Genomic DNA, 54,690 nt, shown 5'->3' on the forward strand with positions numbered 1-54,690 from the left:
CGTAGAGCACGCAGAGAATCTTGGCCATGATGTTTCCTCCTCAGTCGCGTGGGTGAGCGGGAACGCTCCCGCCGCCGCGAGGCGGCAGAGGCCCAGCGCCGAAACCGGCGCGCCTTCTGCTTTTCAGGGTGCCGAGCCGCGCTGGATGCGGTGCGACGGGGGTTCTCCGTGCCGGCGCCGTGGGGGACTGGTGGTCACCCGCTTCGCTGCCGACATTCGGACAGTGCCGGCAACGGGAAGCACGTTCAAATTGAAAGCGGCAAAGAATCGATAGATGCGGGCAATGGAGTGCCGCTAGGTCAGATCGGTCTCCGGCGAACGGTCACGCGTCAGTTCGCGCGCCAGCTTCAGCAGCGCGCCGGCCACCGGGGAAAGCGGATCGCGGTCGGAGAGCACAAGGCCGATCGGCTGCGTGTGCACGGGGTCGACGAGAGGGATGGCGACGAGATCCGCCGTGTCGCCGAGGCCTCGGAAGCTGGCCTGCGGCACGATCCCGGTCCAGGGGCCGCGCCGCACGAACGACCAGACGCCCATAAACGAATTGGTTTCGATAGCCGGCTGAGAGATGAGTCCGTTCGCGGCCATCACCTGGTCGATGATCCGCCGGTTCTGCATGTCGGGGGTGAGCAGGCACAGAGGCTGCACGGCGGCTTCCGCCCAGCGCAGGCTGCGCCGGCGGGCCAGCGGGTCATCGGGCCGCGTGACGAAGACGTAGCGCTCCAGATAGAGATCGAGCCGGCGAACGCGGTTGAGCGGCTCGTTCTCCAGATAGGTGATGCCGGCGTCGAGCTCCAGCTCGTCCAGCCCGCGCTGGATCGCTGCCGAGCTCAGCGTCAGCATCTGCACCTTCACGTCGGGATGGCGCAGCCGGAAGGGGCCGAGTAACGCCGGCGCCGCCGCCGTGGCGGCCGGGATGGCGCCGACGCGCAGCGTGCCGCTGAGGCGGCCGCCGGTCTCCGTGCGCTCCTGCTTGAGGCTTTCGTAGTCGGCGGCGATCTGGCGAGCCCAGCCCAGCACGCGCTCGCCCTCGGCGGTGAAGCCGAGGAAACGATGGCCGCGCACCACGATGGGCAGGCCGAGTTCCTGCTCCAGCTTGCGGATGCCCGCGGAAAGTGTGGGCTGGGTGACGTGGCAGGCCTCGGCGGCGCGGCCGAAATGCTTCTCGCGCGCCAGCGCGACCAGATAGTGCATCTGCCGGACGAACATGCCGCCTCCCGTCCCGTCGCCCGGTGGACGACTTCTCTATTTCCGTTCGGATATAGCAGACATGTAGGCCGCGATACGTCGATGGAAGGCGGCGGGCTTCTCGGCGAAGAGGCGGGCGTGCAGACGCAGCGCGGCACCGGCAAGGTGGAGCTGGCGCGCCCGCGCCGCCTCGACCAGAGGCTGGCGCCAGGAATGCTGCCCGCGCGCGAGAACAGCATGCGCCTCGATGCGCGCGATCAGCACGGAAAGATCCTGGTGCTTGCCGAGCCGGTCACGCAGGCGCTGCAGCTCGCCGACCCAGGCAGCGCCCAGCGCCGGCCAGGCCGGCGTCAGCAGCTCCATCTGGTAGCGCTGTGCCACCACGGCCTTGCGCAACTCGTGCAGAGCCTCGTCGTCGGCCGGGTCGAGCCTGCGGGCCATACGGCGGGCGCGGCCATATTCGGCGGCGAGCGCGCGAAGCCGCTCCTTCTCGCTCAGCCCGCCCAGCGCGGGAAGCGCCGCGATGAGCTGCGCAAGCAGAAGTTCCAGCTCGGCGCGGTGCGGTGCGAGGCCGGTCTCGGCCGCGTTCGTCCCGCGAATCCTGCCGCGCGCCGGAGCCAGCGAGCGGCCTGCCGCGCCGCGCAGGGCCGGTGCAAGCCCGCCTTTGGCGACGAGGTCGTCGAGCGCGTCGCGCCGGGCCGCATCGTCGCGGGCCGCGGCGAGAAGCCGGGCTGCCTGCGCCAACGCCCGCCGCAACGCGCGCGCCTGGTCCGCTGCCGCCTTGTCGCGCGCGTACTGGACGAGACGCAGCAGCGCGCGAAGCTGCTTGAAGGATTTGCGCAGCTCATGCACCGCCTTCACGGGATCGGCGATATCGAGGGCGGCGGCGGCCTCGCCGGCGGTGCGGGAGAGGGCGGCGTCCAGCGGCCCGTCGGGGCGATGCGCGATGAAGGCGGTCGCGCCGGCATCGTCCGGCAAGCGCCGGGGCGGGCTTTCCTGCATGGAAAAATCCTTTTGCGTTCCAGCCACTTAACCGAGTTTTCCCCGTTCGTCGCGACGATGGGATGACAAATCTAGCCCGTCCCCCTTTCATTTGGCCATCCGGATTGCTAAATACCCGTCCGTCGGCGGACCCGTGGGTCCGGTTCGGCTCTGACGCGGGGTGGAGCAGCCCGGTAGCTCGTCAGGCTCATAACCTGAAGGCCGCAGGTTCAAATCCTGCCCCCGCAACCACTGATACCGACAAACCCGCAGCCTTGGCTGCGGGTTTTGTCTTTCTGGCGGTCTTTCCGATTGCCTGGCGCTCGGTCCACTCGAGATGGTGCGCAGTTCGCCGTGCAGCGCCGCGAACATCTCGCCTCGTTCATTGCCGGGCGTCAGCACAATCCGCTCGATCAGCATCCGCAAGGCTTCCGCTGCCTGAGGCTTCTCCTCTGGCCGATTCAGCGCATTTGTCAGAGTCGCGACCTTGCTCGCATAGATGACCGCGGCCCGCCGCCCCGCGAAGACGGGGCGGTATTCCTTGTCGGATTTGCGCTTCTTGCAGTGCTGGCTGTCGCCGGAGTTTGGCTGCTGCCTTAAGAAGGAAACCGGAGACCTCAAGCCGGCTGAGGAGGCGCAGGAGCCAAGATCCGCTTCTTGTTCGACGCGGTATTTGTTGCTGAAAAGCGCTCGCGAACGCCTTCTCGGATCGGCCTCTATGGCCGGAGCGCGGACCCGAGCGGCTGCCGCCGGACCGTCAGCGGGCGCTGCGGAAATCCGCAGGGACTGCCGCCATGCGCGGGGAAGTGGGCACCGGTAGCGGGGCGGTCGCGCGCGGGACGGCATGACGTCCGCGGCGACCGGGCCATTGGCCGGTCGCCCTGCCCCGGGCGGACCGTCAGCGGGCGAGCAGCACCTTCATCTCCTCGCGCAACTGCTCGCCGAGGGCGGAGACGTTGTTGGAGACCTGTCCGACCTGTCCGGCGGTGGTGAGGATTCGACCCGAGACGGCCGAGACGCGGTCGATGCTGTGGCTGACCGAGGCGTTGGTCGCGCTCTGCTCCTCGACGGCGGCGGACAGGTCGGTGAACACGCCGTGCAGGCCGCTCACATGCTCGGTGATGTCGTTGACGGCGCGCGCTGCCCGGCTGCTCGCCATCTGCACCGCCTCGACCTGGGTGCTGATGTCCTTGGTCGCGTTGGCGGTCTGCAGCGCCAGTTCCTTCACCTCGGACGCGACCACGGCGAATCCCTTGCCGGCTTCGCCGACGCGGGCCGCCTCGATGGCCGCGTTCAGCGCCAGCAGGTTGGTCTGCGAGGCGATGCGTTCAATCAGCGCCGACACGTTGCCGATGCGCTCGATGCTCTCCACCAGCCCGCCGACGAGGCCGTTGGCGGAGGTTGCCCGCTCGGCGGCCTGGGCGGTCATCGTGGTGGCGGCGTGGATCTGCTTGCTGACCTCTCCGAAGGACATGGACATCTCGACGGCGGCGGCGGCCACAGACGAGCTCATGTTCTGGCTCTGGGACGTGAGGTCGCCGAGTTCCGCGCTGGCCTGTTCCATGGCGTCGGAGGCTTCCGCCATCTTGCCGACGACGGAGGTGACGCTCGTGGCCACGTTCACCGCATCGGTCACGAGCGCCCAGGTCAGCATCGGCCCGTCATAGCTGCCGTCGGGCCCGGTGAGGGCCGAGACCTTCAGGTCCAGCGTCTCCGGGCCAACCTTGATGCGCGCATTGTGCGGAAGGTTCGAGGGGTCGGCCAGCATGCGCCGCTGGAACTCGGGGTTCTTGTGGAAGATGTCGATGGACGAGCCGATCAGCTGGGAGGCCGTGATCGGCAGGTACGGTTCGATGCGCGCCAGCGTGTCGAGGCTGGTGCGGTTGGCGTAGTCGACGACGAAGCCGTCCAGCCGGCAGGTCATGACGTTGATCGGCATCTGCTCGACCATCTGGAGCAGGCGGCGATGGCGGTTGCGCTCTGCGGCCGCCTGCGTCTCGATGCTCCACACGATCTGGGCCTGGGCCTCGCCGCCACGCGCGGGCGGCAGGGCGACGATGGCGAATTCCAGCGTCTGGTCGCCGACGGTGGCAGCGAGATGCAGCGGCGCGGCGGCATGTCCGGCGCCCAGGCCGTCGAGCTGCGCAGGTGCGAGGCCGAGCACGTCGAGGCCGGCGCCGACAAGGGCCGCCGGCGCGACCGGCAGTACGTCCTTCAGCTCTTCGGCAAGGTGCCGGGACCGGGCATTGGCATACAGGATGAGGCCGGTTTGCAGGCCGCAGACCAGCACGGCGACCGGGAGCGATTCGAGCGCGGCGGTGTCGGGAAGCTGCGCGTGCGGACGGCGGTTGAGGGAATAGACGGAAGCGATGCTCATTCAGGTCTCCGGGAAACGGCCGCGTGCCGGCACCTGGCACCGGGCAGCGTCGTTTCCTAGCGCCCGGGGCTTGCCCGAGGCTGGGCGCACCTACGCGCTCTCGGCCATGATGGCGGGCTTCGCGGCCGCTTCCGGCAACAGGATGGTGAACTGAGCGCCGTCGCCGACATTGGCGCCGGAGATAGTGCCGCCATAGTCGCGGATGATGCCGAAGCTGACCGAGAGGCCGAGGCCGGTGCCCTTGCCCGGCGGCTTGGTGGTGAAGAAGGGCTGGAAGATCTTGTCGAGCACGGCCTGCGGGATGCCGCCGCCATTGTCGGTGACGGTGAGGCGGGCATGGGGCCGGCCGTCGATCGAGGTGCGGTTGAGCGCGATCTCGATGCGGCCGGCGAGGTCGGCGTCCTGCCGGCGGCGCTCGCGAATCGCGTCGCGGGCGTTGAGCACCAGATTGACCAGCACCTGTTCGAGCTGCTCCTGCGCGCAGTCGAGGCGGGCGTCGTCTCCGTCCTCCGTCGCCAGTTCGATGCCGTCGAGCTTCATGTCGGTGCCGAGTACTTGCGTCGTTCCGGCGATGGCGGCGCGGGCCGAGCTCGGATCGGGAATGCGCGCGCTGCGCCGCCCGAAGATGCGCATATGGTCGATGATCGCCTTCATCCGGTCGACCTGGCGGATGATGCGCTCCAGCTTCTCCGAAGTGTGCTCGATGGGCAGTCCCTTGCGCAGCCCGCCGAGCGCGTTGTTCGCGGCGAGCCGGATCACGCCGAGCGGCTGGTTGATCTCGTGGGCGAGGCCGGTCACCAATTCGCCGAGCGAGGCCATCTTGGACATCTGGTAGAGCTTGTGCTCCTCCATGCGCTTTGCCGTTTCGTCGACGGCGAAGACCACGGCGGTCGGAATCTCGCTCCGACGCGCCTCGGCGCCGTGGCCGCGCTCCTCGTCGAGCCGCGCCACGACCACCTCCACCTCGAACTCCTGCTCGGCGCCGGAGAAATGCTCGATCGAGACCGAGGAATCGTCGCCGTTGAGCCGGGTGAGGAATTCAGGCGTCGCCACACGCTCGGCGATGAGGTCCGGCAGCTCGCCCTGCTGGCCGTCGCCGATCCGCGTGGTCTGGCCCCTCTCGACGTGCAGGACGGTGATGCCGGGCACCCGGCTGATGGCCTGCAGGACATGGGCTTCGCGCTGGCGGGCGAACGCCTGCAGGGCCTTCACCCGATAGGCGCTCTGGAGCTTCCAGTAGCGCATGCCGAAGCTGGCGAAGGCCAGCAGTGTGAGGCCGAGCACGACCGCCATGGCGATGATGCCCAGGCTGAAATTGCGCGACTGGTCGAGCACCGCCGCGTCGTCGGTGGCGACCAGCACGAAAAACGGGTAGCGGCTGGAGTGAACATAGTGGCCGGTGCGTCGGATGCCCTTGTCGTCGACGCCGGACATCGTCCCCTCGGGCGGCATCGCCGGCGTGCCGGGTCCCGCCGCCGGCGGGGGCAGGATGCCGGTAGCCGCCAGGCCGGTGAGCTGGTCGAAGCCCGGTGCGCTCGCGCGCACCGCGCCGTCGTCACCGATCAGCGCCACGAAGCCGGCGCCATCCGGGCGGAGCTGCTCGTAGAAGTTGATGAAGCTGGATATCTCGTAGGAGGCGACCACCAGGCCGATCAGCGTGCCGTCCTCCTTGCGCAAGGCTCGGGAGAACTGGATCGACCATGTTCCACTGATCCGTCCCTTCACCGGCTTGCTGAGAAGGACACCCCGGTCAGATGGATCGTCCCTGAGATGAGCGCGGATATGCTCGCGGTCGGAGAGATCGAGGGTCTTGCCCGGTGGCGACAGGTTGCTGGCGATGAACAGGCCGTTGCGGTCGATGAAGGAGAGCTGGATCACGCCAGCCGGCAACTTCGCCTCGCGCAGATAGAGATAGATCTCGTCGGGCGGCTGGTCGGCGATCGCGACCGGCACGGCGTTGAGCACCGTGTCGATAGCATCGACCGTGCGGTCGAAGGAGGACGCAAGCGCCAGTGCCAGCTTCCGCGAGCCCGCGACGGCAAGGTTCTGTTCGTGACGCTCGTGCATCTGCAGCGTCACATAGGCGACGGCGGTGGGCAGCGCGAAGGCGAGCAGACACAGCAGGGCGATGAGCATGCGGTGTGGGCGCGCGGGCCAGGGCATCTCGCCGGCCTCGCCGGCCAGAGAAGGAGAGTCGGGACGTATTCCGGGCATGTTCATCGGCAGGTGTCCGGGAGGGATGACTGCTTTGCCGGGTTGCGTGCGACACGCGCCACGTCCGGTTACTGCGATCTTCCGTCTAGGTTGTAGCCGTGTGCCGGGCAATGCGGGCACTCCGCTAGGTAACAATACCTACACACGCGTTCCGCGCGAATAAATTTCCTTTCCTCCTGTTCATGTTAGGCCGGCTTGCCGATGCCTTGGCAGGGGCGTCGTCCGTCATGTTTGTTCCAAAACGGAACGATCTCTCTGCATTGGCTCCGGAAACGGAACCGATCAGGCGCGCCGCCAACGGCCGGTTGTGAGACTTTGCGCGGCCCGGCGATGCCGACTGCCGGGGACGGGAGCCCGATCATCATGCGTGCGTTGCGATTCGCTTTCCTCGCGCTGAGCCTTCTCGGGTTCGGCGGCTGCTTCGCCGGTACGGCCGGCGCCCAGGAGCTGGCGGTGCGCTGGCTCGCGCGCGACGGGCGGGTGATCGGCGAGCGCTCCCTGTCGCTCCAGGATCTCGAGCAACTCCCGCAGACCACGCTGAAGACGTCCACGCCGTGGACCAAGGGCGAGCAGAGTTTCGCCGGCCCCTCGCTGGCGGTTCTTGCCGGTCTGGCCGGGCAGCCGATGGGCGAGGCCAGGGTCACGGCGCTGAACGACTATGTCGCCACCGTGCCGGCGGAAGACTGGCTCCAGCATGGCGCGATCCTCACCACCCGCCTCAATGGCGAGACGATGCGGGTGCGCGACAAGGGGCCGTTCTGGGTGATGTATCCGATCGATGCGGACGCCAGCCTCGCCCAGCAATACTACCAGTCGCGGATGGTCTGGCAGGTCAAGTCCGTTGATTTTATCGCACAATAGACGGCCCATCGGGCTCCTCAAGCTCGGGCTGGTCATCACCTCGGTCGCGCTCTTCCTCGCCACCGGGATGCTCTACGTTTCGCAGACCCGCCAACAAGGGTTGCTGACCGCCACCATCCGTTCCTCGGGCTGGGTGGCCTATCAGGCGCAGCTCGAATTCGTGAAGACGGAAGCCGAGTTCGCCAAGCTGTCGCTGGTGCCGACACGGGACGGGCTGCGCGAGCTGGTGCTGCGGCTCGAAATCCTGCGCTCGCGCCTGCCGGTTCTCTACGATTCCGACGAGGGGCGGGTGCTCAGCGGCATCGTCGATACCAAAGACCTGACCCAGCCGCTCGAGGCGACGCTCGACAGCGTGATCGACGAGGTCGGCGCGCTCGATGCCGAGGATGGCGAGACGGCGTCCCGTCTGCGCTCGATCGACACGCGGCTGACGCCGCTCGGGCAGGTGCTCCAGCGCATCCTGCTGGAATCGGTGGCCTATAATCAGGAGATCTTCCGCCGCGAGCGGGCGCTTGCCGAGACGCCCGGCGTCGTGCCGCTGGTGCTGCTGTTCATCTGCGGCGGCTGCCTGGCGCTCGTGCTCTATCTCCAGGGCCGTCGCGACCGGCTGCGTCTGGGCGAGATCCTTGAGGCGCAGAACGCCATACGCGCGATGGAGAGCAATCTGCGCGCCGTCATCCAGGCGGTGCCGGCCTGCGTTGCCGTCATCGAGCCGGAGAGCGGCCGGGTGAGCTTCTTCAATTCGACCGCAGCCTCGCTCGTCTCGGCCGATCCGGCCGATCCCGCCTGGCTGCATTTCGTGCAGGCCGTGCACGAGGCGGCGGGCGAGGCGGGGCGGACAAAATGGGGCATGCTCAGCATGGCCTATCTGCGCAGTCCGGGCCAATTCGTCTCGCTGCGCGGCACGATCTGCGACGTGCTGTGGGAGCGCCGGCACCAGCAGCTCATCGTGCTCGCGGACACCACCCAGGTGCGCAGCGCCGAGCTGCAGGTGATGCAGGCCGCCAAGCTTGCCACGCTGGGCGAGATGGCGACCGCCATCGCGCACGAGCTCAACCAGCCGCTGGCGGTCATCAAGATGGCGGTGGCCAATGCCCGCCGCCTGCTCGAGCCGATGTCCGGAGGCGAGGCCGTGTTAGCCAAGCTGGAGCGAATCTCGTCGCAGGTCGACCGTGCCAAGCGCATCACCGATCAGGTCCGCCGCTACGGGCGCATGCCGAGCGAGCAGCTGCTGCCCTTCTCGCTGCGCCATGCGGTGGAGCTGGCGGTCAGCTTCGTCGCCGAGCAATACCGAGCCGCCAATATCCGCCTCACCATCGAGCCCGGCTTCCCGATGGAGGTGCTGGTGTTCGGCGAGCAGACCATGTTCGAGCAGGTGATGGTCAACCTTCTGATCAATGCGCGCGACGCCTTCGAAGCGCGGGACGCGGGAGCGGGGCCGGCGAGCCGGGAGGTCACGCTGTCGCTCGGCTGCGTGGCGGAGCAAGTGGTCATCTCGATCCAGGACAATGCGGGCGGCGTCTCAGAGGAGATGCTGCCCCGGCTGTTCGAGCCGTTCTCGACCACCAAATCTACCGACAAGGGCACGGGGCTCGGCTTGTCGCTGGCACGCAGCGTGGTACGCGACATGAACGGGACCATCTCGGTCGAGAATGTGGGCGCCGGCGCGCGCTTCATCATTGCCTTGCCGTTTTCGCCCCCGGTGCTGGGGCGCAACGCGGCGTGAGAGAACGGCGGAAGGGCCATGAGTCAGCTTCGGTCAATGCTCATCTGCGACGACGAGGAGGAACTGGCGCACGAGCTGGGCGAATACTTCTCGTTCGCCGGGTGGAGCGTCGAGGTCTGCGTCACTGCGCAGGACGCCATCGACAGGCTGTGTAATCGGCCAGGGCCGCTCGTGCTGCTGACCGACCTGCGCATCGGCCCGTTCGATGGGCGGCAGGTCGTGGCGGCGGCGCGCGCGCGGCCGGAAGGAGAGCGTCCGCGCATGATCGTGATCGTCACGGGACATGTGATGGACAATGTCTCGGCCGCGGATTTCGATAGCGACCATCTGTGCGTCAAGCCGGTCGATCCGGACGAACTCGGTGCGGTCATCGATGCGTTCCTGGAAACGCATGCCCCACCGTCAGAATAAGCGGAGAGCGCAGTGCAGCAGGCCCAGACCGTCTTCATCCTCGACGACGATGCGGATTTCCGCGACGGCCTCGCCGAAGCCCTGGGCGCGGAAGGCTATGCGGTGCGCGAGGCCGGCGACGCCCGGGAGATCGACGCCGCCGCGCTGGGGAGCTCCGACCTCCTCCTGCTCGACCTCGCCCTGCCGGCGACGGACGGCTTCGGCATGCTGGCCACGCTTTCCCGGCTGCCGAAGCCGCCCGGCATCATCTTCATCAGCGGCAATGGCGAGGCGCTGCTGCGCGTCGCGCGCGACCTCGCCCGCGCCAGCGGCCTCGACGTGCTGGGCTTCCTGGAGAAGCCGGTTGAACTTGCCGATCTTCTCGAGCTGATGCGTCGGCCCGCGCAGGAGCGGGCGGCGAGCCGGAAGGAGGCGCACCACAGTGCCGCGCGCATCCGCCGCGCGCTCAAGGAGGTGCTCGCCGGGCGCAAGCTGTCGGTGATGTTCCAGCCGCTGGTCGACGCGAAGAATCTGAGCTTCGTGGGAGCGGAGGCCCTGCTTGGCAACGAGCTGGCCGGCTTCGGCACCGTGCGTCCGCCTGATATCATCGCCGCCGCGCAGGAGACACCGGAGATGCTGATCGAGCTCAGCTATCAGGTGCTGGAGGCCGCCGCGAGGCTCTGCGCCGACTGGACCGCCGCCGGGTGGGACGGGCAGGTGAGCGTGAACATGCCGCTCGACGTGCTGCTGGGCGCCGACGCGGTGCCGGAGATCGTCGCGCTGGTGAGGCGACAGGGCATCGAGCCGCAGAAAGTCATTCTCGAACTGACCGAGGACGCGCTCTACGACCATTCCAACGAGGCGCTGGCGGCGCTCGCGCGCCTGCGCCTTGCCGGCTTCGGCCTGGCGCTTGACGATGTGGGGCAGCGCCAGAGCGGGCTCATGCAGCTCGCCAACCTGCCCGTTACCGAGATCAAGATCGATCTGGAGCTGATGCGGCACGCCCGCGAATGGGTGAAGCCGCGCAGCATCATTGCCTCGCTGTCGGCGCTGGGCCACCAGCTTGGGTTGAAGGTCGTCGCCGAGGGCGTGGAGACCGCCGAGGACCTGGCCCGCGCCCGCCGCAAGGGCGTCGACTATATTCAGGGATATCTGATCTCCCCCAAGCGGCCCGCTGAGGATATCATGGCCATGCTCGGGAGCCTGCCGAGCGCGACGTCCTCCCTGGCGGAAGTGCAGCGCGTGACGGTTTAGATGGTGGCGACAGATCATTTGGCAGTGCCGCGCGTCCTGCTCGTCGACGACGATCCGGATATTCTCGCCGAACTCAGCGAAGGCCTCGCGGCGCTCGGCGTGCCGAACATGACGGCGGACACACCGGTCGCGGCGATCGACATGGTCCAGCGCCACGAGCAACTCCAGGTCGTGGTGACGGATCTGCAGATGCCGCGCATCGACGGCATCGAACTGCTGCAGAAGCTGGCGCTGCTGCGCCGGCGGCGTCCGGTCGCCACCATCATCATCACCGGGCACGCCTCGCTCGACCGGGCCGTGGGCGCGCTGCGCCTCAACGCGGTCGACTTCCTGCAGAAGCCGGTGCTGGCCGAAGAGGTCGCCCAGGCGGTGCACCGCGCTCTGTCGCTGGTCGAGGACAGCCAGCGCCCGGCCAACGGGGCCGACAAGGCGGGCGACCGTCCGAAGGACCGCTCGAACTATCTCAAGACGCTGGTGGCGGCGCGCGCGGATCGCGAGGCGATCTTTCAGTCCGACCTGTTCTCGGACCCCGCCTGGGAGATGCTGCTCGATCTGGCGGTGGCGGAAGCCTCCGGCCGGCCGATCTCGGTGACGAGCCTGTGCATCGCTTCCGGCGCGCCCACCACGACGGCGCTGCGGCGCATCGAGGAACTGCGCGAGGCCGGGTTCATCGAGCGCCGGCCCGATCCGGACGACCGCCGGCGCATCATCGTGGAACTGACCGATCTGGGCCGGCGGCGCATGGACAATTTCGTCCGCCGTCAGGCGGAGCGGCTCGGCCTGCCGCTCGATTGAACCGCGAATCCCGTAGCAGGGGCTCGGGACCGGCGACCCATCGCGGGCGCCATTCCGTTCAGCCGACGAACTGGTAGCCGAGATAGCGCTTGGCGTCGATCACGTCGTAGCCGAGCTTCTGGCGCAGCTTCTTGCGCAGCTTGCTCATGTGGCCCTCGATCACGCTCTCGTCGACATGCTCGTTGAAGATGCCGTAGATCGTGCTGAAGACCTGCGCCTTGGTCACGCGGCGGCGGCAGTTCTTGACGAGGTATTCGAGAATATGCCGCTCGCGCCGCGGCAGCGGCAGCGGCTCGCCATCGACCTCCGGGTCGCGCCCGTCGAAGAACACCTTCAGGCGGTCGCCGCTGGCCTCGGGCGCCGTATTGGCGTTGACGCGGCGCCAGATGGCGTCGGTGCGGGCGATGATCTCGCGCACATGCACGGGCTTGCGCACCACGTCGTCGATGCCGGCGGTGAACAGCTCCAGCGTCTGCACCAGGTTCTTCTGGTCGCTCAGCGCCAGGATCGGCGCGCGGCTGTGCGAGCGGATCATTTCCGGGTAGGTCGGGCGCCGGTCGAAGTCGCCGAGCAGGAAGCCCTCCACGGCCGCGATGTCGCCATCCGAAGCGCTTTCGATCCAGCCCTTGAATTCATCTTCGCTGAGCCCGAAGCTCGACAGTCCTTCGTGAGAAAAACCGGAGACATAACTGTCGGCAACAGTCGAACGATCATCGACGATAACGTACATTGTGAGTGCTCCCTGTCGCAAGGTCGCGGTTGGAGCGGCATATCTGTCCGCTGGCCCGTGCCTTTCTTCGAGGTGAGTCGTATGTTCGAGAAAATATCCACTCAAGCGGAGTTGGATCGAGCTTGGAGCGGCTTTGGTGTCAAAATGGAACGGTTCGAATACATCGGCCGATCCGCGCATTCTCGCCCATGACGGGCGGGAAACAAAAAAAGCCCCCCGGGGGCGGGGGGGCCATGGAGTGGGCGGGAGGTTGCCATAAGGAAAAGGGGTGGCTGACCGGCGCTGCCGGTCAGCCTTCGAACACCGTCTCGATCTTGCTCTTCAGCGTCTGGGCGTTGAAGGGCTTGACGATATAGTTGTTCACGCCTGCCTTCTTGGCCGCGATCACGTTCTCCGACTTGGCCTCGGCGGTGACCATGATGAAGGGAAGCGCGTTCAGCGCGGCGTCGTCGCGCACCTGCTTGAGCAGTTCGTAGCCCGTCATCGGCTCCATGTTCCAGTCGGAGATGACGAGGCCGTAGGAGCGTTCCTTGAGCTTGGACAGCGCCTCGGCGCCGTCGGCCGCCTCGTCGACGTCCTCGAATCCGATCTGCTTCAGCAGGTTGCGAATGATCCGGACCATGGTCTTGTAATCGTCGACCACCAGCACCGGCATCGATAAATCCACGGCCATACTCTGCTCCGTTCTCGACTGGCGCGAATCTGCGAACGGCGCGGCACGCCGTTTCTTACGGACGCATCTTTGTTACCCTATGCTTGCGCGAAGCTTGCAGGTCGACCAAGCGAGTACTTTGCGCAGGCGCGGGTTCGATCTATAGATTTGCTATACGAATACTTGAACCGACGGAGCTTCCGCCATGCGGCGTCCCTTCCGAATTGAAGTCAGCGACCGCCACGCGGCGTCGATCCCGTCGACCGCGCAGGAAGCGGTCTCCGCCCAGATCCATCGCGTGCTCGACGAACTGCACGAACTGCGCGGCGTGATCGCCCGCTTCGACCGGCGCTGCCCCGAGCTCGATCCCGAATGCTCGCGCCACGCCATGCTGCTCGACGTCGAATCCATCCGGGAGGCGATCGAGAACACCAAATGCGAGCTCGCCTCGCTGAAGACCGGCGGGGCCCGTGGCGCCCGTTTCGACCGCGCCACCGACGAGCTGCAGGCGGTCGTCGCCGACACCGAGGCGGCCACCGAGGACATATTGCAGATGGCCGAGAACATCGACGGCGCCGCGCTCCCGCTCGTCGCCGAGCTCGAGGGTAGCCAGAAGGCGGCCGCGCAGGCGATCCACGCCTATGCCACGCGGATCTTCGAGGCCTGCAATTTCCAGGACATTAGCGGCCAGCGCATCCGCAAGGTGGTCGACCTGATGGTGTTCATCGAGGAGCGCGTCGAGCGCATGTCGAGCATCTGGGGCGGGCAGGAGGAAGTCGCGCGGATCGCCAGCTCGCTAGGCGGCGAGCGCACCGGCGACGAGGCGCTGCTGAACGGACCCGCCCTCGCCGACGACGAGAACGTCGTCTCGCAGGACGATATCGACTCGCTGTTTGCCTGATCCTCAGGCGCAGAAGCTGCGCGACTGGTCGGTCCAGCTGCCAAAGCCGGACCGCACCATGTTTCGGATCACCGCGCAGACATAGCGCTTCTGGGCCGGATCATTGTCCGGCCCGGCATTGTAGCGCGCGGCCGCGAGCGTCCAGTTGCCATGTCGCTGCTTCAGTTCGCTCAGGAAACGCGCGGCATAGTCCACGTTCCGCGCCGGATCGAACATCTGCGCCACCGAACCGAACTTCGCGCCGTGCCAGCGGTAGTTGATCTGCATGCAGCCGAGATCCACCAACGTCACGCCGCGACGGCCGAATTCCGCCAGCTTGCGCTCGCCATCGGCGATGCTCGTCGCGACATAGCTCTCCCCGCCTCCGTTCATCGCCAGAGGCTGCAGCGTACCGTTGCCGCCGGTCTCGGTGAGCCCGACCGCATAGAGGATGCCAAGTGGCACGCCGTAGCGGGCCGAAGCCTGGTGCATTGCCGCCTCGCAGGCGCCGACCGGCGCAGCCGGGGCGGGCGCGGCGGCAACACTAGCGCCGATCGTTGCGATCAGCGTCAGCAGCGGGATGGGACGGTTCGTCATGGTCCTGCCTCCTCCTGCGGGAATCGGGATCGGGGTCCTCGCCGGCCGGGGCGTCCCGGCGCGAGGGGGCGTCGGCGCGGGAATCGGAATGGCGGGGCTGGGCGTCGTAGCCGGTGAGACCGGCGGCAGTGCCGGGCCGGGCGATGAGGAGATCGATGGGGCCGCTGCCCTGCTCGGCGAGCGTGTCGAGCAGCCGGGCGCGATCGCTCTCGATGAGGCGCGCGGTCTCCTCCCGCGCGGCATGGATCTGAACTTCGAGCCCGTTGCGACCGGTGCGCAGGCGTACGGTCACGAGGCCGAGCTCGACCGGATGGAGCTGGATTTCCAGCACCCGCACCGGCCCGCGCGCGAGAGGCGGCGTGCCGGCCGCAGCGGGCGTGGCATCCGTGCCGCCGACGCGGACCGCCTCAGCGATGGCATCGGCGAGTTGCAGGGCGGGAGACGCGGCCGTCGCCGTGAATCCGGCGCTTGCCGTCGCCGTCGGAACGGCCATGCCGGCGTCGGGCGCTGCCGGGCGCGCGGGGGAGACGGTGTCGCGCATCCGTTCGGGGCGTCGCATGGTGACGTCGGGCGAGGCCTCGCGCGACGTCCGGCCGGAATTGACGCGGGAAGGCGAGACTTCCTTCGGTTCGCCGGCCTCCTGATTCTCCGCCGACTCTGCGGCCGGCGCTCGCGGCATGTCGTCCGGCGCTGCGAGTGGGATCGCGGGACCGTCGGGCGTGTCACTGGCGGAGCGGGTCGTCGGGCTATCGGGCGGGGCGATCCCCGTCCCGGCTGTCCTGTCGGCCTCCATCACCGGCGCGAAATGCGTCTCGCACAGGAGGACGGTGGCGCCGGGCAGCCGGGGGGAGGGCGACTGCGAGGAAGTGTCGGCGGCGAGAGGGCGCGTGAGGTCCCCGGCCGCCGACGGATCGTCCGGCCGGGTGGACGGCTCGACGCCGGCAAGGTCCGCGATCAGCGCCTCCGGCGCGGGACAGAGGACGACTGCGGCGCCGGGGCCGGGAAGGGAGGGATCGGCCGGCGCAGCGGCCTCGTCGGCAGGGTTTGTGTGAGTCCGCGCCGATGTGGAACCGGACCTGGAATCGGCATCCACGTCAGCGGCGTTCGGCTGTTGCAAAGCCGGCTTTCTATCCGTCAATGCGTCCAGATGCAGAAAGCTGCGGACATGGCCGAGCAACGTGTGGTGCCGGCCACCGGCATGGGACGGCCCGGCGGGCGCGGCAGTGTCCGTCGCGAGCGTCGATGTGGCCGTTCCTGGGTCGGCGAACCTGCCCCCGTCGGTCTCGGCATGTGCGCCTCTGCCGCCCTCGGGCCGGCCGCCGCGCCCGGCAAGCGCGTCGATCTCCGCCAGCAGGCTGCCGAACTCGCCGGTATCTGCCGCGCGGTCGGGGCGGGCCGGCTCGTCGTCGGACTGCGGGCGGGCTGCGTTGATCAGGACCGGAATCACAGCGGGCCTCCCGCGAGCACATCGTCGGCGCGGTGGAGTGCGGCCTGCGCCTTGGCGAGGATGGCGGGTGGCGGGTCCGGTTCGGTGTCGCCGGATGGGTTGGACGAGGATTCCGCCTTGGCGGTGCTCACGGGCGCAGGGGCGCCGTCGGAGGCGTGTTCGACCGCGCCGGCGACGGACCTCGCGGCATCAAGGAGGCGCCCATCGGCAGAGGAGAGCCGCTCGCGGGCGATGCCCTGCAGCTCGGCTTCGGCCACGTCGAAGCGATCGGCCGAGGCGGCCATGGCGGCGGCGCGGTAGAGCCGGGCGCGGTCGGCATCGAGACTGCCGGGCGGTGCAGCCGCCAGCACGCGCGCCGCCGCCATGGTGGCCGCGGTGGTCCGGCCCTGCGCGACGGCGGCCTGCGCGACCATCAGCGCGATTTCGCGCCGGCCCTCCGGCTCGATGGGCGCAAGGAGGTCGTCGAGCCGGTGGAACTCATTGGCGTCGTTGAGAAAATCCATGCGTGTCAGCGCTGCCGCGAAACGCTGGCGGAAATTGCCGGCATAGACGGAATGGCGGAAGCGGGCGAGGTAGGCCGAGCTCAGCCGCTCGAAGCCGGAGAGGTCGTTCGCCTGCGCCGCGATGAAGATCTCGCGGCGCAGCGCCGCTTCCTCGACCAGCGTGCCGGGCGCGATGAGCCGGGCATAGCCGAGCAGGGCGGCCGCGCGCGCGGGATCGCGGCGCACCCACAGCGCCGCCTGCGCCAGCGCCACCTGCCCGGCGAGGCTGGCCGGGAGCGCGCGGGCGTCCACCTCGCCGAGTTCCTTCAGTGCGTCCGCCTCGCGGCCCTCCAGATAGGCGAGGCTGCCGCGCACAAGCCGCTCGTCGATGTCGGGGTTCGCGCCCTTTCCGAGGACGGCGCGCAGCGTGGCCGGGCCGCCGCCGCTGAGGGCGAAGATCACGAGGGCGCGGGCGTTGAGCGGATCGCGCCAGGCAAGGCTGTCGGCGGCCCGCAAATCCCGGTCGATGCTGGCGATCAGCGCGTTCTGCGCCGCCAGCGCCTCGCCCGAGCCTGTCGCCATGCGGTCCTGCAGGCGCTGCAGCTCGCGCACGTCGCGGTAGAGCGGGGGCGCGGGAATGGCGGGAATATCGGCGCTGCCGGCGGCGTTGGCGCCTCCGTCGGGCGCGGGGCCGGGCGGTGCGGCGGCGTGCGACCCGGCCGTGGCGGCCGATCCGCCATGGGAAGCGGCGTCCGGGCCGGCCGTCTCGCTCGCCGATGCGGGTGGAAAGAGCGTGGAAAGCGGCGTCGCCAGCAGGCCCCAGCCACCACCGGGTTGCACCCTCTGCGTGTGTTCTCCATAGCTGGCCGAAGGCGATGCGGCGGAGCCCGCACCCGCCTCGCCGGGCTCCGGCGGCGAAAGGGCGGGCGCCAGCGCCGCGATCTGCGTGGCGGGCGGCGGAACGGGTACGGCGACCGCGACCGGCTTTGCGGGATCGGGGGCAGGCGCAATGGCCGAGGCTGCCGGCTCCGCCGCGCGGGGCGGGAGGGCCGACGGCCGCGCGAGAGGCAGGGGCACCGGCCGAACCGTCTCGGCCGGCTGGGCCAACGGCGCTGGCTTCGGCTTCTTCGGGGGCGTGGGAATCGCCGGCATCCCGTCCGCTGCTGCGTCGGGGGAATCGGCACGCTGTTGTGCCGCGTCGAGCGCGCGGACGTCGCTCCACGGGTCCGGCTGCGCCCGTGCCGTGGGGGCGGCGGCGAGAAGGGTGGCGGCCAATGCTCCAGCAAGGATGGATCTCACGGTGCCGTCTCCTTCAACACGATCTCGATGCGGCGGTTCTCCGGCGCGTTTGGATCGGCCGCATTCTTTGGACTGCGATCGGCGGAGCCTTCGATCTGCCGGATGCGCTTCTCGTCGAGACCGCCGCGCACCAGCATGTAGTGAGCGATGTTGGCGCGGGCGGCCGAGAGCTGCCAGTTGTCGTAGGTCGGCGAACGAAACGGCCGCGCGTCGGTATGGCCGCGAATGATCACTTCGCCGGGGCGGGTGGCGAGCGTCTGGGCGATGCGCGCCATGACCTGCACCAGACGCGCGTCGGGCACCGCCGAGCCGATGGGGAACATCGCGAAGTCGATGTCGTCGGTCAGGCTGATGATGGTGCCCTCGCCGGTCTTGCGTACTTCGACATGCGGGCCGGCGGCCGCGCCCAGAGCGCTGGCGACATCGGCCTTCACCTCCGCCTCCAGCTTGCGCGCCGCCTCGCCATTGGCATCCGGCTTCGCGCCGGTCCTGTCATCCGTTTTCGTGTTCGCCTTCGGTTCGGCCGCTGGCGCGCTGCCGGCGCGGGGCGCCGATGCCGTCTCGCCCGTGGCGGGAGGCGGAGGCGGAGAGGTCGCGTCCGCCGCCGCGTCGGGGCGCGGCGCGCCGGCGTCCGGTCGCGTGCCCTGAGGGGCGTGGATGCCCTTCGCGCCCTGCGCCGTGGTCAGCGCCTGCCGGCTGGAGGTCATCTGCCAGTAGACCGGGTCGAACGGGTCGCGATGCGCGTCGCCGCTGCCGGTGCCGGGCGCGCCGTTTTCGCCGACGGCCTGATCGGGCGAGGTCGGCGCGTTGGGCGGGGCATTGGCGATGATCTCGGCCAGCACCGCATAGGGGTCCTGGAACAGCGCCTTCTCGCGCGGGCCCTGCTGCAGGTCGTCGCCCGGCCCGGTGCCTTCGCCGGTGGTGTTCTTCAGCGAGGACATTTGCTCGCCATCGGCGGAGGTGCCGGAATCCTTCACGTCTTCGGGGTCGTTGAGGCCTTTGCGCTCGCTGATGCTGTCGGCGAGGTTCACCGGGTTGAAGTAGTTGGCGATCGCCTTGCGCACGTCCTTGTCGGTGACGTTGATCAGCCACATGATCAGGAAGAACGCCATCATCGCCGTCATGAAATCGGCATGGGCAACCTTCCAGGCGCTCGAATGGTGCTCGTGCTCCTCGTCGTCGTGACGCTTGATGATGATGAGCTCGTGGTGTTCCTGCTGCCCGGCCATCGTGCTCACCCCACCGCCGCGCCGAGCCGCTCGGCCCAGGCGCCTATCCGCGTCTCGACGGTCGTCGAGGCGGCGACGAGCGCGACGTCGGCGCCGCTGGCGGATTCGAAGGCGACCGGCGCCTGCGGATCGATGCGCGCGCGCAGCGCCTCGACGAGGTCGGGCGCGCCGGTGACGCGCAGGAGTGGTGCATCTCCGGCCGCCAGCAGGTCGCGGATCGTCGTCGTCATGTCGGACAGCGCCCGCTCGCGCACGGCAACCGCCAGAAGCGGAGAAAGGATGCGTGCGAGCCGGGCGGACAGGTCGTCCTCCAGCCGGCGCAGCCCGTCCGCCATTGCGGCGGCGAGGACGTCGCCCTCCTGCACCGCCCAGAGGCGGCGGGCCTCGGCGAGGTCCCGTTCGGCCTGCGCGCGCTGCTCCTCGCGGTCCTGCGCGCGCTGGCGCTCGAAGGCCTCGCGGGCGGCGGCCTGCGCCTCGGCGCGTGCCGTCTCGGCGGCCGCGGCGGCGATCGTGGCCGGATCGGGCGCCTCCGGTCGGGCTGCCGGCGCGGGCGCAGGCTGGGAAGCGGGCTCGCGGCGCGCGGCGCTGTCGCGCGTACCCGCAGCAGGGCGGGGCACGCCGGGCTTGCCGGGCATGGACTGCGAGAAATCGGGGAGATGGCGCAGCATGGCGTGCATCAGACCCGCGCCTCCTGCTGCATCCACTGCCGGAGAATGGCGGCGGCCTGCTCCTCGTCGAATTCGATGATCTGTTCCAGCCGCTTCTGCGGCGAGCGGTTCATCTTGGCGGTCAGGTCCTCGATCAGGCTGACCGGCTCGGCCGGTCCGGCGCCGCGCTCCACGCCTTCCGGCGCGGGCAGTTCACCGGCCGCCGCCAGCGGAGCGGTGAGCAGGCCGGTGTCGATCATCTCGGCCTCCTCGGGGCGCGCGACGATGGCGCGCACGGCGGGCCGCAGGCCGAACCAGATCAGCAGGGCGGCGACGATGAGGATGGTGGCCGCGTTCACCAACGTGCCGGACTGGCGCATCATCACATCCGACCAGGAGAGCGGCGCCACCGGCTCAAGCTCGCCATTGCCGGCGGCGAAGTTGACGGCGGAGACCTTCAGCCGGTCGCCGCGCGTCTTGTCGAAGCCGGCGGCGGCGCCGGCGAGCTGCTCGATCTCATAGATCTGTGTCTCCAGCGGCACCGCGTCCTTCGCCTCGGCCGCGCCGGCGGCGGGCGCCAGCCGGGCGCGGTTCACCAGGATGGCGATCGACAGGTTCTCGACGTTGAAGCCCTCGCGCACCGTCTCGGTGTTGCGCGAGGAGATCTCGAAATTGGTCAGCTCCTCGCGGCGGTTGCTTTCCTCGTTCGAGTTCGAGCCGTTGTCGGCGCCGGTCTGCTGCGCGGGAATGTTCTGCTGCACCGAGGCGGAGGCCTGCTTGGTGCGGTTCTGCGAGGTCCCGGTCTCCTTGACGACGCGCACCGAGCGTTCGGTCTTCGAGGCGGGGTCGTAGGTGGTCTCGGTGGTGGTCACCCGGTTGGTGTCGAGCCGGCTCGTCACGCTGATCTGGAAATTGTCGATGCCGAGATAGGGGGTGAGCGCGCGGCGGATCTTCTGCTCGGTCTCGCGGTTGAGCTGCTCCTGCAGCAGCACCTTCTTGCCGGAGGAGGCATTGGCGGGATCGTCGCCGGAGGCGAGCACGGCGCCCTCCGTGTTGAGCACGGTGACGGCATCGAGCTTCATGCCGGGCAGCGCCGCCGCGACGAGATGGCGGATGGCCTCGGCGCCGGTGAAATCCTGCGCGTTCTCGGTGCGGATGACGACGGAGGCGGAGGCCTGCTGCTCCTCGCGGCGGAAGGAGGCGCGGTCGGGCAGCACGATGTGCACGCGCGCGGCCTTGATGCCTTTCATGGTCTGGATGGTGCGGGCGAGTTCGCCCTCCAGCGCCCGCACGCGGGTGATCTCCTGCATGAAGGAGGTCAGGCCCAGCGAGTGCACCTCGTTGAACAGCTCGTAGCCGGAGCTGGAGCTCTGCGGCAGGCCCTTCTCGGCCAGCAGCATGCGTGCGCGCGCCGTGTCCGAGGGGGCGACCAGCACGGCGGTGCCGTCGGCGTTCACGTCGAAGACGACGCCGGCATCCTTGAGCGCGCCGCCGATGCGGGTGACGTCCTCCCGGTTGAGGTTGGCGTAAAGCGTCTCGGTGGCGGGGCGGCTGAGATAATAGGCGCCGAGCCCGATGGCGGCGAGGACGGTCAGGCCGATCAGTCCGAGGGCGACGAGCCGACGCGCGCCGAGCTGGCGCAGATTGCCGAGAAGCAGGTCGAGCTGCTGACTGCCGAACATCGGGCTTGGCTCCGTGCAGGATCATCGGGGGGCCGGCACGATGCTCCGGGAGAGAACTCCCGGAGCATCGGCTTCACCCCGGAACGCATCGGACGGGCGGGCTTGGAAGACCGATGCGCACGCGGCGAAGTGGGCGCGGCGCTTGCGCGCCCTTGCCCGAACGCACCATCGCGCCGGCAGCTTGTGCGGAGATTGCGCGGAGGCCGGCGCACGGCCGGCCATTGAAAAAGAAGAGGCCGCGCTCCCGGGGAGAGAGCGCGGCCAGTGGCGTTGGTGGTTGGCACCAGGGGTAGGCACGTCACGTGCGGGCGCGGGCGCCGGGGCGGCCCGCGACCGTCATCAGCCGCGGAACAGGCTGAGCACGCTCTGCGAGCTGGAATTGGCGATGCCGAGCGACTGAACGGCGAGCTGCTGCTGGGTCTGCAGCGCCTTCAGCTTGGTCGACTCCTCTTCCATGTTCGCATCGACGAGCGAGCCGATGGCGCGGTTGTTGGCGTCCTGCAACGCCTGGACGAAGTTGGTCTGCGACTCGATACGGCTGGCGGTGGAGCCGAGGCTCGTGGACGCATCCGTAAGATCGGTCAGGGCGGCATCGACGATCGAGGTGTAGTTCGCGATCTGGTCGAGGTCGTTCTGGCTCGAGGTCAGCTTGGAAATGTCGATATCCATGATCGAGCTGACCGTCGCCTTGCCGTTGGCCGTGGCGGCCACGCGGGACTTGTCGAGAATACCGAGGTCGTTGGTACCCGACGCACCCAGCGAGTTCTTCAGCGCGAGAACAGCGCCGTCGAGGGCCGTCTTCTTCGTGGTCTCGGCGGTGGTGAAGGCACTGTCGCGGGTGTTCTTCGCCGTCGCATAAGCGGCGTCACGGGCGGCGACAGCCGCGGCGTCCATGGCGCTGCCGGCGAAGGTCGTGTCCGCCGTGCCGATGGCAGTGTCGTAGGTCGTCGTCGCCGTGGTCTTGGCGGTGTCGAAGGCCGTCGTCGCCGTGGTGGCGGCGGTGGAGTAGGTCGCCGACGCCGTGGTCACCGCGGAGTCGACCGCCGAGTGAACGGTGGTGTTCGAATCCAGCAGCTTGAACTTGCTGGTGTCGATGTCGATCGTGTCCACCTGCACCGAGTCGCCGGTGCGGGAGAACGAGGCGACCACCGCCTTGTTGGCATTGTAGTTGGATTCGCTCGAATCGACCGACAGCCAGTTGCTGCCCGAGATAACCGTGCTCTTGGCGTTGTTCCGAACTTCCTTGAGCAGGCTGCCGATTTCGGTCTGCAGCTTGGCACGATCAGCGTCCGGAGACGCGGCCGTGATCAGCTTTTCCTTCACCTTCTGCAGGGCATTGCGGACGGTGTCGAGACCGGTGTTGACGGTGTCGACCGAGGACTTGGCGAGGCCCAGCGAGTCCTTCACCGCACCGAGCGCACCGTTGTCGGAGCGGGTCGTGGTGGCGATGGACCAGTAGGCCGCATTGTCCGACGCCGAATTGACGCGCAGGCCGGTGGAGACGCGGTTGTTGGTGTCGTCGAGCGAAGAGTTGATGGTCCGCAGGGTCTGCAGGGCGACCATGGAGGACGTGTTGGTCATAAGGCTGGTCATAGGAATGTCCCTTGAGTTGATGTGAGTTTTTTCACGGGACATACCGGGCTCTAACCGGCATGGCAGGGGCGGCTTCATGCCTTTGAGGGTCTCCGGCTCTCGCCTTGCGACCCGGCTGCCGTTCCCTTCCGGGAGCGGCAGTCAATCTGCCATGGAGACAGCCTCGCAGCTCTGGCTTGCGCGGAGCTTGCCGCTCGAATGGCGCGGCGCGGCGAGGGCTGAAAAGCGAAAGGGCGGCACGCAGTGCGGCCGCCCTTCGATGGAGTGCAATTAGCCAGCTATCAGAAGAAGGAGCGCACCAGCCCGCCGACCAGCAGGTTCCAGCCGTCGATCAGCACGAAGAACAGGATTTTGAACGGCAGCGAGATGACCGCGGGGGGCATCATCATCATGCCCATCGACATCACCAGCGTCGCCACGATCATGTCGATGACGAGGAACGGCAGCACGATGAGGAAGCCGATCTCGAAGCCGCGCCGCAATTCGGAAATCATGAAGGCCGGGATGAGGATGCGCATCTCGATCTTCTCGTCCTTCGCCGGCGCCGGCTGGCCGTTCGCCACGGCGAGGTCGGCGAAGGTCTTGAGGTCCTTCGGGCGAACCTGCGCGAGCATGAAGTCGCGGAACGGATCGGAGATGCGGGTGAGCGCCTCCTCCTCGGTGATCTGGTTCTCGGTCAGCGGCTTGATGCCCTGCTGCCAGGCGCGGTCGAAGGTCGGGCCCATGACGTAGAAGGTCATGAACAGCGACAGCGAGATCAGCACTAGATTGGCCGGGGTAGACTGCAGCCCGAGCCCCGATCGCAGGAAGGACAGTGCGATCACGAAGCGGGTGAAGCTCGTGACCATGATGAGCAGTCCCGGCGCCACCGACAGCACGGTGAGCAGCGCCACCATCTGCACGATGCGTCCGCTGGCCGCCGCCCCGCCCGACTGCTGGATGAGGTCGGTGAGCGAGGGCGCCTGCTGGGCGAAGGCCGGAGCGGACAGGGCGAACGCCGCGCCGAGGCCGGCGCTGAGGATGGCGAGGCGGGTGCGCTTTCTCATTGCACCACCAGCGTCTCGAGCACGAGCTCGTCGACATGGCCCTGCGTGCGCAGCTTGGCCCGCTCGTTCAGGTCCTCGCGCAGATGCAGCAGCCCGCTCGGCCCTTCGATCTGGCTGAGCGAAAGCGTGCGCAGATAGCCCATGAAGTCGTCGCGGATCTCGGCGGCGGCGATCTGCGCGTTGGGAAGCGCGCCGTTGCGATAGATGATCGAGGCCTCGATGCGCACGAAGGTTTGCGAGGGCGCGGCGAGATTGGCGACGATGGGCTTGAGGGGCTCCATCAGCGTGTCCTTGCTGGAATAGCGCATCGGCGGCGTCTCGGGCTCGGCGGGTTTCGCCTTGACCTGTTCGGTCACCGATTTCGCCACGGTGGAGGCGAGCTGGATGCCGACCCCACCGCCGGTCGCCCCGGCGAGCAGGGTCAGCACGGCAAGCGGCAGGATGAGGCCGGGCGCCTTGGCTTCGCCCTTGGTATTGCCGGTGGGAACGCTGGTCTTGGCCATGGGGCGCCTCAGAACGGAACGACGAGGTCGTAGATGCGCTGGCCCCAGGCGGGCTGCTGCACATCCATCAAGCGCCCGCGCCCGCCATAGGAGATGCGGGCCTCGGCGATCTTGTTGTAGGCGATCTGGTTGTGGCCGGTGATGTCGAGCGGGTTGACGATGCCGGCGACGTTCAGCACCCGCACCTCGTAATTGACGAGAATCTCCTGCGAGCCGCTGATCATCAGATTGCCGTTCGGCAGCACGTTGGTCACCACGGCGGCGACCGAGAGCTGGAGCTTCTCGGAGCGGTCGATGGAGCCCTTGCCCTTCACGCCGGTGTCCGAATGCATGTTGAGGTCGCCGCTGGCCGAACCGGCGGCGCCCGACCAGCCGAAGCCCTCGGCGGCCACGGCGGTGTCGAGTCCGGCCTTCTGCGCGGAGTTGCGCGAGCGGTCCGTCTGGTTGTCGAACTGGGCCTTGTCGTTGATGGCGATGTCGACCGTCACCACGTCGCCCACCCGGGTGGCGCGGATGCTGCGGTACAGGCTCTGCGAATCCTGGTTCCAGGTGGAGGCGAAGCTGCGCGCGGGGGTGGGCGGCAGCGCCATCGGAATGGGATCGCTCGGCTGGTTGATGCCGTAGCCCACCGGGGTCAGCGAGGGGCCGAAGGCGAGGTTGTCGTGATTGTTCTGGCAGCCGGCCAGCGCCAGCGCAGCCAAAGGCAGGACGAGGCGTTTCATGAGGACTTTCCGTCGGGCTGCGGACGCTTGGCGATGCCGACCATCACGCCGGTGAGCCGGGCGGCGCGGGCCGGGTCCATTTCGTTGAGGATGGCGCTGGCGACGCGCGGATTCAGTTTGGCGAGGATGGCGGCGGCGGGGTCGTCGCCCATGATGGTGAGCTGTGCAGAGGCCGCGTCCGGGCGCATCTGCGAGAACACCGCGATCACCGCGTCGTCGGCCTTGCGCAGGAACTCCTCGCGGCGCGCGAGCCACTGCTCATATTCGGCGCGCTTGGCTTCGAGGCGTGCGATGCGGGCCTCGATCTCCTGGCCCATCGCGTCAAGCGCGGCCTTCTGGCGGGCGAAGCGGGCGTCGCGCACCTGGTCGACGATACCCTGGCAGTACTGGTCGGCATTGTCGCCGGTGGGCGCAGGTGGCGCCGGCCGGGTGGCGGTGATGGCAGCGGCGGGGCTGGCGGTCTCCGCCGCCGCCGGCGCGGTCTCGGCGTGGAGGCTGAGCGCGCCGAGCGAGGTGGCGCCCAGCGTCAGCGCAACGAGGATGGCGAGGTCGACGGCGCGCTCGCTCCAGCCTGGGCGGCCCGGCCTGTGCTTCGCTGGCACGGCGACGGGTGCGGGCTGCGCGTCGATGCGGGCGGCGAGGCAGAGCCCGGCACTGAGGAGGCCGAGCACGCCACCAGTGGCGACGGCGCAGATGTGGGTAAGGACGAGCATCGTGGTCATGTGCATGTTTCCCCGGTTGGCTCCCCGATCGGGCCGCGCTGCCGGCGTTACTGGATCACCAGCTCGGCCTGCAGCGCGCCGGCCGTCTTGATCGCCTGAAGGACCGAGATGATGTCCGTCGGCCTCATCCCCATACGGTTCAGACCTTGCACGAGGGTCTCCAGATCGGGGCCCTTGACCACGGCGAGATAGCCGCCCTCCTGCTGCACCTGCACGTCGGTGCGCGGCACCACGACGGTCTGGCCGTCGGAGAAGGGCGCGGGCTGGGAGACTTCCGGCGTCTCGGTGACGCGCACGGTGAGCGTGCCCTGCGTGACGGCGACGGTGGAGATCTTCACGTTGCGGCCGATCACGACGGTGCCGGAGCGCTGGTCCACGACCACGCGGGCGGGAGAGTCGGTCTCCACCGGCAGGTCGCCCAGTATGGCGAGGAAGCGGGCCGGCGGGATATTCGGCGGGCGCAGCACGGAGACGCTGCGCAGATCGCGCGCCATCGCCACCGGCCGGTCGGGGCCGCCGAGCTTGCCATAGTCGAAGCTCGCCTTGCCGAAGCGGGCATTGATGGCGTCGGCAACGCGGGCGGCGGTGGCGAAGTCCGGATTGTTCAGTTCGACGACGAAGTTCGGCAGGTCGGAGAGTTGGCCGGGCGCGGCCCGTTCCACCAGCGCGCCGTTGGGAATGCGCGCGGCGGTCGGCACGCCCTGGGTGATGCTGTCGGCCTCGCCCGCCGCCGTGTAGCCGGTGACGGCGAGCTGGCCCTGCGCCACTGCATAGGTCTGCCCGTCCGGGCCGTTCAGCGGGGTGATCAGCAGCGTGCCACCCTTCAGCGAGGTGGCATCGCCCATCGAGGCGACGTTGATGTCGATGCGGGTGCCGGCGCCGGCGAAGGGCGGAAGGTTCGCCGTGACCGCGACCGCCGCCACGTTGCGCGCGCGCAGCGGCAGGCCCCGCGTGCTCACCCCCATGCGGTCGAGCATCGACTGCATGGCCTGCTCGGTGAAGGGCGAGTTGCGGAAGGTGTCGCCGGTGCCCTGCAGGCCGATGACGAGGCCGTAGCCGAGCAGCTGGTTGTCGCGCACGCCCTGGATCGAGGAAATGTCCTTGATCCGGGTGGCGGCGCCCGCGTCTACGGCGCTCAGCGCCATCAGGAGAAGGGCGGCGAGAAGGCGTTTCATGGCGTGCCCACCCGCACCGAGCCGTCCGACTGCACGACGCCGGTGACGATCTTGCCGCTGTCGGCGTTCTTGAGGCGCACGACGGCGCCGACCACGCCGGATTCGAGCGGCACGCCGGTGGCGCTGATGGAGAGTCCGTCCTTCTCGAAGCGGATCTCGGCGGCGACGCCGCGCGTGACGAGCTGGCTCTCGCCCACCGCCATAGTCGGCACGAGATTCCCGGCGAGCAGGGTGCGCCGCGCCACCTTGCCGACGAGCTGGCCGCGGCTCACCGCCACCGGATACTGGGTGGCGACGGCGGCCGGGAAGGGACGCTCGGCCAGCATCGCATCGGTGATGGTCTCGCCGGCGGCGATGGTCGAGGCGGCGACCGGAAGCTGAAGCTCGGCCGGCGGCGGGGGCAGGGTCGCGACGGCGGACGGTGCCGGCGGCGGCTCCGGAGTCGACGCGGCCGCCGCGACGCTGTCGGCGATGGGCTGCCGGGCGAGCGTCGCGCGGTCCTGCGCGAACGCGCCGGAGGTCGTGCCGAGAAGAGCGCAGCAAAGCGCCAGCGCGACGCCCGCGCCGGTCTGAAGGCGAAGCATGGCTGATCTTCCCGGTTAGCGGATGCCCTTGGAGACGGTGGCTGCCATCTCGTCGGCGGCCTGGATGACCTTGGAGTTCATCTCGTAAGCGCGCTGGGCCGAGATGAGCTCGGTGATCTCCTTCACCGGATCGACGTTGGAGTTCTCCAGATAGGCCTGGTGGATGCTGCCGAAGCCGGTATCGCCGGCGACGCCGGTGACGGGCTGCCCGGAAGCGTCGGTCTCGCGGTAGAGATTGTTGCCGATCGGCTCCAGCCCGCCATCATTGGCGAAATTGGCCAGGCTGAGCTGGCCGAGGAGCTGGGGCGTCGTCTGCGAGGCGACCTTGGCGTAGACGCTGCCGGTCTCGTTGATGACGATCTCGGTCGTGTCGGCCGGGAAGGTGATGGCGGGCTCGACGACATAGCCGTCATTGGTGACGAGCTCGCCGCTCGGACCCTTGCTGAACGAGCCGGCGCGCGTGTAGAGCGCCTCGCCCGTGGGGCCGGTGATCTTGAACCAGCCGCGCCCGTTGATGGCGAGGTCGAGCGGGTTGCCGGTCTGCGCCAGCGGGCCCTGCATGTGCAGGTTGCGGACGCCGACCGTACGCACGCCGAGGCCCACCAGCGCGCCGTCCGGCACGGGAAGCCCGCCATCGACATTGGGCACGCCCTGCGCGCGCTCGGCCTGGTAGAGCAGGTCGGCGAATTCGGCTCGTGCGCGCTTGAAGCCCGTCGTGTTGATGTTCGCGATGTTGTTCGCGATCACCTCGACATTGGTCTGCTGCGCGCTCATGCCGGTAGCGGCGATAGCCAGTGCTCTCATCTCTAATTCCTCAGATCGCCATCCGCGATATTTCCTGATAGGCGGCGACGACCTTGTCGCGCACCGCCAGCGCCGTCTGGAGCGTCTCCTCAGCGGCCATGATGCTCTGCACGACCTGCTGCACCGAGGCGCGGCCCTGAATGCCGGTGATCGCGGTGGCCTCCGCGCCCTTCAGCGCGTTGACCGCCTGCCCCGAGACATCGGCGAGTACGTCGGTGAAGTCCGCGCCCGACACGGCGCGTGGCTGGGCGACGGCGGCGCTGGCGCCGGTCGCCGAGGTGGCGGATGCGGCGGCCGGGCCCCGCAGGGAGGTGAGCGAGTTTAGCGCGTCGAGCATCATCCGGCCCTCAGCAGGTCGATGGTCATGGAAATCATCGCGCGGGCCTGCTTCATCATCTGGAGATTGGCCGAGTAGGACCGGCCGGCCTCCCGCAGGTCCGCCATCTCGACGAGGGCGTTCACATTGGGCAGCTTGACGTCACCATTGGCATCGGCGGCCGGATTGCCCGGATCGTGCTCGACCTCGAAGGGCGTGGTCCGATCGACGCCGAGCGAGCGCACCGCGACGCTCGTCATGCCGGCGGCGCGGTCGGTGCGGCTGGCGAACTCGATGGTCTTGCGCCGGTAGGGTTCGGCGCCCGGCGTGTTGCCGGTCGAGCGGGCATTGGCGATGTTCTCGGAGGCCACGCGCATGCGCAGCGACTGTGCCTGCATTCCCGAGCTGGCGATGGAGGCGATTGAATTGAGCGCGTCGGTCATCAGCTGCTCCTCACGCTGGCCAGCACCATGCGGTGGAAGGCGCGCACGATGCTGGTGTTCAGGCTGAAGGCCCGGTTCACCTCGTCGGCCTTGACCATCTGCTGGTCGAGGCTCACCGAGTTGCCGGAGGCGGAAACGTCCCAGCTCTCGGCATCGCCCACCTTGATCCGCGCCGCCTCGCCCGGACCCGGCCCGATATGGCCGGGCGCGGTGCGCGCGGGCGTCAGATGGGTATGGTCGAGCACGGCCGAGAAGGCCTCGACATCGGCCGCGCGATAGCCGGGCGTGTTGGCATTGGCGATGTTCGCGGCGATCGTCGCCTGCCGCGCCGATGCCCAGGCGGCATGACGGGAGGCGAGACCGAACAGGAAGATCTGGTCCAATGGGGGTCTCCACGTTTCGATGCGGGGACCCTAGGACGAGAACCTTGCACGAGGCTGGGACGCCCCGGCGGCGGGCTAGTGCGCGCTCAGCCGCGCGGCTGCCAGCGCCGCCTCGAAGCGGGAGAGGTCCTCCGCCTCGCCGGCGGTGGGGACGGCGGCGAAGTCGATGCTGTCGATGTGCACGCCGATGGCGTCGGCATCGAACACGATGTGGAACTCGGCCGTCAGTTCGGGCCGGCGGAAGCTCATGGCGATGGAGACCAGAGGGGGCAGTCCCCAGTCGCTGTCGATCACTGCCCGGCGCGCATAATGAAACTGGCCCGGCTTGAGGAACAGCTCGGCCGAGGAGGCGATCAGGTCGTCGATATTGCCGTCCTGCTGCCCGCTCAGATAGGCCATGACTACGCCGGCATTGGTGAGGCACAGCTCGGCGAGGAAGCCGTGCAGCGTCTCCGCCAGCGCCTTCTCGTAGCGCAGCAGGGCGAGCGGGGGCAGGCTCGCGCGGTCGAGGCGTCGGCGTCCCTCATTTGCGGACATCTTGGCCTCGCGCGTAGATGAAGTAGAGGATCTTGGCCACCGGCCGGTAGAATTCCTGCGGGATCCACTGGTCGACCTCCACCGCGTCGTAGAGGGCTCGGGCGAGCGCGCGGTCCTCCACGACAGGCACGCCGCTGCTCTCGGCGATGGAGCGGATCTTCAGCGCGATGAGATCGGCGCCCTTGGCGAGCACCAGCGGCGCGCCGCCCTTCACCCGGTCATATTGCAGGGCGATGGCGTAGTGGGTCGGGTTGGCGATCACCAGCGAGGCGCGCGGCACCGCGTTCATCATGCGGTGGCGGGCGCGTTCCTTGGCCAGCGAGCGCAGGCGCGCCTTGACGATGGGGTCGCCCTCGGCCTGCTTGAACTCCTCCTTCACCTCCTGCCTGGTCATGCGCAGCTCCGCGCGCCAGCTCAGCCGCGACCAGACGAGATCGATGCAGACGAGGGCGATGGTCGCCACACAAATGCCGGAGACAAGCCGCACCGCCAGCCCCAGCAGCATGGAGGGTACCTGGTTCGGGTCGCTCGACATGGCGCCGATGATGCTGTCCCGGCCGGAGACCAGCAGGAGCACGCAGATCGCCGAGATGGCGAGGAACTTGAACACCGACTTGCCGAACTCGACATGCCCGCGCGTGCCGAAGATGCGCTTCCAGCCCGCCGCCGGCGAGACGCGCGACCATTGCGGGCGGATGCGCTCCCCGACGAGGCGGGGCGTGTTCTGCGCCAGCGAGGCGACGAGCCCGCAGGCGGCCATCACCAGCACGATCGGCAGAAGGAAGCGGGCGGAAAGGTCGAACGCCATCCACAGAAGCGCCACCGCATCGTCCGAGCCGGACAGGCGGAAACCGCCGGGATCGTCGATCAGGCGGGTGAGGCCTTCGGCGAGCAGGCGGGTCTGCGGTCCGGCGAAAAAGGAGAGGCTGACGAGAATGCCGAGCAGGGAGGCGAACAGCGTCGCCTCGCGGGAGAACGGCACATTGCCTTTCTCGAGGGCGTCGGAAATCTTCTTCTCGCTCGCCTCCTCGGTCTTGCTCTCCTTGTCGTTATCCTCGGACATGGCCGATCCTGGATTGCGGGGGGCTAGCGCACATAGGCCTCGTCCTCGCCGCCGGCGTTGAGCTCGATCTCGCCGCGCCCGGCCATCTCCAGCGCCATGTCGGTGATGGCCCGGCGGGCCTCGTGCACGTCGCGGTGCGAGGCGGGCTCGCTGCTCATCAGCTCCTGCTCGACCATGCGGCGCACGCGCGAGCCGAGCGATTGCAGGATCACCTCGCGGAAGTCGGCATTGGTGCCCTTGAGCGCCATCACCGTGCGGTCGTTCGGCACCTGGTCGAACAGCGCGGTGCGCGCGCGGGGCGGCAGGTTGATGATGTCGTCGAAGGTGAACAGCAGGCCCTTGAGGATCTCCGCCGATTTCGGACGCGTCGAGGAGAGACTGGCCAGCATGTTCTCCATGTCGTCGCGCTCCATCTTGTTGATGATGTCGGCGATGCGGGCATGGGTGTCGGCGCCGGAATTGCGCGCGAGATTGACCATGAAGTCCTCATGGATGGTGTTCTCGATGATGCGCATCGTCTCGTCGACGATCGGCTTGAAGCCGAGCATCCGGCGCATGATGCCGTTGCGCATCGCCTCGGGCAGGTGGCTCAGCACCTTGGCGGCGCAGGAGGGCTTTACGCGCGACAGCACGAGGGCGCCGATCTGCGGATGCTCCTTCATCACATAGGTGGCGATGGTGCCCTCGGTGACGCCGGAGATGCGGTCCCAGATCGAGTGGTTCGCCGCACCGAGCACGTCGGTCATGATCGCGGCGATCTGCTCGGGCGGCAGCACGCCGTCGAGCATCCGCTCCACGTCGCCGGGCGAGCCGACCACATTGGCGCCCGCCACGAACTGGGTGGCGAAGTCCTCGATGGCGAGCTCCACCTGGCTGGTGGTGACCGGCCGCATCTCGGCGATGGCCCGGGTGATCGTCTTGATCTCCTCGGGCTCGAAATGCTTCATCAGCCGCGCCGCCACCGGACGGCCCATGGCCATCAGCAGCGCGGCCACGCGGTCGGGGCCCTGAAGCGGGCGGGAGACGCGGCTGGCGACGGCGGTCATGGACGTCCCCGTCAGCGCGCCGGCTCGGGACCGCCGGAACCGACGATCTCGGTGAGCGAGACGCCGAAGCGCGAATTGTCCTCGTCGACGACGACGACCTCGCCGCGCGCGATGATGCGCCCGTTAACCACGATGTCGACCGGCTCGCCCACGCGCCGGTCGAGCGGCACGATGGCGCCGCGCCCGAGCTTCATGAGCTGGGCGACGGGCAGGTTGGCGGAGCCGAGCACGACCTGCAGCGTGACAGGCACGCGCAGCAGCGAATCGAGGCCGCGGCCGCCGAAGCTCTCCTCGGCGACGGCGCCCGGCGCCAGAGGTTCGGGGGCGAAGGTTTCGAGGGCCATGGACATGTCTCCCACGGGATCAGGTCGGGTCGCCGGCGTGCGGCAGGGGGGCGGCGTGGCGGCGCTCGGCGCGCTCGATGCGGCCGAGCAGGTTCTCTGCCTGGCCGATCCGCACGCAGAGTTCGCCGAGCAGCACGCGGCTGTCGTCGTTCAGCAGGGCCACGGCGTCGCGCGCTTCGGCCAGCGCGGCGGCGCTGTCGTTGAGCGCCAGCCGGTAGTTCCGCCCGGTGCGCGAGAGCTCGCCGAGCTTGCGGTACATCGTCACGACGCAGCCGCTGGTCACCACGAGGGCGACGAACAGCAGCGCCTCAGCGGGGGAGAATGTCATCGATGAACTCCTGTTCGAGGTCGACCGCCTCTTCGACGCGAAGCACGTAAGCACCCTCGGCTTGCCCGAGGCTGCACCAGAACAGCGCCTGCTCGGCGCTCTCCAGCTTGACGCGGCTGCGCGGCGTCGCCTGGAGTTGGAGGATCTGCCCGACTGCGAGCTGCGAGGCCTCGCCCAGCGAGATCTCGCGCTGCTCCAGCACCGCTCGCAGCCGCACCTCGGTACGCTGCACCTCGCCGCGTATGTGCCGGGTCCAGACCGGATCGCGCGGCGAGGAGTCGCCGGCCGCCGTGCTGGCGAGCTGCTGGCGCATAGGGGTGAGCGCGCCCTGCGGGATGAGCACGAACATCTCGCCGCCGCGGTTGAGCGCCTGCAGCAGGAACTTGGCGCAGATGGCGAGGTTGTTGCGCCGGCCGATGACGGCGAAGTCCATGCGGGTTTCCAGCCGCTGGAACCTGAACGTCGTCTGGCTGACGAGGGCGAAGCTGCCCTGCAGCGCCTTCGCCACCTGCTCGAACAGCGCGGCGGCGATGCGCATCTCGATGTTCGAGAAGGAGCGCTCGTCGTCCACCGGCGGCTCGGAACCGTCGGCGCCGAACAGCACCTCGATCATCGAGAACACGAAGTCGCGGTCGAAGCCGACGATGACGTGGCTGTCCCATTCCGGGGAGTGGAACACGCCGACGATGGCCATGCCCTCATAGCTGTCGAGAACGTCGCCGATGCGCCCGCTCTCGACATGGCTCAGCGAGTAATAGGCCTGCGAAGCCGCAAGCTGGCGCAGGCTCTCCGCGCAGGCCGTGGCCATGCGGTCGAAGATGACGTGCAGCATCGGCAGCTTGTCGAGCGACAGGCCGGCGGCGTCGAGCAGAAGGTCGCGAATGTCGGCGGGCGTGCCGCCCTCGGGGGGGACATGGACGTTCATGGATCAGGCCGCCTGCTGGACCGCCGCGAGGGTCGGCACGTTGGAGATGGCTTCCGCCTCGACCTCGTCGATGGTCGGGCGTTCCCCGGAGGAGATGGTCTTGCGACCGTGCTCCAGGGCGATCTGCGGCAGGGCGCCGTTCATGTAGGCGATCAGCGACTGCTTCACGATGACGAAGGGCTGGCACTGCTTCTCGCGCGTCAGCTTGATCTTCTGGGCGAGCGGCGAAAGGATCGCGTAGGAGCCGTAAATGCCCACCAGCGTGCCGATCAGCGCCGAGCCGATGTAGTGGCCGAGGATTTCCGGCGACTGGTCGATGGCGCCCATCGCCTTCACGATGCCGAGCACCGCCGCGCAGATGCCGATCGCCGGCATGGCTTCGGCCACCGTTCCGATCGCGCCCGCGGGCTTCAGCTTGTGTTTCTTGACGGTGGAGATTTCCTGTTCCATCAGCCCCTCGATCTCGTGCGAGCGGGCATTGCCGATGACGATCAGGCGGGCATAGTCGCAGATGAACTGCGTCAGCTCCTTGTCCTTCAATATGTCCGGGAAGTGCTGGAACAGGCTGGAGTTCTGCGGGTCGTCGATATGGCCTTCGACCTCGTTGCGCGGCCGGGTGCGCAACTCGCGCATCAGCGCGTAGAGAAGGCCGAGCAGGGCGAGGAAGTCCTTGCGCTTGGGCGCCTTGCCCGAGAACGCCTGGCCGAGCGCCTTGCCGGTGTCCTTGATCGTCGACATCGGGTTGGCGATGACGAAGGTGCCGAAGGCGATGCCGAAGATGATGAGATATTCGAAGGGCTGCCAGATGACCTCGATGTGGCCGCCCATGGCCATGAAGCCGCCGGCCAGCGAGGCCATTCCAAGGATGATGCCGATCAGGACGCCCAAGGCGATTGCCCTCCGTTTGCGGCGTCCGGTCTAGGCGGGGAAGATTGCGCGAGGCTGGCCGGAGTGCGCGGCCGGCGGGGGAAGCCCGGCGCAAGCTTGGCGCGCCACGGTGCGCGGCAACGCAGCCGGGCTCCGCCATGGACACCACGCTCTCGACCTACCAGTTCCTCACGCGCAACCTGTCGCGCACCCTGTCGCTGAAGGCGGCCGAGCCGACCGTGGCGCTGGAGACCAAGTATTTCCTGGCGACCGTGCCGACGATCAAGACGGTGGACGCCTTTCTCAAGAACACGCGTGTCTTCACCTATGCGATGAACGCCTTCGGCCTCGGCGACATGGCCCACGCCAAGGGCTTCATGCGCAAGGTGCTGAACGAGGGCATCACCAGCGGTACATCCTTCGCCAACAAGCTCAATGACGAGCGCTTCACCGCCTTCGCGAAAGCCTTCGATTTCGAGAGCTATGGCGCGCTCGCGACCTCGCGCACCGCCGCGCGGCAGGACGTCGCCGACAAATATGTGCGCCAGGCGCTGGAGGTCGATGCCGGGACCGAGAACGAGGGCGTGCGCCTCGCGCTCTATTTCCAGCGCGAGGCGCCGAAGGTGAAATCGGCCTACGGCATTCTCGCCGACGCCGCGCTGTGGAAGGTGGTGAAGACCGTCTACGGCTTTCCCGACGCCATGGCTTCCGCTGCCATCGACAAGCAGGCCGCCGCCCTGAAGCAGCGGCTCGATCTCGCGACGCTGAAGGACCCCGTGCAGATCGACCGGCTGCTGCGCCGCTTCACCGCGCGCTGGGACGCCCAGCAGGGCGTCGCGTCCTCGCCCGTGCTCGCCCTGTTCGGCGGCTCCGGCGTCGGGTCGAATGTCGGCATGGCGCTCATAAACCTCAAATATGGAGGCTGACCGTGACGGCTCCTTATGTCGCCATCTCCGCCCAGATGGCGGCCGACCGGCGCATGGCGACCATCGCCAACAATATCGCCAACATGAACACGCCCGGCTACCGTGCCGAGAACATCCGCTTCGAGACCATCCTCTCGGGCTCGGGCGCCGCACAGGCGGGCTACGCCTCCGAGGGGGAAAGCTACACCTCGCTGGCGGCGGGGCCGGCCATCTATACCGGCAACCCGCTCGACGTGGCGCCGCAGGGCGAGGCCTGGTTCGGCGTCAAGGGGCCGGGCGGCACCGCCTACACACGCGATGGCCGGCTCCACATGGGCCCCGCGGGCGAGTTGCTGACGGTCGAGGGCTATCCGGTGCTGGATGCCGGGGGCACCGCGCTTCTGGTCGATCCGAGCGCCGGCGAGGTGCGCATCGGCGCCGACGGCGCGATCACGCAGGGCTCCAGCCGGGTCGGCACGCTCGGCCTGTTCACCATGCCGGGCGGCGCCAAGTTCACCCGCCATGGCGGCTCGCTGGTCACGCCCGACCGCGCCGCCCAGCCGGTGCAGGACTTCAACCGCACCGGCGTTCGTCAGGGCTATATCGAAGGCGCCAACGTCGATTCCGTCATGGAGATGACGCGCCTCATCGCCGTGCAGCGTACCTTTGAGATGGCGGCGCAGGCCGTGCAGCAGAACGAGGATTCGACCTCCGAGGCGATCCGCACGCTGGGGCCGGGCGCGTGAACGCGCTCGCGCGGCTGGAGGCGGCCGTCCAGTCCGGGCTCGGCGAGCAGCCGTTCCTGCGGGTCTCCGGCCTCGTGCGCGAGGTGGCGCCGACGCATTTCACCGTCGCCGGCCTCTCGGCGCATCTGATGCTCGGCGACTGCGTGGGCGTGGAGCTCGGCGACCGCACGCTGGTGGGCGAGGTGGTGCGCCTCGACCGCGAGGGCGCCACAGTGAAGCCGTTCGACGAGCGTGCCGCGGTCGGCATCGGCATGCCGGCCTTCCGCACCGGGGCGCTGTCCTTCCGCCCGCATCCCGACTGGAAGGGGCGGGTGATCGACGCTTTCGGCCGGCCGCTCGACGGCGCGGGGCCGCTTCTGCCCGGCGACGCGCCGCGCCCGCTGGAGGCCGACCCGCCGGCTGCCATGACGCGGGCGCGCATTGAGAAGCCGCTGCGCACCGGCGTTGCCGCCATCGACCTGTTCACTCCGCTCTGTCAGGGCCAGCGCATCGGTATCTTCGCCGGTTCGGGCGTCGGAAAGTCGACCCTGCTCGCCATGCTGGCGCGCTGCGAGGGCTTCGACACGGTGGTGGTGGCGCTGGTCGGGGAGCGCGGGCGAGAGGTGCGCGAGTTCCTCGAAGGACCGCTTGCCCCGAACCGGCACCGCTCGGTCGTCGTGGTCGCCACAAGCGACGAGAGCCCGATGATGCGCCGCCTCGCCCCGCGCGCCGGCTTCGCGGTGGCCGAATATTTCCGCGACCGGGGCGAATCCGTTCTCCTGATCGTGGACAGCGTGACGCGCTACGCCCATGCCGCGCGCGACGTCGCGCTGGCGGCGGGCGAGCCGGCGGTGGCGCGCGGCTATGCGCCGAGCGTGTTCAGCACGCTGCCGCGCCTGCTGGAGCGCGCCGGGCCCGGCCCGGAGGGCGCGGGCTCGATCTCCGCCATCTTCTCCGTGCTGGTCGACGGCGACGACCATAACGACCCGGTGGCCGACGCCATTCGCGGCACGCTGGACGGCCATATCGTGCTGGATCGCGCCATCGCCGATCAGGGGCGCTTCCCGGCGATCAACGTGCTGCGCTCGGTCTCGCGCCTCGCCGACCTCGTCTGGAGCCCGGAAGAGCGCGAGTTGATCCGCCGGCTCCGCGGCCTGATCGCCCGTTTCGAGGACACGCGCGATCTCCGGCTGATGGGTGGCTACCAGCCGGGCACGGATGGCGAACTCGACCAGGCGGTGGCGGTCGTTCCCCGCATCTACGAGGCGCTGTCGCAATATGCCGACGCACCGGCCTGCCGCGAGCCCTTCGCCGCGCTCGCCGCCGCGATCCGCGGCTGATCTTCCGTCAGGCCAGTCTCGCGCAAGCCTTGCGCGCTCAACTGGCACCACGACGCTCCAGGAGTGATGAGATGAGCCTTTACGGGATGATGCGCACCGGCGTGTCCGGCATGAACGCGCAGTCCAACAAGCTGGGCACGATCGGCGACAACATCGCCAATTCCGGAACTGCCGGCTACAAGCGCGCCTCGACGGAATTCTCCACGCTGCTGCTGCAGAGCAGCACGGGCGAGTACAATTCCGGCGCGCTGAACAGCAATATCCGCTACGCGGTGAGCCAGCAGGGGGCGCTGAACTACTCGACCTCCGACACCGACCTCGCCGTGCAGGGCAACGGCTTCTTTCTCGTCTCGGACCCCAACGGCACCTCCTACCTCACCCGCGCCGGCTCGTTCACGGTCGACGCGTCGAGCGGCAATCTGGTGAACGCCGCCGGCTTCACGCTGATGGGCTACGACATCACCAATGGCGACCCGAATGTGGTGCTGAACGGCTCGGGCGGCCTGCAGCCGGTGCGCGTCGCCGATGTCCGGCTCGCCGCCAATCCCTCGCGCGGCGGCGCCTTCGCCGCCAACCTGCCGGCCGCCGATCCGGCGGTCGCCGGCGCGACGCCGGCGGCGAATGTCGCGGGCTCGCAGTTCTCGCAGAAATCCTCGCTGGTCGCCTTCGACAATCTCGGCAGCGAGGTGACGCTCGACGTCTATCTCACCAAGACCGGCGACACGCCGATCTCCTGGGAAATGACGGTGTTCGACCGCGCCGGCGCGGCGGCGGGCGGGGGCTTCCCCTATGCGGGCGCGCCGCTGGCCAGCCAGACGCTGAGCTTCGACAATCTCGGCGCGCTGACCTCGACGCCTTCGCTCGCGCTCAACGTGCCGAACGGCCAGGCGCTCACCCTCGACCTGACCGGCATGACGCAGCTCGCCGACGACTACACGCCGCTCACCGCGACCGTGGACGGCAATGCGCCGAGCTCGGTGTCGAGCGTGACCATCGACGGCGACGGCGTGGTCTCGGCCATCGACATGAACGGGCGCAAATCGCCGCTCTACAAGATCCCGCTCGCCTTCGTCACCAGCCCGGACAACCTGTCGCCCAAGGCCGGCAATGTGTTCGAGACCACCAACCAGTCGGGCGGGCTGCAGGTCGGCTTCGCCAATCAGGGCGGGCTCGGCACGATGGTCGCGGGCGCCACCGAGCGCTCCAATGTCGACATGGCGACCGAGCTCACCGAGATGATCGCGGCGCAGCGCGACTACACCGCCAATTCCAAGGTGTTCCAGACCGGCTCCGAGCTGCTCGACGTGCTGATGAACCTGAAGCGGTGATGCGCTCATGAGCCTCTCGCTCGCCCTCAACACCGCGCGTTCGTCGCTGTCGGCGACCTCGACGCAGATCGACGCCACCGCGCGCAACATCGCCAATGCCGGGCAGGCGGGCGCCTCGCGCAAGATCGCCGTCACTACGACGGTCGCCTCGGGCGGTGCCTATGTCGTGTCGGTGTCGCGGGCGACCGACAGCGCGCTCTATGCGCGGATGATCGGGGCGACGTCCAACGCGGCCGGCAGCCAGGCGCTGCTCGACGGGCTCGACCGGCTGAAGGAGGGCGTCGGCGATCCGACCGGCGACAACTCGCTTACGGCACGCCTCGGCGCGCTCGGCGACGCGCTCGGCCAGTTCGCCAACGCGCCGGACGATCCGGCGCTCGGCGCCCGCACCGTCACCGCCGCGCAGGACACGGCGCGCGCGCTCAACACCGCCGCCGCTGCCGTCCACGCCGTGCGCACCGATGCGGATGCGGCGATGGCGCGCTCGGTCGCGCGGGTGAACGACCTGCTCCAGCGCTTCGGCGTCGAGAACGATGCGGTGGTCAAGGGCACCGCCTCCGGCGCCGATGTCACCGATGCGCAGGACCGGCGCGACAGCGTGCTCGCCTCCCTCGCCGAGGAGATGGGCGTCACCGCCGTCGGTCGCGGTAATGGCGACATGGTGCTCTACACCGATGGCGGGGCGACGCTGTTCGAGACCCGTCCGCGCGCCGTCTCCTTCCAGACCACGCCGGTGCTGACCGCCGGCATGGCGGGAAAAGCGGTGATGGTCGACGGGGTCAGCGTCACCGGCACGGATGCGGCAATGCCGCTACGCACCGGCCGCATCGCTGGCCTTGCCGAGCTGCGCGACACTACCGCGCCTACCTTCGAGACCCAGCTCGACGGCATCGCCCGGGGGCTCGTCGACGCCTTTGCCGAAAGCGACGCCTCCGGGGCCGGACTGTCGCCCATGGCGGGGATGTTCACCGCCGGCTCGGCGGACCTGCCGGCCGGCGCCACCGGACTTGCCGCGCGTCTCGCCGTCAACCCGGCGGTCGATCCAGCGCAGGGCGGCACGCCAACGCTGCTGCGCGACGGGGGCATCAACGGCGCTGCCTATCAGGTCAACACAGGTGGGGCGGCAAGTTTCGGCGACCGGCTCCAGCAGCAGAGCGACGCACTGGCGGCGGTGCGCGACTTCGATGCGTCGTCGCGCATTCCCAGCCGCTCCAGCGTGGCAGATTTCGCCACCGCCTCGACCGGCTGGCTGGAGGGCCAGCGCCAGGCCGTCGCCGCCACGGCGGACAGCGAGAAGGCGCTGCTCTCGCACGCCTCCGACGCCCTCTCCAACGCGACCGGCATCAATATGGACGACGAATATGCGCGCCAGCTCGACCTGGAGCGCAGCTATCAGGCGTCCTCGAAGCTGATCGGCGTGATCAACAGCCTGTATGACGCGCTGCTGCAGGCCGTGAGGTAGTCCCATGCATTCGGCCTTCATCTCCTCGCTGTCGCTGAACAATTCGCCCCGCGCGGCACTGCCCCGGCTGCAGACCGAGCTTGCCAAGGCGAGCAAGGAACTCACCACCGGCCAGCGTGCCGATGCCGGGCTCGACCTTGGCGTCGGCATCGGCGAGAGCGTGACGCTGCGGGCCGAGCAGGCGAGCCTGCAGAGCCTGATCGACGGCAACGCCTCGACGGCGGCGACGCTCGACCGCACGCAGGCCGCGCTCGACGACATACGCTCGCAAGCCGACGGCCTGCAGCAGGCGATGCTCGGCCTGTCGCAGTCCGGCGGCGCGGCCACGACGCTGGTGCAGAAGAGCCGCGACGCGCTCGACGCGCTGACCTCCACGCTGAACCTGTCGGATGGCCGGCGCTATCTGTTCGGCGGCGTCAACAGCGGCGCCAAGCCGATGACGGCGCTGGCCGACGGGCCGGGAGCGGCGATCGCCTCCGCCTTCGCCGCCCGCTTCGGTCTCGATCCGGCCAATCCGCAGGCCGACCCGAAGGTGGCCGACATCGGCGCGGCCGACATGGCCGACTTCATCGACACCAGCTTCGCCGGCTTCTTCGACGAGACGGGCTGGGGTGCCACCTGGTCGGACGCCTCCTCGCAGAACCGCTCCGCCGCCATCTCCTCGAACGAGCGCATCGAGACCGGCGCCAACGCCAACGCGCCAGCCATGCGCAAGCTCGCCATGGCATACGCGATGGTGGCGACGCTGGGCACCGCCGGGCTGACGGGCGACGCGCAGGACACGGTGCTGTCGAAGGCACGCGCGCTCATCGGCGCCGGGGTCGGCGGCGTCACCGACATGGCGACGCGGATCGGCACCGCGCAGAACCGGATCGAGGCCGCCGACACGCTGATGCGGGCCGCGCTCGACGGCGGCAGCCGGCGCCTCAACGCGCTGGAAGCCGTCGACCCCGCGGAGGCGAAGACGAGGCTCGACATGCTGACGACGCAGATCGAGATGTCCTACTCGCTGACCACGCGAATTCTGAAGCTTTCCATCATGGACTACGTCTAATCGAAGGAGTCGACAGATGTACCGCTACTCCTATGCAGAAATACTCGGGGATTCCGGGGTGGAGGGGCGCGGCGACGAGCGCCTGGCGCTCGATCACGTCATCGAGCTCCTGAACGCGGCGCAGGCCAACGGCCCGCAGTCGCCGGAGGCCGCGCAGGCCGTGCTGCAGCTCCAGAAGCTCTGGGGCTTCCTCATCCGCGACCTCGCCGATCCGCATAACGAACTGGCCGACGCGCTGCGCGCCAACCTGATCTCGATCGGCCTGTGGATCATCAAGGAAGCCGACCAGATCGTGCAGGAACGCTCGGCCAATTTCGCCGGACTCATCGAGGTGAACCGCACCATCCGCGACGGGCTGATGTGAGGACGCCATGCTGATCACCCTCAAACCCGGCGAGCGCATCTACCTGAACGGCGCGGTGATCCGCGTCGACCGTAAGGTGGCGATCGAGCTTCTCAACGATGTCGACTTCCTGCTGGAGAACCACGTCCTGCAGGTGGAGGACACCACGACGCCGCTGCGCCAGCTCTATTTCGTGGTGCAGACCATGCTGATCGAGCCGCGCAAGATGGCGCAGGCGCAGAAGCTGTTCCGCGAGCAGCTCGCCGGGCTGATGACCTCGTTCCGCGACGAGGCGGTGGTGGCGATGCTCGGCGACGTCGGCAACCTCGTCGACGGTGCGCGCTATTTCGAGGCGCTGCGCGTCATCCGCCGGCTGTTCATCGTGGAAGGCGCCATTCTCGGCGCCGGCACGCCGCGGCCGCGGGCGGCCTGAGGAGGCGACAATGACCGATGTCAGTGCCGTCGGCGGCCCGGCCTCGAGCGCCGCCACTTCCAGCGCCAAGTCGTCCTCGGGCGCGCTCGACTACACGGCCTTCCTCCAGCTCCTCATCGCCCAGATGAAGAACCAGGACCCGACGCAGCCGATGGATTCGGCCCAGTATATGGGCCAGCTCGCCGCCTTCTCGCAGGTCGAGCAGAGCGTGGCGGCGAATTCGAAGCTCGATTCGCTGCTCACCGCCTCCTCGCTCCAGATCGCCGACGCGGCGGTCGGGCGGACGGTGACGAGCGCCGACGGCAGCGTGAGCGGACGCGTGGCCTCGGTGCGCATCAATTCGGACGCGCCGGTCGCCACCCTCACCGACGGCCGCGAGATCGCGCTCGGCGCCGGCATCCGGATCGCGTGACGCATGAACGAGGTCGACGCGCTCGACATCGTCCAGTCCGCCATCTGGACGATCATCGTCGCCGCCGGGCCGGCGGTGGCCGCCGCCATGCTGGTCGGCGTCGCGGTGGCGCTGTTCCAGGCGCTGACGCAGGTCCAGGAAGTCACCCTCACCTTCATCCCGAAGATCATCGCGGTGCTCGTCGTCACCGCGCTGACCGCCACCTTCATCGGCCAGCAGATCCTCGCCTTCACGCAGGAGATCTACGGCCGGATCGGCACGGGCTTCTGAGCCATCATGAGCGAGATCAGCGTCGCCTCCCCGCCCGAGCGGGCCTCCCGCCGCGATGTCGGCTTCGCCATCGGCGTCGTCGCGATCCTGACGATCCTGTTCCTGCCGATTCCCGCCCCTCTGATCGACCTGGGGCTGGCGCTCTCCATCGCGCTGTCCGTGCTGATCCTGATGGTCTCGCTGTGGATCCAGAAGCCGCTCGAATTCTCGGCCTTCCCGACCGTCCTGCTGATCGCGACGCTGCTGCGCCTGGCGCTCGGCATCGGCACGACGCGCCTCATCCTCTCGCATGGCGGCGACGGCGTGCATGCGGCCGGCCACATCATCAGCGGCTTCGCCCAGCTCGTGATGAGCGGCGATTTCGTGATCGGCATCGTGGTCTTCGTGATCCTGATCACGGTCAACTTCCTCGTCATCACCAAGGGCGCCACCCGCATCGCCGAGGTCGGCGCGCGCTTCACCCTCGACGCCATCCCCGGCAAGCAGATGGCGATCGACGCCGATCTCAATGCCGGGCTGATCGACGACAAGGAGGCGCAGCGGCGCCGGCACGAGCTTGAGGAGGAAAGCGCCTTCTTCGGCTCGATGGACGGCGCCTCAAAATTCGTGCGCGGCGAGGCGGTGGCGAGCCTCATCATCATCGCCGTCAACATCTTCGGCGGCATCATCATCGGCGTCACCCGTCACGGGCTGGCGCTCGGCGACGCCGCCGACGTGTTCACCCGCCTCTCCGTCGGTGACGGGCTGGTGTCGCAGATTCCCGCGCTGATCATCTCGCTCGCTGCCGGCCTGCTGGTCTCCAAGGGCGGTACGCGCGGCTCGACCGACAAGGCGGTGCTGGGCCAGCTCGGCGCCTATCCGCGCGCGCTCTATGTCGCCTCGGGCCTGCTGTTCTGCCTGTCGCTGGTGCCCGGCCTGCCGCTGCTGCCTTTCGCGGCGCTCGGCGGGGTGATGGGTTTCGTCGCCTACAAGGTACCCGAGCATGTCGCCCGCCAGAAGGCGGCCGAGGCGGCGCGCGAGGCCGAGAAGCAGCAGCAGCAGGAGGCGGCGCAGGCCAAGGACTCGGTCAGAGAATCGCTGCGCTCGGCGGAGATCGAGATCGCCGTCGGCAAGCAGCTCGCCACGGTGCTGCTGCGCAATCCCGGCGAGATCGCCCATCGCATCGGCAAGATGCGGCGCAAATTCGCCGAGCGCTACGGCTTCGTGGTGCCGGACATCCGGGTCGGCGAGGCGCTGTCGCTGCCGGCAAAGAACTACCAGATCCGCATGCACGGCACCGCCGTCGCCGGGCTGGAGATGCGGCTCGGCGAGATGCTGGTGGTGGTCGGCGACGGGCCCTCACCCGACGTGCCCGGCGACGAGACCCGCGAGCCGGCCTTCGGCATGAAGGCACTGTGGGTGTCGGAGGCCTATGCCGCCGAGGTGAAGCGCGAGGGCTTCTCGCCCATCGACGCGCTCTCCGTGGTGCTGACCCATGTCAGCGAGGTGGTGTCGAACAATCTGGCACAGCTCCTGTCCTACAAGGACATGCGCGCGCTGCTCGACCGGCTCGACCCCGAATACAAGCGCCTGATCGAGGACATCTGCCCCTCGCAGATCTCCTATTCCGGCCTGCAGGCGGTGCTGAAGCTGTTGCTCGCCGAGCGCGTCTCGATCCGCAACCTGCACCTCATCCTCGAGGCGGTGGCCGAGATCGTGCCGCACGCGCGGCGCACCGAGCAGGTGGTCGAGCATGTGCGCATGCGCATGGCTCAGCAGATCTGCGGCGACCTCTCGGAGGGCGGCGTGCTGAAGGTGCTGCGGCTCGGCGCGCGCTGGGACCTGACCTTCCATGAAAGCCTGAAGCGCGATGCGAAGGGCGAGGTGATCGAGTTCGACATCGACCCGCGCCTTGTCGAGCAGTTCGGCACCGAGGCGGCGGCGGCGATCCGCGAGAAGATGCGCAGCTCCGGCGGCTTCGCGCTCGTCACCGCGCCGGACGCCCGCCCCTATTTGCGGATGATCGTCGAGCGCATGTTTCCCTCCCTGCCGGTGCTCTCGCATGTCGAGATCGCGCGCGGCGTCGAGATTTCCTCGCTCGGGGCGATCTCGTGATGCCGGGCGCGCAGGCGCAGGCATTCGTGCTGCCGGCTTTCCTCATCTTCTGCCGGCTCGGCGCCTGCCTCATGGTGATGCCGGTATTCTCCAGCTCGCGCCTGCCGGTGCGGGTGCGGCTGTTCCTGGCGGTCGGCCTGTCGCTCGCGCTGACGCCGCTGCTCGGCGAGCCGATCCGCCTGATGCTGGCCTCCCGCACGCAGGCGGGCATCCTCCTTGCCGGCGCAGGCGAACTCGCCATTGGCGGCATGATCGGGCTGCTGGCGCGCTGCTTCTTCCTCGCGCTCCAGGCGCTGATGAGCGCCGCTGCGCAGGCCGTCGGCCTTGCCACGCCGGCCGGTATGGTAGCGGAGGAGGAGGGGCAGCTTCCGGAGATCGCGACGCTGCTGACGCTGTGTGCCTCGACGCTGCTGCTGATCACCGGCCAGCACTGGGAGCTGCTGCGGGCGCTGGTGGATTCCTACACGCGCCTGCCGCCGGGCGGCACCTTCCAGGCCGGCGGGGCGCTCGGCCTCTATGTCGATCGCCTGGCCGACACTTTCCTGCTGGCGCTGCGGCTGGCCAGCCCGTTTCTCATCTATTCGATGGTGGTGAACTTTGCCGTCGGCCTGACCAACAAGCTGGTGCCGCAGATCCCGGTCTATTTCATCGCCACGCCGATCGTCACGGCGGGAGGGTTGTTCCTCCTCTATCTCGTCGGCGACGAGCTTCTCACCATGTTCACGACCGCCTTCGCCCAGTGGCTGGCGGTGGGCTGAGCCATGCGCGAGGCCCTGCGCAAATGCCGGCGCATCGAGGCGGTGCAGGACCAGCTCCACCGCCGCGCCGAGGCCGAGGCGGCGCGGCTGGAGCGCGCGCTCGCCGACGTCGACGCCGAGCGGCGCGCCGTGCTGGCGGCGATGAGCCATGAGGATTTCGCGCCGCTGATGATCGCCGCCGCCGCCCGCCGGCTGCGCGGGCTCGACGCCGAGATGGCGCGCCTGCGCGCCGAGCTGGAGGCGCAGAGGGCGCGTGTGCGCGAGGCCGCCATCCGCCTCAAGCTCGCCGAGGGCCTCTCCGAGAAAGCCGGCGTGCAGGCGCGCGCGCATGACGAGCGTCGCGCGCTCGACGAGGCGCTGGAGGCGGCGGTCGCCCGCAGCCACGCAAGCTTCCCGCCAGCCTGACCTGCGAGTGTGCACCGAACGAATGAAACGGTGCACCCGATGAGCATCAAGCCCCCGTCCGACATTCTTCTCGACGTCATGCATGCGGCCGACCCGCAGAAGGCGCAGGCGATTGCCGCGCGTCTGCGGCAGGCCTCCACGCTCGCGTCGAACGGCGCGCCGGCCGATGCGCCGGCGAACGCCATGGCCTTTGGCGAGATGCTCGCCGGTGCGGCGCCGATCCGGCCCGCTTCCTTCGAGCCCGCTTCGCCGCTGGGATCGGCTTCCGCCACCACGCTTGCCAACGCCACCGCCCTGTCGGCGAACCGGAATTCCACCGTCTCGCCTTCCTATCGCCGCTTCGAGGCGATGGCGCTCGGCGGCTTCATCGAACAGATGCTGCCCAAGACCTCCGCCACGCTCTACGGCGCGGGCACGGCAGGGCAGGTCTGGCGCTCCATGCTCGCCGAGCGGATCGCCGACCGGATCGCGCAGGCCGGCGGCATCGGTATCGCCGAGCGCATCGCCACCGCGCGTTCGACACGGGAGGTCGCATGAGCGTGAACCCGTCCACCGTGATGCTGGAAGGCGTGCTCGACCGGCTGGAGGAGACCCTCACGCTGGAGACCGATGCCCTGCGCAACCGTCACCTCCTCGACTTCGAGGAGATCAGCCGCCGCAAGAGCCGCAGCCTGCTGGAACTCAGCCGCGCGGTGCGCACGCTTCCCGGCACGCTGGAAGGCGCGCTGCTGGCCCGTCTGGCGCGCCTGCGCGCCACACTCACGGCCAATCGCGACCTGCTCGAACTGCATCTGGCCGCTGCGCAGGAGGTCGCCGCCATTCTCGGCGAGGCGCTGCGCGCGGCCGAATCGGACGGCACCTATTCGGCGGCGCTCGGCACAAGGCGGGCCGCGCCATGATGCGGATGCTGATGATCGGCGTGTGGGTCTGCCTGATCACGCTGCTGGCAAGCTATGGCGGGGCCTATTGGAGCGCGGGCACGCCCTCCGGTCCGGCCGAGGAACCCTATCTCGCCGGGCTCGAATATCGCCGGCTCGACCCGATCAACGTGCCGATGATCATCGATGGCGCGGTGCGCGGCTATGTGGTCGCCAAGCTCGTCTTCACCGCCGATGCGGCGGCGCTGCACAAGCTGGCGGTCGAGCCGCAGGTCTTCGTGACCCATGCCGCCTTCGACGAGATCTACACCAACGGGCGCGTCGAATTCGGCAAGCTCTCGAAATATAACCTCGCTGAAATGATGAACAACATCAAGGTGAAGGTGAACGAGACCGTCAAGGGTCCCCTCGTCCAGGAGGTCCTCGTCGACGGCATCAACTACATCGACAGAACAGAGATTCGCTCGGTTGCCGATCGGATCGTCGACCGCAGCAAACCGTCGGCCGTGAAGGCCGAGCCGGCAACCCATTGACCAGAGATTATCGGACATTCACATGAAGATCATCGGTAAAATCTACGCCATCGTCGCCACGGTGGGGCTTTCGACGGTGCTCGTCGGCGGCATCTCCGTCTATGCCCTCAGCCACCAGGCCGATACCTCGGCCACCCTCGACATGCTGCAGCGTCAGGCGTTTCTCGCCGAGCGGATCAACGGCATCGTCAGCTCCGTCGTGATGGATGCGCGCGGCGTCTACATGTCTCCCGATCTGGGGGCCGCCAAGCCCTTCGCGGACGGCATGAAGCGCAATATCGAGCAGCTTCGCGACGTCGCCAAGGAAGCGGCCGTTCTCGACGAAGGCGACGAGCGGCTGGGCTTCTCGGCCGTTGCCAGCGACATCGCCAAGTTCATCGAGTTCCGCACCGAGACCGTCCGTCTCGCCACCGAGCAGGGCCCCCAGGCGGCGAATGTGCAGGGCAACAACGACGCCAATCGCGCCAACCGCAAGGCGCTCCAGGCCTCGCTCGCTGAGCACGTCGAACGGCTGCGCTCCCTGACGGAGCCGCTGCGCGAAAAGTTCAACAGCCTCAATGTCTGGGCCGAATTCATCATCATCGGCACGACGCTGATCGGACTGCTGCTCGGCGTCGGCGCCGCTCTGTTCATCGGGACGGTGACGCTGAGCCGGCCCATCCGCCGCGTAATCGAGACGGTTCAGACCGTCGCAGGCGGCAATCTCGACGTGGAAATCGAAACCACGGCCGGCAAGGACGAGATCGGCGACCTCTGGCGTTCGACCGGCGAGCTGCTGGAAACGCTGAAGGAGGCCGAGCGGCTGCGCGAGGAGCAGCGTTCGGCGGCCGGCCGGCTGGAGGCGGAAAAGCGCGAGGCCATGCGCCAGCTCGCCGACCGCTTCGACAGCGAAGTGTCGGGCGTGGTGCGCTCGGTGGCCGCCGCCGTCACCCAGCTCGAACATTCCGCGTCCAGCATGAGTTCGTCGGCCGACGAGACGAGCCGGCAGTCGACGGTCGTCGCCGCCGCCGCCGAACAGGCGACCGGCAATGTGCAGATCGCCGCCTCGGCGGCGGAGGAGCTTGCCGCCTCGGTGCGCGAGATCGGCCAGCAGGTCTCCGTCGCGGCCCGCATCGCCGGCGACGCCACCGAGCAGGCGACCGGCACCGCCGAAGTGGTGCGCGGCCTTGCCACCAGCGCCCAGCGCATCGGCCAGGTGGTGAACCTGATCACCGATATCGCCTCGCAGACCAACCTGCTGGCGCTCAACGCGACCATCGAGGCGGCGCGCGCCGGCGATGCCGGCCGGGGCTTCGCGGTTGTGGCGATGGAGGTGAAGACCCTGGCGGAGCAGACCTCGAAGGCGACCGACGAGATTTCCTCGCAGATCGCCGCCGTGCAGGGCGCGACCAACGATGTCGTGCGGGCCATCGAGAACATCTCGGGCACCATCCGCCGCATCGACGAGATTTCGTCCGCCATCGCGGCCTCCATCGACGAGCAGGGCGCCGCCACCGGCGAGATCGCCCAGAACGTCCACCAGGCGGCGCAGGGCACGCAGGAGGTCTCCTCCAGCATCTCCTCGGTCAGCGTCGCGGCGGCCGATACCGGCCGCGTGTCGAGCGAGATCGTGCGGTCGGCCACCGATCTGTCGGCCCAGGCGACCCGCCTGCGCTCGCAGTTCGACACCTTCATCGAGCAGATCCGCGCGGCCTGAGCCGCGCGGAACCGACGCCGCCATTCACGAGTGTCAGCCCGAGCCCGAGTGACAATCATGGACGACCTGCTCCGCGAGTTCCTCACGGAAACCTCCGAAAGCCTCGATGTCGTCGACGTCGAGCTGGTGAAGCTGGAGACCGATCCCAATAACCGGGACATTCTCAACAGCGTCTTCCGCCTCGTTCACACCATCAAGGGAACGTGCGGCTTCATCGGCCTCGTCCGGCTGGCGGGTCTCGCCCATGCCGCCGAGACGCTGATGGACGAGTTCCGCAACGGCCGTCCGGTGCAGCCGCACGCGGTGGGGCTGATCCTGCGCACCATCGACCGCATCAAGGAAATCCTGTCGGCGATCGAACGCAATGACGGTGCCGAGCCGGAAGGCTCGGACGCCGATCTGGTGGCGCTCCTGGAGGCCGAGGCCGCGCGTGGCGAGGCACCGGCGGCACCCGTGCCGTCGCCGGCCGCCGCGCCGGCGGAAAGCGCCGGGAAGTCCGGGCGCGGCAAGCCCGCCGGCCCGAAGGCGGTGGCCGCCAAGCCTGAGCCGGCTATGCCCGCTGCCGTGGTGGAAGCCGTGCCGGGAGTGGCACCCGAGGCGGACGCCGAGGTTTCGCTCGACGAGCTGGAGCGCCTTTTCCGCGAGACACCGGTCGAGACGCCGCCGCCCGCTGCCGCGAAGGCTCCGGCGGCGCCTCCGGCCCCTGCCGCTGCCTCTGCGGCGCGGCGTGGCGAGGCGGCGCCCGCTACCGAAGCCGGCGGGGTGGCGGCCCAGACCATCCGCGTCAACGTCACCACGCTCGAAAAGCTGATGAACATGGTGTCCGAGCTGGTTCTCACGCGGAACCAGCTCATGGAGATCTCCCGGCGCACCGAGGACAGCGAGTACAAGGTCTCGCTGCAGCGTCTGTCCAATGTGACGGGCGAGCTGCAGGACATCGTCATGCGCACCCGCATGCAGCCGATCGGCAATGCCTGGCAGAAGCTGCCGCGCATCGTGCGCGACCTCGCGCAGGAGCTCGGCAAGCATATCGAGCTGGAGCAGCACGGCGCGGAGACCGAGCTCGACCGGCAGCTCCTCGACCAGATCAAGGACCCGCTCACCCATATGGTGCGCAACTCCGCCGATCACGGGCTGGAGACGCCGGGCGCGCGCCGGCTGGCGGGCAAGTCCGAGCGCGGCGTGATCCGCCTGTCCGCCTATCACGAGGGCGGCCATGTCATCATCGAGGTCGCCGATGACGGACGCGGGCTCGACCTCGCCCGCATCCGGGCGAAGGCCATCGAGAACGGCCTGTGCACCGAGGCCGACGCCGCCCGGATGAGCGAGGGCCAGCTCTACCGCTTCATCTTCCACGCCGGCTTCTCGACCGCCGCCGCCGTCACCAGCGTATCGGGCCGCGGCGTCGGCATGGATGTCGTGCGTTGCAACATCGAGGCGATCGGCGGGACCGTCGACGTGCGCTCGAAGGCGGGGCAGGGCACCACCTTCGTCATCAAGATACCTCTAACCCTCGCCATCGTCCCGGCGCTGATCGTCCAGGCAGCCGGCGAGCGCTTCGCGCTGCCCCAGTCGGTGGTGCTAGAGCTGGTGCATGTGCGGCCGGGCTCGGAGCATTCGGTCCGCCGGGTCAACGGCCGGCCGGTGCTGTGCCTGCGCAAGCAGCTCCTGCCGATCGTCGAGCTCGGCGCCGCGCTCAGCCTGCGCCCGGCCGACGTCGCGGCACCGGCGGAGGCAGGCGAGAACGCCCTGATCGCGGTGATGCAGGTCGGTTCCCTGCAGTTCGGCGTGGTGGTCGACAGCGTCTCGCACACCGAGGAAATCGTCGTGAAGCCGCTGGCGGCCATGCTGCGCCATGTCGCGATGGTCTCCGGCAGCACCATTCTGGGCGACGGGCGGGTGATCATGATCGTCGATCCCAACAGCCTCGCGCAGCTTGCTGCCGCCGATGCCGAGAAGGCCGGGGCGGGAGATGGCGGTCAGGCCTCGCAGGCCTCGCGCGGCGAAGAGAAGACGTCGCTGCTCCTGCTGCGCGCCGGCCCGCAGGGCCTGAAGGCGGTGCCGCTGGCGCTGGTCACGCGCCTCGAGGAACTGCCGGCCGAGGACGTCGAGGAGCTCGACGGCCGTCCGGTGGTCCAGTATCGCGGCGCGCTGATCCCCATCGTCTACGCCAATGAGCGCGTCACCCGGCGCGACAGCGGCCGCCAGCCGCTGCTGATCTTCAGCGACGGTCCCCGGACCATGGGGCTCGTGGTGGACGAGATCGTCGACATCGTCGAGACCGAGCTGCAGCTCCAGCTTGCCTCGGGCGCCTCCGAGATCGTGGGCGGGGCCATCATCAACGGCGTGGCGACCGAGATCCTCGATGTCGGGCACTTCATGTCCGACGCCTTCGGCAACTGGTTCGAGGTGAGCAACCCCAACGAAGCCGAGCGCCGCCGCCTGCTCCTGGTCGACGACAACGCCTTCTACCGCTCGATGATCGAGCCGCTGCTGAAGGGCAACGGCTATGCCGTGACCAGCTGCCGGAGCGGGGGCGAGGCGCTGGAGCTGCTCGGCCGCGACGAGGCATTCGCCGCTGTGGTCAGCAGCGTCGGGTCCGGCGAGACGCCGCCCGGCGAGATCGACGGCTTCGGCCTCGCCGAGGCGATCCGGGGCGAACTCGGGCGGCGCGACCTGCCGATCATCGCCCTGGCGAGTGTCAGCGAACCCGAGCTGATCGCGCGCGGCCGCACCGCCGGCTTCACCGACTACGTCTCCAAATTCGACCGCACAGGGCTGATCGCCGCCCTCAACGAGTTCACCCGTCACGACCGGCAGGAGGCCGCATGACCACACACGCCACACACGCCGCCCACGGCGAGGCGGGCGGCCATGTCCGCCAGCTCGTCACGGTCCGCATCGGCGGACAGCTGTTCGGGCTGTCGATCGACGCGGTGAACGAGGTCTTCTCCCCCGAGGGCGTCACCCGCGTGCCGCTCGCCGCGCCGGAGATCGACGGCGTGCTGAACCTGCGCGGGCGCATCGTCACCATGATCGACATGCGCGAGATGCTGAAGCTGCGCAGCGAGCAGCCCGCCGTGATGGCGGTGGGCATCGAGAGCGTGGGCGATGCCTTCGGCCTGATGATCGACGATGTCGGCGACGTCCTGATCCTCGACGACGCCGAGCGCGATCCCAACCCCAGCAACCTCGATCCGCACTGGGCCCGCTTCGTCGACGGCGTCTACCGCCTGCCCTCCGAGCTGCTGCTGCTGCTCGACGTCGAGCGGGTCCTCGCCGGCGTCGGTCACGGCGCCTGACGGACGGCCAACGGGAAAGCATGATGAAGACATTTCTGGTGGTCGACGATTCCGCCGTGGTGCGCAAGATCGCGCGCCGCATGCTGGAAGGCTGGTCCTTCTCGGTCGAGGAGGCCGGGAACGGCGCCGAGGCGCTCGGTGCCTGCGACGGGCTGATGCCGGACGGCATCCTTCTCGACTGGAACATGCCGCTGATGAGCGGGCTCGAATTCCTCGAGCAGCTTCGCAGGCAGGACCACGGTCGCGCGACGCGCGTCATTTTCTGCACCACGCTGAACGACGCGGCCAACATCGCGCACGCGCTCTCGGCCGGGGCCGACGAATACATCATGAAGCCGTTCGACGAGGACATCCTGCGGGAGAAGCTCGTCCAGGTCGGCCTGCTGGACGGAGAGCCGATATGACGACGATGCCTGCCGCCCCGGCGCCTGCTCCGCGGCCGTCCGGTTCGCCCATTCGCGTGATGATCGTGGATGATTCCGTCTTCATCCGCGGGATATTGACCAACTGGCTGACGGAGAGCGGCGACTTCCAGGTCGTCGCCGTCCACGCCAACGGACGGCGCGCGGCCGACGATGTGGTGCATTCGCAGCCAGACCTCGTCATCCTCGATCTCGAAATGCCCGACATGGACGGGCTGACGGCCCTGCCGCTGATTCTTGAGCGCAAGCCCGGCACCGCCGTGCTTGTCGCCTCCGGACTGTCGCGGCGTGGCGCGGAGGTGAGCCTGCGCGCTCTGGCGCTGGGCGCAGCGGACTACATCCCTAAGCCCGAGGCCTCACGCGGCGTGGCAGGGATCGAGGATTTTCGCGCCGAGCTCACGGCCAAGGCCCGCAGCCTCGGCCAGCGGTCGCGCGGCCGGCATGCTCCGCGTCTGTCGGCGAGTGCCGCGCCTTCCGGCGGCACGGCGGGGAGTGCATCGGCATTGGCCGCCGGAGCACGCCCGTCGAAGCTGCGTCCCTTCTCGATGATGCCGGTGGGTGTGCTGGCGGTCGGCAGCTCGACCGGTGGTCCTCAGGCATTGACCCGCCTCTTCACCGACATCGGTCCGCATATTGGCCACCTGCCTGTGCTGGTCGTCCAGCACATGCCGGCCACGTTCACGGCGATCCTCGCCGAGCATATAGCGCGCGCGGCCGGACGGCCCTGCGCCGAAGGCCGCGACGGCGAGCCGGTGGTGCCGGGCCGCATCTATGTGGCCCCCGGCGGTCTGCACATGGATGTGACGCGCGGTGCCTCCGGCCTGCAGATCCGCCTGCACGACGGCCCCCCGGTGAATTTCTGCCGGCCGGCCGTCGATCCGCTGTTCCAGGCGGTGGCCGCGCTGTGCGGCGTCTCGGCGCTGGCGGTCGTGCTTACCGGGATGGGCAGCGACGGTGCGGCGGGCGCGCTGCGCATCGCCGAGCAGGGCGGCAGCGTGATCGCCCAAGACGAGGAGAGCAGCGTCGTGTGGGGCATGCCGGGCGCCACCGTGGCGGCCGGCGCGTGCGCCGCGATCCTGCCGATCGGCGAGATCGGCGCGAAGATCAATCGTATGCTCGGGGCACGGGAATGATTGCGGCAGCCGATTACGACTATCTCCGCCGCCTGCTGAAGGATCGCTCGGGCCTCGTCCTGACCGACGACAAGCAGTATCTTCTGGAGACGCGGCTGGAGCCGATCATCCGTGAGGCGGGGTTGGGCGGCATCGCCCCGCTCGTCGGCGCGCTGCGCGAGGGCCGCCGGGCGGGCCTTGCCGACCAGGTGGTCGAGGCCATGACCACCAACGAATCGTTGTTCTTTCGCGACAAGCGCCCCTTCGACCAGTTCACGTCCTTCATGCTGCCCGAACTGGTCGCGCGGCGCCCGGCCGGACAGCCGCTGCGCATCTGGTGCGCCGCCTCCTCGACCGGGCAGGAGCCCTATTCGCTGGCCATGCTGCTG

59 protein-coding genes and 1 tRNA gene (2 of these 60 only partly in view) are annotated in these 54,690 nt (G+C 68.9%); 29 read left to right on the plus strand and 31 right to left on the minus strand.

The window, feature by feature from the left end; all coding sequences use genetic code 11:
• The 3 genes from MWN33_RS07525 to MWN33_RS07535 form a co-directional block, all read right to left on the minus strand.
• A protein-coding gene (locus MWN33_RS07525) for an NAD-dependent formate dehydrogenase (RefSeq protein ID WP_247199878.1) crosses the window boundary here: on the minus strand, window positions 1–28 show its 5' portion. It extends 1,178 nt beyond the left edge of the window; 28 of the gene's 1,206 nt are visible here — the first part of the coding sequence; the start codon lies at window positions 26–28; the stop codon falls past the left edge of the window.
• Window positions 29–294: 266 nt separating this feature from the next.
• Window positions 295–1,206 carry a LysR family transcriptional regulator gene (locus MWN33_RS07530; RefSeq protein WP_247199879.1) on the minus strand — a complete coding sequence of 304 codons (912 nt, stop codon included), beginning with the start codon at window positions 1,204–1,206 and terminating at the stop codon, window positions 295–297.
• Between the two features lie 36 nt (window positions 1,207–1,242).
• Window positions 1,243–2,187, minus strand: coding sequence for a CHAD domain-containing protein (locus tag MWN33_RS07535; RefSeq protein ID WP_247199880.1), 945 nt, complete (start codon window positions 2,185–2,187; stop codon window positions 1,243–1,245).
• Window positions 2,188–2,341: 154 nt separating this feature from the next.
• On the opposite strand from MWN33_RS07535, the gene MWN33_RS07540 reads away from it, so the two are divergent.
• Window positions 2,342–2,418: transfer RNA gene (locus MWN33_RS07540), tRNA-Met, on the plus strand.
• A gap of 646 nt (window positions 2,419–3,064) precedes the next feature.
• On the opposite strand, the gene MWN33_RS07545 is transcribed toward MWN33_RS07540, so the two are convergent.
• Both MWN33_RS07545 and MWN33_RS07550 read right to left on the minus strand, forming a co-directional pair.
• Window positions 3,065–4,543, minus strand: coding sequence for a methyl-accepting chemotaxis protein (locus tag MWN33_RS07545; protein ID WP_247199881.1), 1,479 nt, complete (start codon window positions 4,541–4,543; stop codon window positions 3,065–3,067).
• A 90-nt stretch (window positions 4,544–4,633) separates the two neighbouring features.
• Window positions 4,634–6,763, minus strand: coding sequence for an ATP-binding protein (locus MWN33_RS07550; protein WP_247199882.1), 2,130 nt, complete (start codon window positions 6,761–6,763; stop codon window positions 4,634–4,636).
• 357 nt (window positions 6,764–7,120) lie between these two features.
• On the opposite strand from MWN33_RS07550, the gene MWN33_RS07555 reads away from it, so the two are divergent.
• The 5 genes from MWN33_RS07555 to MWN33_RS07575 are packed head-to-tail and all read left to right on the plus strand — an operon-like array spanning window position 7,121 to window position 11,783.
• On the plus strand, window positions 7,121–7,618 hold the full coding sequence (locus tag MWN33_RS07555) for a putative pterin-binding protein (protein WP_247199883.1): 498 nt from the start codon (window positions 7,121–7,123) through the stop codon (window positions 7,616–7,618).
• Window positions 7,599–9,344: a sensor histidine kinase gene (locus MWN33_RS07560; protein ID WP_247199884.1), complete on the plus strand. Its 1,746-nt coding sequence runs from the start codon at window positions 7,599–7,601 to the stop codon at window positions 9,342–9,344. Before MWN33_RS07555 ends, MWN33_RS07560 begins: the two co-directional genes overlap by 20 nt.
• A gap of 18 nt (window positions 9,345–9,362) precedes the next feature.
• On the plus strand, window positions 9,363–9,755 hold the full coding sequence (locus MWN33_RS07565; RefSeq protein ID WP_247199885.1) for a response regulator: 393 nt from the start codon (window positions 9,363–9,365) through the stop codon (window positions 9,753–9,755).
• A gap of 12 nt (window positions 9,756–9,767) precedes the next feature.
• Complete coding sequence (locus MWN33_RS07570; RefSeq protein ID WP_247199886.1) at window positions 9,768–10,988, plus strand: EAL domain-containing protein; 1,221 nt, start codon at window positions 9,768–9,770, stop codon at window positions 10,986–10,988.
• Window positions 10,989–11,783 (plus strand): response regulator, encoded by a 795-nt coding sequence (locus tag MWN33_RS07575; RefSeq protein ID WP_247199887.1) that lies wholly within the window; start codon window positions 10,989–10,991, stop codon window positions 11,781–11,783. It begins immediately after the preceding gene.
• Between the two features lie 58 nt (window positions 11,784–11,841).
• Here the strand turns inward: MWN33_RS07575 and MWN33_RS07580 are convergent, their stop codons facing one another.
• Together MWN33_RS07580 and MWN33_RS07585 are read right to left on the minus strand one after the other, a co-directional pair.
• Entirely contained in the window at window positions 11,842–12,513 is a 672-nt protein-coding gene (locus MWN33_RS07580) for a response regulator transcription factor (protein WP_247199888.1), read from the minus strand.
• Between the two features lie 289 nt (window positions 12,514–12,802).
• Window positions 12,803–13,186, minus strand: a complete 384-nt coding sequence (locus MWN33_RS07585) for a response regulator (RefSeq protein ID WP_247199889.1) — start codon at window positions 13,184–13,186, stop codon at window positions 12,803–12,805.
• 184 nt (window positions 13,187–13,370) lie between these two features.
• Here MWN33_RS07585 and MWN33_RS07590 point away from each other — a divergent pair, with 184 nt between their 5' ends.
• Window positions 13,371–14,066 (plus strand): protein phosphatase CheZ, encoded by a 696-nt coding sequence (locus tag MWN33_RS07590; RefSeq protein ID WP_247199890.1) that lies wholly within the window; start codon window positions 13,371–13,373, stop codon window positions 14,064–14,066.
• A 3-nt stretch (window positions 14,067–14,069) separates the two neighbouring features.
• Here MWN33_RS07590 and MWN33_RS07595 read toward each other — a convergent pair whose 3' ends face one another.
• The 24 genes from MWN33_RS07595 to motA all read right to left on the minus strand — a co-directional run bounded on the left by MWN33_RS07595 (window position 14,070) and on the right by motA (window position 34,850).
• A complete protein-coding gene (locus MWN33_RS07595) occupies window positions 14,070–14,642 on the minus strand; it encodes a lytic transglycosylase domain-containing protein (protein ID WP_247199891.1) in 573 nt (190 codons plus the stop codon).
• Window positions 14,590–16,089, minus strand: a complete 1,500-nt coding sequence (locus MWN33_RS19145; protein WP_247199892.1) for a flagellar hook-length control protein FliK — start codon at window positions 16,087–16,089, stop codon at window positions 14,590–14,592. The genes MWN33_RS07595 and MWN33_RS19145 overlap by 53 nt, the downstream gene beginning before the upstream one ends.
• Window positions 16,086–17,411: a chemotaxis protein MotC gene (locus MWN33_RS07605; RefSeq protein WP_247199893.1), complete on the minus strand. Its 1,326-nt coding sequence runs from the start codon at window positions 17,409–17,411 to the stop codon at window positions 16,086–16,088. The genes MWN33_RS19145 and MWN33_RS07605 overlap by 4 nt, the downstream gene beginning before the upstream one ends.
• Before the next feature lie 455 nt (window positions 17,412–17,866).
• A complete protein-coding gene (locus MWN33_RS07610; protein ID WP_247199894.1) occupies window positions 17,867–19,099 on the minus strand; it encodes a MotB family protein in 1,233 nt (410 codons plus the stop codon).
• 5 nt (window positions 19,100–19,104) lie between these two features.
• On the minus strand, window positions 19,105–19,776 hold the full coding sequence (locus MWN33_RS07615; protein WP_247199895.1) for a hypothetical protein: 672 nt from the start codon (window positions 19,774–19,776) through the stop codon (window positions 19,105–19,107).
• A complete protein-coding gene (fliF, locus tag MWN33_RS07620; RefSeq protein ID WP_247199896.1) occupies window positions 19,776–21,428 on the minus strand; it encodes a flagellar basal-body MS-ring/collar protein FliF in 1,653 nt (550 codons plus the stop codon). The genes MWN33_RS07615 and fliF overlap by 1 nt, the downstream gene beginning before the upstream one ends.
• A gap of 339 nt (window positions 21,429–21,767) precedes the next feature.
• Window positions 21,768–23,021 carry a flagellin N-terminal helical domain-containing protein gene (locus MWN33_RS07625; RefSeq protein ID WP_247199897.1) on the minus strand — a complete coding sequence of 418 codons (1,254 nt, stop codon included), beginning with the start codon at window positions 23,019–23,021 and terminating at the stop codon, window positions 21,768–21,770.
• Between the two features lie 281 nt (window positions 23,022–23,302).
• Window positions 23,303–24,067: a flagellar type III secretion system pore protein FliP gene (gene fliP / locus MWN33_RS07630; protein ID WP_247199898.1), complete on the minus strand. Its 765-nt coding sequence runs from the start codon at window positions 24,065–24,067 to the stop codon at window positions 23,303–23,305.
• The gene (locus MWN33_RS07635) at window positions 24,064–24,570 is read right to left on the minus strand and encodes a flagellar basal body-associated FliL family protein (RefSeq protein WP_247199899.1); all 507 of its coding nucleotides are present in this window, start codon (window positions 24,568–24,570) and stop codon (window positions 24,064–24,066) included. Before MWN33_RS07635 ends, fliP begins: the two co-directional genes overlap by 4 nt.
• Before the next feature lie 8 nt (window positions 24,571–24,578).
• Entirely contained in the window at window positions 24,579–25,292 is a 714-nt protein-coding gene (flgH, locus tag MWN33_RS07640) for a flagellar basal body L-ring protein FlgH (RefSeq protein ID WP_247199900.1), read from the minus strand.
• The gene (locus MWN33_RS07645; RefSeq protein WP_247199901.1) at window positions 25,289–26,014 is read right to left on the minus strand and encodes a MotE family protein; all 726 of its coding nucleotides are present in this window, start codon (window positions 26,012–26,014) and stop codon (window positions 25,289–25,291) included. Before MWN33_RS07645 ends, flgH begins: the two co-directional genes overlap by 4 nt.
• 47 nt (window positions 26,015–26,061) lie before the next feature.
• Window positions 26,062–27,189, minus strand: a complete 1,128-nt coding sequence (gene flgI, locus MWN33_RS07650) for a flagellar basal body P-ring protein FlgI (protein ID WP_247199902.1) — start codon at window positions 27,187–27,189, stop codon at window positions 26,062–26,064.
• Complete coding sequence (gene flgA / locus MWN33_RS07655) at window positions 27,186–27,773, minus strand: flagellar basal body P-ring formation chaperone FlgA (RefSeq protein ID WP_247199903.1); 588 nt, start codon at window positions 27,771–27,773, stop codon at window positions 27,186–27,188. Before flgA ends, flgI begins: the two co-directional genes overlap by 4 nt.
• A 15-nt stretch (window positions 27,774–27,788) precedes the next feature.
• Window positions 27,789–28,577, minus strand: coding sequence for a flagellar basal-body rod protein FlgG (gene flgG / locus MWN33_RS07660; RefSeq protein WP_247199904.1), 789 nt, complete (start codon window positions 28,575–28,577; stop codon window positions 27,789–27,791).
• Window positions 28,578–28,587: 10 nt separating this feature from the next.
• Window positions 28,588–28,914: a flagellar hook-basal body complex protein FliE gene (gene fliE / locus MWN33_RS07665; protein ID WP_247200329.1), complete on the minus strand. Its 327-nt coding sequence runs from the start codon at window positions 28,912–28,914 to the stop codon at window positions 28,588–28,590.
• Complete coding sequence (flgC, locus tag MWN33_RS07670) at window positions 28,914–29,336, minus strand: flagellar basal body rod protein FlgC (RefSeq protein ID WP_247199905.1); 423 nt, start codon at window positions 29,334–29,336, stop codon at window positions 28,914–28,916. The genes fliE and flgC overlap by 1 nt, the downstream gene beginning before the upstream one ends.
• Window positions 29,336–29,719 carry a flagellar basal body rod protein FlgB gene (gene flgB, locus MWN33_RS07675; protein WP_247199906.1) on the minus strand — a complete coding sequence of 128 codons (384 nt, stop codon included), beginning with the start codon at window positions 29,717–29,719 and terminating at the stop codon, window positions 29,336–29,338. The genes flgC and flgB overlap by 1 nt, the downstream gene beginning before the upstream one ends.
• A 75-nt stretch (window positions 29,720–29,794) precedes the next feature.
• Window positions 29,795–30,256, minus strand: a complete 462-nt coding sequence (locus tag MWN33_RS07680; RefSeq protein WP_247199907.1) for a hypothetical protein — start codon at window positions 30,254–30,256, stop codon at window positions 29,795–29,797.
• Window positions 30,243–31,319 carry an EscU/YscU/HrcU family type III secretion system export apparatus switch protein gene (locus tag MWN33_RS07685; RefSeq protein ID WP_247199908.1) on the minus strand — a complete coding sequence of 359 codons (1,077 nt, stop codon included), beginning with the start codon at window positions 31,317–31,319 and terminating at the stop codon, window positions 30,243–30,245. The genes MWN33_RS07680 and MWN33_RS07685 overlap by 14 nt, the downstream gene beginning before the upstream one ends.
• 23 nt (window positions 31,320–31,342) lie before the next feature.
• Window positions 31,343–32,365, minus strand: a complete 1,023-nt coding sequence (locus tag MWN33_RS07690) for a flagellar motor switch protein FliG (protein ID WP_247199909.1) — start codon at window positions 32,363–32,365, stop codon at window positions 31,343–31,345.
• An 11-nt stretch (window positions 32,366–32,376) separates the two neighbouring features.
• Complete coding sequence (gene fliN, locus MWN33_RS07695) at window positions 32,377–32,709, minus strand: flagellar motor switch protein FliN (protein WP_247199910.1); 333 nt, start codon at window positions 32,707–32,709, stop codon at window positions 32,377–32,379.
• A 19-nt stretch (window positions 32,710–32,728) separates the two neighbouring features.
• Entirely contained in the window at window positions 32,729–33,037 is a 309-nt protein-coding gene (locus MWN33_RS07700) for a hypothetical protein (RefSeq protein ID WP_247199911.1), read from the minus strand.
• On the minus strand, window positions 33,018–33,962 hold the full coding sequence (locus tag MWN33_RS07705; protein ID WP_247199912.1) for a flagellar motor switch protein FliM: 945 nt from the start codon (window positions 33,960–33,962) through the stop codon (window positions 33,018–33,020). Before MWN33_RS07705 ends, MWN33_RS07700 begins: the two co-directional genes overlap by 20 nt.
• Window positions 33,963–33,965: 3 nt before the next feature.
• A complete protein-coding gene (motA, locus tag MWN33_RS07710; protein ID WP_247199913.1) occupies window positions 33,966–34,850 on the minus strand; it encodes a flagellar motor stator protein MotA in 885 nt (294 codons plus the stop codon).
• A gap of 137 nt (window positions 34,851–34,987) precedes the next feature.
• Between motA and MWN33_RS07715 the strand changes: the two genes are divergently transcribed.
• From MWN33_RS07715 to MWN33_RS07820, 22 genes are all read left to right on the plus strand, one after another.
• Window positions 34,988–35,755, plus strand: a complete 768-nt coding sequence (locus MWN33_RS07715; protein WP_247199914.1) for a DUF1217 domain-containing protein — start codon at window positions 34,988–34,990, stop codon at window positions 35,753–35,755.
• A 2-nt stretch (window positions 35,756–35,757) separates the two neighbouring features.
• On the plus strand, window positions 35,758–36,480 hold the full coding sequence (gene flgF / locus MWN33_RS07720; protein ID WP_247199915.1) for a flagellar basal-body rod protein FlgF: 723 nt from the start codon (window positions 35,758–35,760) through the stop codon (window positions 36,478–36,480).
• The gene (fliI, locus tag MWN33_RS07725; protein ID WP_247199916.1) at window positions 36,477–37,799 is read left to right on the plus strand and encodes a flagellar protein export ATPase FliI; all 1,323 of its coding nucleotides are present in this window, start codon (window positions 36,477–36,479) and stop codon (window positions 37,797–37,799) included. The genes flgF and fliI overlap by 4 nt, the downstream gene beginning before the upstream one ends.
• Before the next feature lie 71 nt (window positions 37,800–37,870).
• Window positions 37,871–39,127 carry a flagellar hook protein FlgE gene (locus tag MWN33_RS07730; RefSeq protein WP_247199917.1) on the plus strand — a complete coding sequence of 419 codons (1,257 nt, stop codon included), beginning with the start codon at window positions 37,871–37,873 and terminating at the stop codon, window positions 39,125–39,127.
• A 7-nt stretch (window positions 39,128–39,134) separates the two neighbouring features.
• Window positions 39,135–40,589: a flagellar hook-associated protein FlgK gene (gene flgK, locus MWN33_RS07735; RefSeq protein ID WP_247199918.1), complete on the plus strand. Its 1,455-nt coding sequence runs from the start codon at window positions 39,135–39,137 to the stop codon at window positions 40,587–40,589.
• Between the two features lie 4 nt (window positions 40,590–40,593).
• Window positions 40,594–41,643, plus strand: a complete 1,050-nt coding sequence (locus MWN33_RS07740; RefSeq protein WP_247199919.1) for a flagellar hook-associated family protein — start codon at window positions 40,594–40,596, stop codon at window positions 41,641–41,643.
• 16 nt (window positions 41,644–41,659) lie between these two features.
• A complete protein-coding gene (flaF, locus tag MWN33_RS07745) occupies window positions 41,660–42,007 on the plus strand; it encodes a flagellar biosynthesis regulator FlaF (RefSeq protein WP_247199920.1) in 348 nt (115 codons plus the stop codon).
• A 7-nt stretch (window positions 42,008–42,014) separates the two neighbouring features.
• Window positions 42,015–42,419 carry a flagellar biosynthesis repressor FlbT gene (flbT, locus tag MWN33_RS07750; protein ID WP_247199921.1) on the plus strand — a complete coding sequence of 135 codons (405 nt, stop codon included), beginning with the start codon at window positions 42,015–42,017 and terminating at the stop codon, window positions 42,417–42,419.
• A 10-nt stretch (window positions 42,420–42,429) separates the two neighbouring features.
• Complete coding sequence (flgD, locus tag MWN33_RS07755; protein ID WP_247199922.1) at window positions 42,430–42,831, plus strand: flagellar hook assembly protein FlgD; 402 nt, start codon at window positions 42,430–42,432, stop codon at window positions 42,829–42,831.
• 3 nt (window positions 42,832–42,834) lie between these two features.
• Entirely contained in the window at window positions 42,835–43,101 is a 267-nt protein-coding gene (gene fliQ, locus MWN33_RS07760) for a flagellar biosynthesis protein FliQ (RefSeq protein ID WP_247199923.1), read from the plus strand.
• A 6-nt stretch (window positions 43,102–43,107) separates the two neighbouring features.
• Window positions 43,108–45,195, plus strand: coding sequence for a flagellar biosynthesis protein FlhA (gene flhA / locus MWN33_RS07765; protein ID WP_247199924.1), 2,088 nt, complete (start codon window positions 43,108–43,110; stop codon window positions 45,193–45,195).
• Window positions 45,195–45,953, plus strand: a complete 759-nt coding sequence (locus MWN33_RS07770) for a flagellar biosynthetic protein FliR (protein WP_247199925.1) — start codon at window positions 45,195–45,197, stop codon at window positions 45,951–45,953. The genes flhA and MWN33_RS07770 overlap by 1 nt, the downstream gene beginning before the upstream one ends.
• Before the next feature lie 3 nt (window positions 45,954–45,956).
• On the plus strand, window positions 45,957–46,358 hold the full coding sequence (locus tag MWN33_RS07775; RefSeq protein ID WP_247199926.1) for a hypothetical protein: 402 nt from the start codon (window positions 45,957–45,959) through the stop codon (window positions 46,356–46,358).
• Window positions 46,359–46,397: 39 nt separating this feature from the next.
• Entirely contained in the window at window positions 46,398–46,895 is a 498-nt protein-coding gene (locus MWN33_RS07780; RefSeq protein WP_247199927.1) for a rod-binding protein, read from the plus strand.
• The gene (locus tag MWN33_RS07785; RefSeq protein ID WP_247199928.1) at window positions 46,892–47,257 is read left to right on the plus strand and encodes a hypothetical protein; all 366 of its coding nucleotides are present in this window, start codon (window positions 46,892–46,894) and stop codon (window positions 47,255–47,257) included. The genes MWN33_RS07780 and MWN33_RS07785 overlap by 4 nt, the downstream gene beginning before the upstream one ends.
• Window positions 47,254–47,769, plus strand: a complete 516-nt coding sequence (locus MWN33_RS07790) for a hypothetical protein (RefSeq protein WP_247199929.1) — start codon at window positions 47,254–47,256, stop codon at window positions 47,767–47,769. Before MWN33_RS07785 ends, MWN33_RS07790 begins: the two co-directional genes overlap by 4 nt.
• A gap of 22 nt (window positions 47,770–47,791) precedes the next feature.
• Window positions 47,792–49,465, plus strand: coding sequence for a methyl-accepting chemotaxis protein (locus tag MWN33_RS07795; RefSeq protein WP_247199930.1), 1,674 nt, complete (start codon window positions 47,792–47,794; stop codon window positions 49,463–49,465).
• Between the two features lie 57 nt (window positions 49,466–49,522).
• Complete coding sequence (locus MWN33_RS07800; RefSeq protein WP_247199931.1) at window positions 49,523–52,297, plus strand: hybrid sensor histidine kinase/response regulator; 2,775 nt, start codon at window positions 49,523–49,525, stop codon at window positions 52,295–52,297.
• On the plus strand, window positions 52,294–52,767 hold the full coding sequence (locus MWN33_RS07805; RefSeq protein ID WP_247199932.1) for a chemotaxis protein CheW: 474 nt from the start codon (window positions 52,294–52,296) through the stop codon (window positions 52,765–52,767). The genes MWN33_RS07800 and MWN33_RS07805 overlap by 4 nt, the downstream gene beginning before the upstream one ends.
• 23 nt (window positions 52,768–52,790) lie before the next feature.
• Window positions 52,791–53,171, plus strand: a complete 381-nt coding sequence (locus MWN33_RS07810; protein WP_247200330.1) for a response regulator — start codon at window positions 52,791–52,793, stop codon at window positions 53,169–53,171.
• On the plus strand, window positions 53,168–54,322 hold the full coding sequence (locus MWN33_RS07815) for a protein-glutamate methylesterase/protein-glutamine glutaminase (RefSeq protein ID WP_247199933.1): 1,155 nt from the start codon (window positions 53,168–53,170) through the stop codon (window positions 54,320–54,322). Before MWN33_RS07810 ends, MWN33_RS07815 begins: the two co-directional genes overlap by 4 nt.
• Window positions 54,319–54,690 carry the 5' portion of a CheR family methyltransferase gene (locus MWN33_RS07820; protein WP_247199934.1) on the plus strand. It continues 471 nt past the right edge of the window, so the window shows 372 of its 843 coding nt (coding positions 1–372); its start codon is at window positions 54,319–54,321; its stop codon lies beyond the right edge, outside the window. The genes MWN33_RS07815 and MWN33_RS07820 overlap by 4 nt, the downstream gene beginning before the upstream one ends.

This window comes from Ancylobacter koreensis (genome assembly GCF_023016525.1).
In the GTDB taxonomy this organism is placed as follows: Bacteria; Pseudomonadota; Alphaproteobacteria; order Rhizobiales; family Xanthobacteraceae; genus Ancylobacter; species Ancylobacter koreensis.

What these genes read in the sequence shown, in the direction of transcription:
- MWN33_RS07530 (WP_247199879.1), bottom strand. Translation starts at nt 1,206, where the DNA reads ATGTTCGTCCGGCAGATGCACTATCTGGTCGCGCTGGCGCGCGAGAAG.
- MWN33_RS07535 (WP_247199880.1), bottom strand. Translation starts at nt 2,187, where the DNA reads ATGCAGGAAAGCCCGCCCCGGCGCTTGCCGGACGATGCCGGCGCGACC.
- MWN33_RS07545 (WP_247199881.1), bottom strand. Translation starts at nt 4,543, where the DNA reads ATGAGCATCGCTTCCGTCTATTCCCTCAACCGCCGTCCGCACGCGCAG.
- MWN33_RS07550 (WP_247199882.1), bottom strand. Translation starts at nt 6,763, where the DNA reads ATGAACATGCCCGGAATACGTCCCGACTCTCCTTCTCTGGCCGGCGAG.
- MWN33_RS07555 (WP_247199883.1), top strand. Translation starts at nt 7,121, where the DNA reads ATGCGTGCGTTGCGATTCGCTTTCCTCGCGCTGAGCCTTCTCGGGTTC.
- MWN33_RS07565 (WP_247199885.1), top strand. Translation starts at nt 9,363, where the DNA reads ATGAGTCAGCTTCGGTCAATGCTCATCTGCGACGACGAGGAGGAACTG.
- MWN33_RS07575 (WP_247199887.1), top strand. Translation starts at nt 10,989, where the DNA reads ATGGTGGCGACAGATCATTTGGCAGTGCCGCGCGTCCTGCTCGTCGAC.
- MWN33_RS07580 (WP_247199888.1), bottom strand. Translation starts at nt 12,513, where the DNA reads ATGTACGTTATCGTCGATGATCGTTCGACTGTTGCCGACAGTTATGTC.
- MWN33_RS07585 (WP_247199889.1), bottom strand. Translation starts at nt 13,186, where the DNA reads ATGGCCGTGGATTTATCGATGCCGGTGCTGGTGGTCGACGATTACAAG.
- MWN33_RS07590 (WP_247199890.1), top strand. Translation starts at nt 13,371, where the DNA reads ATGCGGCGTCCCTTCCGAATTGAAGTCAGCGACCGCCACGCGGCGTCG.
- MWN33_RS07595 (WP_247199891.1), bottom strand. Translation starts at nt 14,642, where the DNA reads ATGACGAACCGTCCCATCCCGCTGCTGACGCTGATCGCAACGATCGGC.
- MWN33_RS07610 (WP_247199894.1), bottom strand. Translation starts at nt 19,099, where the DNA reads ATGGCCGGGCAGCAGGAACACCACGAGCTCATCATCATCAAGCGTCAC.
- MWN33_RS07615 (WP_247199895.1), bottom strand. Translation starts at nt 19,776, where the DNA reads ATGCACGCCATGCTGCGCCATCTCCCCGATTTCTCGCAGTCCATGCCC.
- fliF (WP_247199896.1), bottom strand. Translation starts at nt 21,428, where the DNA reads ATGTTCGGCAGTCAGCAGCTCGACCTGCTTCTCGGCAATCTGCGCCAG.
- MWN33_RS07625 (WP_247199897.1), bottom strand. Translation starts at nt 23,021, where the DNA reads ATGACCAGCCTTATGACCAACACGTCCTCCATGGTCGCCCTGCAGACC.
- fliP (WP_247199898.1), bottom strand. Translation starts at nt 24,067, where the DNA reads ATGAGAAAGCGCACCCGCCTCGCCATCCTCAGCGCCGGCCTCGGCGCG.
- MWN33_RS07635 (WP_247199899.1), bottom strand. Translation starts at nt 24,570, where the DNA reads ATGGCCAAGACCAGCGTTCCCACCGGCAATACCAAGGGCGAAGCCAAG.
- flgH (WP_247199900.1), bottom strand. Translation starts at nt 25,292, where the DNA reads ATGAAACGCCTCGTCCTGCCTTTGGCTGCGCTGGCGCTGGCCGGCTGC.
- MWN33_RS07645 (WP_247199901.1), bottom strand. Translation starts at nt 26,014, where the DNA reads ATGACCACGATGCTCGTCCTTACCCACATCTGCGCCGTCGCCACTGGT.
- flgI (WP_247199902.1), bottom strand. Translation starts at nt 27,189, where the DNA reads ATGAAACGCCTTCTCGCCGCCCTTCTCCTGATGGCGCTGAGCGCCGTA.
- flgA (WP_247199903.1), bottom strand. Translation starts at nt 27,773, where the DNA reads ATGCTTCGCCTTCAGACCGGCGCGGGCGTCGCGCTGGCGCTTTGCTGC.
- flgG (WP_247199904.1), bottom strand. Translation starts at nt 28,577, where the DNA reads ATGAGAGCACTGGCTATCGCCGCTACCGGCATGAGCGCGCAGCAGACC.
- fliE (WP_247200329.1), bottom strand. Translation starts at nt 28,914, where the DNA reads ATGCTCGACGCGCTAAACTCGCTCACCTCCCTGCGGGGCCCGGCCGCC.
- flgC (WP_247199905.1), bottom strand. Translation starts at nt 29,336, where the DNA reads ATGACCGACGCGCTCAATTCAATCGCCTCCATCGCCAGCTCGGGAATG.
- MWN33_RS07680 (WP_247199907.1), bottom strand. Translation starts at nt 30,256, where the DNA reads ATGTCCGCAAATGAGGGACGCCGACGCCTCGACCGCGCGAGCCTGCCC.
- MWN33_RS07685 (WP_247199908.1), bottom strand. Translation starts at nt 31,319, where the DNA reads ATGTCCGAGGATAACGACAAGGAGAGCAAGACCGAGGAGGCGAGCGAG.
- MWN33_RS07690 (WP_247199909.1), bottom strand. Translation starts at nt 32,365, where the DNA reads ATGACCGCCGTCGCCAGCCGCGTCTCCCGCCCGCTTCAGGGCCCCGAC.
- fliN (WP_247199910.1), bottom strand. Translation starts at nt 32,709, where the DNA reads ATGGCCCTCGAAACCTTCGCCCCCGAACCTCTGGCGCCGGGCGCCGTC.
- MWN33_RS07700 (WP_247199911.1), bottom strand. Translation starts at nt 33,037, where the DNA reads ATGACATTCTCCCCCGCTGAGGCGCTGCTGTTCGTCGCCCTCGTGGTG.
- MWN33_RS07705 (WP_247199912.1), bottom strand. Translation starts at nt 33,962, where the DNA reads ATGAACGTCCATGTCCCCCCCGAGGGCGGCACGCCCGCCGACATTCGC.
- MWN33_RS07715 (WP_247199914.1), top strand. Translation starts at nt 34,988, where the DNA reads ATGGACACCACGCTCTCGACCTACCAGTTCCTCACGCGCAACCTGTCG.
- MWN33_RS07730 (WP_247199917.1), top strand. Translation starts at nt 37,871, where the DNA reads ATGAGCCTTTACGGGATGATGCGCACCGGCGTGTCCGGCATGAACGCG.
- flgK (WP_247199918.1), top strand. Translation starts at nt 39,135, where the DNA reads ATGAGCCTCTCGCTCGCCCTCAACACCGCGCGTTCGTCGCTGTCGGCG.
- MWN33_RS07740 (WP_247199919.1), top strand. Translation starts at nt 40,594, where the DNA reads ATGCATTCGGCCTTCATCTCCTCGCTGTCGCTGAACAATTCGCCCCGC.
- flaF (WP_247199920.1), top strand. Translation starts at nt 41,660, where the DNA reads ATGTACCGCTACTCCTATGCAGAAATACTCGGGGATTCCGGGGTGGAG.
- flbT (WP_247199921.1), top strand. Translation starts at nt 42,015, where the DNA reads ATGCTGATCACCCTCAAACCCGGCGAGCGCATCTACCTGAACGGCGCG.
- flgD (WP_247199922.1), top strand. Translation starts at nt 42,430, where the DNA reads ATGACCGATGTCAGTGCCGTCGGCGGCCCGGCCTCGAGCGCCGCCACT.
- fliQ (WP_247199923.1), top strand. Translation starts at nt 42,835, where the DNA reads ATGAACGAGGTCGACGCGCTCGACATCGTCCAGTCCGCCATCTGGACG.
- flhA (WP_247199924.1), top strand. Translation starts at nt 43,108, where the DNA reads ATGAGCGAGATCAGCGTCGCCTCCCCGCCCGAGCGGGCCTCCCGCCGC.
- MWN33_RS07770 (WP_247199925.1), top strand. Translation starts at nt 45,195, where the DNA reads ATGCCGGGCGCGCAGGCGCAGGCATTCGTGCTGCCGGCTTTCCTCATC.
- MWN33_RS07775 (WP_247199926.1), top strand. Translation starts at nt 45,957, where the DNA reads ATGCGCGAGGCCCTGCGCAAATGCCGGCGCATCGAGGCGGTGCAGGAC.
- MWN33_RS07780 (WP_247199927.1), top strand. Translation starts at nt 46,398, where the DNA reads ATGAGCATCAAGCCCCCGTCCGACATTCTTCTCGACGTCATGCATGCG.
- MWN33_RS07785 (WP_247199928.1), top strand. Translation starts at nt 46,892, where the DNA reads ATGAGCGTGAACCCGTCCACCGTGATGCTGGAAGGCGTGCTCGACCGG.
- MWN33_RS07790 (WP_247199929.1), top strand. Translation starts at nt 47,254, where the DNA reads ATGATGCGGATGCTGATGATCGGCGTGTGGGTCTGCCTGATCACGCTG.
- MWN33_RS07795 (WP_247199930.1), top strand. Translation starts at nt 47,792, where the DNA reads ATGAAGATCATCGGTAAAATCTACGCCATCGTCGCCACGGTGGGGCTT.
- MWN33_RS07800 (WP_247199931.1), top strand. Translation starts at nt 49,523, where the DNA reads ATGGACGACCTGCTCCGCGAGTTCCTCACGGAAACCTCCGAAAGCCTC.
- MWN33_RS07805 (WP_247199932.1), top strand. Translation starts at nt 52,294, where the DNA reads ATGACCACACACGCCACACACGCCGCCCACGGCGAGGCGGGCGGCCAT.
- MWN33_RS07810 (WP_247200330.1), top strand. Translation starts at nt 52,791, where the DNA reads ATGAAGACATTTCTGGTGGTCGACGATTCCGCCGTGGTGCGCAAGATC.
- MWN33_RS07815 (WP_247199933.1), top strand. Translation starts at nt 53,168, where the DNA reads ATGACGACGATGCCTGCCGCCCCGGCGCCTGCTCCGCGGCCGTCCGGT.